General features: G+C 50.6%; 54 protein-coding genes, 2 rRNA genes and 1 riboswitch (1 of these 57 only partly in view). Of the genes, 12 read left to right on the top strand and 44 right to left on the bottom strand.

Features of this window, described 5'->3' with window-relative positions:
• Nucleotides 1-211 precede the first annotated feature (211 nt).
• Genes whiA through rapZ form a run of 3 tightly spaced genes read right to left on the bottom strand, consistent with a single transcriptional unit; the run spans nucleotide 212 to nucleotide 3,229 of the window.
• Entirely contained in the window at nucleotides 212-1,063 is an 852-nt protein-coding gene (whiA, locus tag B8987_RS10970) for a DNA-binding protein WhiA (protein ID WP_020374015.1), read from the bottom strand.
• Nucleotides 1,024-2,358: a gluconeogenesis factor YvcK family protein gene (locus tag B8987_RS10965; RefSeq protein WP_020374016.1), complete on the bottom strand. Its 1,335-nt coding sequence runs from the start codon at nucleotides 2,356-2,358 to the stop codon at nucleotides 1,024-1,026. The genes whiA and B8987_RS10965 overlap by 40 nt, the downstream gene beginning before the upstream one ends.
• 1 nt (nucleotide 2,359) lies before the next feature.
• Nucleotides 2,360-3,229 carry an RNase adapter RapZ gene (gene rapZ, locus B8987_RS10960; RefSeq protein WP_020374017.1) on the bottom strand — a complete coding sequence of 290 codons (870 nt, stop codon included), beginning with the start codon at nucleotides 3,227-3,229 and terminating at the stop codon, nucleotides 2,360-2,362.
• Nucleotides 3,230-3,376: 147 nt separating this feature from the next.
• Between rapZ and B8987_RS10955 the strand changes: the two genes are divergently transcribed.
• Nucleotides 3,377-3,622 (top strand): hypothetical protein, encoded by a 246-nt coding sequence (locus tag B8987_RS10955; RefSeq protein WP_026040563.1) that lies wholly within the window; start codon nucleotides 3,377-3,379, stop codon nucleotides 3,620-3,622.
• Here the strand turns inward: B8987_RS10955 and B8987_RS10950 are convergent.
• The 8 genes from B8987_RS10950 to ftsE are packed head-to-tail and all read right to left on the bottom strand — an operon-like array spanning nucleotide 3,584 to nucleotide 14,418.
• On the bottom strand, nucleotides 3,584-4,432 hold the full coding sequence (locus tag B8987_RS10950) for a Cof-type HAD-IIB family hydrolase (protein WP_084661540.1): 849 nt from the start codon (nucleotides 4,430-4,432) through the stop codon (nucleotides 3,584-3,586). The two genes, B8987_RS10955 and B8987_RS10950, sit on opposite strands and share 39 nt — an antisense overlap.
• Nucleotides 4,411-4,752: a phage holin family protein gene (locus tag B8987_RS10945; RefSeq protein WP_020374019.1), complete on the bottom strand. Its 342-nt coding sequence runs from the start codon at nucleotides 4,750-4,752 to the stop codon at nucleotides 4,411-4,413. The genes B8987_RS10950 and B8987_RS10945 overlap by 22 nt, the downstream gene beginning before the upstream one ends.
• A gap of 52 nt (nucleotides 4,753-4,804) precedes the next feature.
• Entirely contained in the window at nucleotides 4,805-6,688 is a 1,884-nt protein-coding gene (gene uvrC, locus B8987_RS10940) for an excinuclease ABC subunit UvrC (protein ID WP_139793530.1), read from the bottom strand.
• A gap of 60 nt (nucleotides 6,689-6,748) precedes the next feature.
• Nucleotides 6,749-9,586 carry an excinuclease ABC subunit UvrA gene (gene uvrA, locus B8987_RS10935; protein ID WP_020374021.1) on the bottom strand — a complete coding sequence of 946 codons (2,838 nt, stop codon included), beginning with the start codon at nucleotides 9,584-9,586 and terminating at the stop codon, nucleotides 6,749-6,751.
• Nucleotides 9,579-11,591: an excinuclease ABC subunit UvrB gene (uvrB, locus tag B8987_RS10930; RefSeq protein ID WP_037914127.1), complete on the bottom strand. Its 2,013-nt coding sequence runs from the start codon at nucleotides 11,589-11,591 to the stop codon at nucleotides 9,579-9,581. The genes uvrA and uvrB overlap by 8 nt, the downstream gene beginning before the upstream one ends.
• Nucleotides 11,592-11,612: 21 nt before the next feature.
• Nucleotides 11,613-12,803, bottom strand: a complete 1,191-nt coding sequence (locus tag B8987_RS10925; RefSeq protein WP_084661539.1) for a S41 family peptidase — start codon at nucleotides 12,801-12,803, stop codon at nucleotides 11,613-11,615.
• A 51-nt stretch (nucleotides 12,804-12,854) separates the two neighbouring features.
• Complete coding sequence (gene ftsX / locus B8987_RS10920) at nucleotides 12,855-13,742, bottom strand: permease-like cell division protein FtsX (protein ID WP_020374024.1); 888 nt, start codon at nucleotides 13,740-13,742, stop codon at nucleotides 12,855-12,857.
• Entirely contained in the window at nucleotides 13,732-14,418 is a 687-nt protein-coding gene (gene ftsE, locus B8987_RS10915) for a cell division ATP-binding protein FtsE (RefSeq protein ID WP_020374025.1), read from the bottom strand. The genes ftsX and ftsE overlap by 11 nt, the downstream gene beginning before the upstream one ends.
• Before the next feature lie 111 nt (nucleotides 14,419-14,529).
• On the opposite strand from ftsE, the gene B8987_RS10910 reads away from it, so the two are divergent.
• The 5 genes from B8987_RS10910 (at nucleotide 14,530) to B8987_RS10890 (ending at nucleotide 18,490) form a co-directional block, all read left to right on the top strand.
• Entirely contained in the window at nucleotides 14,530-15,231 is a 702-nt protein-coding gene (locus tag B8987_RS10910; protein WP_028963522.1) for a cytochrome c biogenesis CcdA family protein, read from the top strand.
• 11 nt (nucleotides 15,232-15,242) lie between these two features.
• Complete coding sequence (locus tag B8987_RS10905; RefSeq protein WP_084661538.1) at nucleotides 15,243-15,758, top strand: TlpA family protein disulfide reductase; 516 nt, start codon at nucleotides 15,243-15,245, stop codon at nucleotides 15,756-15,758.
• A 2-nt stretch (nucleotides 15,759-15,760) separates the two neighbouring features.
• Nucleotides 15,761-16,456 (top strand): prolipoprotein diacylglyceryl transferase family protein, encoded by a 696-nt coding sequence (locus B8987_RS10900; RefSeq protein WP_084661537.1) that lies wholly within the window; start codon nucleotides 15,761-15,763, stop codon nucleotides 16,454-16,456.
• Between the two features lie 53 nt (nucleotides 16,457-16,509).
• Nucleotides 16,510-17,394, top strand: coding sequence for a 4-hydroxy-3-methylbut-2-enyl diphosphate reductase (locus B8987_RS10895; RefSeq protein ID WP_020374029.1), 885 nt, complete (start codon nucleotides 16,510-16,512; stop codon nucleotides 17,392-17,394).
• Nucleotides 17,395-17,587: 193 nt separating this feature from the next.
• Nucleotides 17,588-18,490 carry an alpha/beta fold hydrolase gene (locus B8987_RS10890; protein ID WP_084661536.1) on the top strand — a complete coding sequence of 301 codons (903 nt, stop codon included), beginning with the start codon at nucleotides 17,588-17,590 and terminating at the stop codon, nucleotides 18,488-18,490.
• A gap of 486 nt (nucleotides 18,491-18,976) precedes the next feature.
• Here the strand turns inward: B8987_RS10890 and B8987_RS10885 are convergent.
• The 4 genes from B8987_RS10885 to B8987_RS10870 form a co-directional block, all read right to left on the bottom strand.
• A 23S ribosomal RNA gene (locus B8987_RS10885) occupies nucleotides 18,977-21,877 on the bottom strand.
• An 86-nt stretch (nucleotides 21,878-21,963) separates the two neighbouring features.
• Nucleotides 21,964-23,482: ribosomal RNA gene (locus tag B8987_RS10880) — 16S ribosomal RNA — on the bottom strand.
• The 16S and 23S rRNA genes sit together here, the layout of an rRNA operon.
• Before the next feature lie 223 nt (nucleotides 23,483-23,705).
• Complete coding sequence (locus B8987_RS10875) at nucleotides 23,706-25,103, bottom strand: class II fumarate hydratase (RefSeq protein WP_084661535.1); 1,398 nt, start codon at nucleotides 25,101-25,103, stop codon at nucleotides 23,706-23,708.
• Between the two features lie 121 nt (nucleotides 25,104-25,224).
• Nucleotides 25,225-26,682 (bottom strand): RNA-guided endonuclease InsQ/TnpB family protein, encoded by a 1,458-nt coding sequence (locus tag B8987_RS10870; protein WP_084661927.1) that lies wholly within the window; start codon nucleotides 26,680-26,682, stop codon nucleotides 25,225-25,227.
• 66 nt (nucleotides 26,683-26,748) lie between these two features.
• Between B8987_RS10870 and tnpA the strand changes: the two genes are divergently transcribed.
• Nucleotides 26,749-27,183: an IS200/IS605 family transposase gene (tnpA, locus tag B8987_RS10865; RefSeq protein ID WP_139793528.1), complete on the top strand. Its 435-nt coding sequence runs from the start codon at nucleotides 26,749-26,751 to the stop codon at nucleotides 27,181-27,183.
• Between the two features lie 59 nt (nucleotides 27,184-27,242).
• On the opposite strand, the gene B8987_RS19650 is transcribed toward tnpA, so the two are convergent.
• The gene (locus tag B8987_RS19650; RefSeq protein WP_020376173.1) at nucleotides 27,243-27,404 is read right to left on the bottom strand and encodes a hypothetical protein; all 162 of its coding nucleotides are present in this window, start codon (nucleotides 27,402-27,404) and stop codon (nucleotides 27,243-27,245) included.
• 86 nt (nucleotides 27,405-27,490) lie between these two features.
• The gene (gene rbsK / locus B8987_RS10860) at nucleotides 27,491-28,399 is read right to left on the bottom strand and encodes a ribokinase (protein ID WP_084661533.1); all 909 of its coding nucleotides are present in this window, start codon (nucleotides 28,397-28,399) and stop codon (nucleotides 27,491-27,493) included.
• A 245-nt stretch (nucleotides 28,400-28,644) separates the two neighbouring features.
• On the opposite strand from rbsK, the gene B8987_RS10855 reads away from it, so the two are divergent.
• Entirely contained in the window at nucleotides 28,645-29,421 is a 777-nt protein-coding gene (locus B8987_RS10855) for a serine hydrolase (RefSeq protein WP_176213233.1), read from the top strand.
• On the opposite strand, the gene B8987_RS10850 is transcribed toward B8987_RS10855, so the two are convergent.
• Complete coding sequence (locus B8987_RS10850) at nucleotides 29,418-29,873, bottom strand: CBS domain-containing protein (protein WP_020376170.1); 456 nt, start codon at nucleotides 29,871-29,873, stop codon at nucleotides 29,418-29,420. The two genes, B8987_RS10855 and B8987_RS10850, sit on opposite strands and share 4 nt — an antisense overlap.
• Before the next feature lie 303 nt (nucleotides 29,874-30,176).
• Here B8987_RS10850 and B8987_RS10845 point away from each other — a divergent pair, with 303 nt between their 5' ends.
• The 3 genes from B8987_RS10845 (at nucleotide 30,177) to B8987_RS10835 (ending at nucleotide 32,983) form a co-directional block, all read left to right on the top strand.
• Nucleotides 30,177-31,391, top strand: a complete 1,215-nt coding sequence (locus tag B8987_RS10845) for an MDR family MFS transporter (protein ID WP_084661531.1) — start codon at nucleotides 30,177-30,179, stop codon at nucleotides 31,389-31,391.
• Nucleotides 31,392-31,463: 72 nt separating this feature from the next.
• Entirely contained in the window at nucleotides 31,464-31,901 is a 438-nt protein-coding gene (locus B8987_RS10840) for a DUF2089 domain-containing protein (protein ID WP_084661530.1), read from the top strand.
• Nucleotides 31,898-32,983 carry a DUF4097 family beta strand repeat-containing protein gene (locus tag B8987_RS10835; RefSeq protein WP_084661529.1) on the top strand — a complete coding sequence of 362 codons (1,086 nt, stop codon included), beginning with the start codon at nucleotides 31,898-31,900 and terminating at the stop codon, nucleotides 32,981-32,983. Before B8987_RS10840 ends, B8987_RS10835 begins: the two co-directional genes overlap by 4 nt.
• A gap of 41 nt (nucleotides 32,984-33,024) precedes the next feature.
• On the opposite strand, the gene B8987_RS10830 is transcribed toward B8987_RS10835, so the two are convergent.
• The 5 genes from B8987_RS10830 to B8987_RS10810 form a co-directional block, all read right to left on the bottom strand.
• Nucleotides 33,025-33,873, bottom strand: a complete 849-nt coding sequence (locus B8987_RS10830; protein ID WP_020376166.1) for a YitT family protein — start codon at nucleotides 33,871-33,873, stop codon at nucleotides 33,025-33,027.
• Entirely contained in the window at nucleotides 33,870-34,535 is a 666-nt protein-coding gene (locus B8987_RS10825) for an LmeA family phospholipid-binding protein (protein WP_084661528.1), read from the bottom strand. Before B8987_RS10825 ends, B8987_RS10830 begins: the two co-directional genes overlap by 4 nt.
• Nucleotides 34,532-35,663 (bottom strand): peptide chain release factor 2 gene (gene prfB / locus B8987_RS10820; protein ID WP_420802225.1). Its coding sequence is split into 2 segments (ribosomal slippage): nucleotides 34,532-35,590 and nucleotides 35,592-35,663, totalling 1,131 coding nucleotides; the frame shifts between segments, so codons are not numbered across the junction. The genes B8987_RS10825 and prfB overlap by 4 nt, the downstream gene beginning before the upstream one ends.
• 18 nt (nucleotides 35,664-35,681) lie before the next feature.
• Nucleotides 35,682-38,234, bottom strand: coding sequence for a preprotein translocase subunit SecA (gene secA / locus B8987_RS10815; protein WP_084661527.1), 2,553 nt, complete (start codon nucleotides 38,232-38,234; stop codon nucleotides 35,682-35,684).
• A 92-nt stretch (nucleotides 38,235-38,326) separates the two neighbouring features.
• A complete protein-coding gene (locus B8987_RS10810) occupies nucleotides 38,327-39,511 on the bottom strand; it encodes an HD domain-containing phosphohydrolase (RefSeq protein ID WP_176213232.1) in 1,185 nt (394 codons plus the stop codon).
• Nucleotides 39,512-39,843: 332 nt separating this feature from the next.
• On the opposite strand from B8987_RS10810, the gene B8987_RS10805 reads away from it, so the two are divergent.
• Nucleotides 39,844-41,079: an IS110 family RNA-guided transposase gene (locus B8987_RS10805; RefSeq protein WP_084661026.1), complete on the top strand. Its 1,236-nt coding sequence runs from the start codon at nucleotides 39,844-39,846 to the stop codon at nucleotides 41,077-41,079.
• Nucleotides 41,080-41,397: 318 nt separating this feature from the next.
• On the opposite strand, the gene B8987_RS10800 is transcribed toward B8987_RS10805, so the two are convergent.
• The 21 genes from B8987_RS10800 to rpiB form a co-directional block, all read right to left on the bottom strand.
• A complete protein-coding gene (locus tag B8987_RS10800) occupies nucleotides 41,398-42,015 on the bottom strand; it encodes a hypothetical protein (RefSeq protein ID WP_084661525.1) in 618 nt (205 codons plus the stop codon).
• Nucleotides 42,016-42,152: 137 nt separating this feature from the next.
• Nucleotides 42,153-42,665 (bottom strand): ribosome hibernation-promoting factor, HPF/YfiA family, encoded by a 513-nt coding sequence (gene hpf, locus B8987_RS10795; RefSeq protein ID WP_020376159.1) that lies wholly within the window; start codon nucleotides 42,663-42,665, stop codon nucleotides 42,153-42,155.
• A gap of 363 nt (nucleotides 42,666-43,028) precedes the next feature.
• Nucleotides 43,029-43,226 carry a cold shock domain-containing protein gene (locus tag B8987_RS10790; protein WP_026040771.1) on the bottom strand — a complete coding sequence of 66 codons (198 nt, stop codon included), beginning with the start codon at nucleotides 43,224-43,226 and terminating at the stop codon, nucleotides 43,029-43,031.
• 178 nt (nucleotides 43,227-43,404) lie between these two features.
• Complete coding sequence (locus B8987_RS10785) at nucleotides 43,405-45,090, bottom strand: GGDEF domain-containing protein (protein WP_084661524.1); 1,686 nt, start codon at nucleotides 45,088-45,090, stop codon at nucleotides 43,405-43,407.
• A 135-nt stretch (nucleotides 45,091-45,225) separates the two neighbouring features.
• A complete protein-coding gene (locus B8987_RS10780; protein WP_176213231.1) occupies nucleotides 45,226-45,687 on the bottom strand; it encodes a glycosyltransferase in 462 nt (153 codons plus the stop codon).
• 64 nt (nucleotides 45,688-45,751) lie between these two features.
• Nucleotides 45,752-46,951 (bottom strand): methionine adenosyltransferase, encoded by a 1,200-nt coding sequence (gene metK / locus B8987_RS10775; protein ID WP_076006035.1) that lies wholly within the window; start codon nucleotides 46,949-46,951, stop codon nucleotides 45,752-45,754.
• 69 nt (nucleotides 46,952-47,020) lie between these two features.
• Nucleotides 47,021-47,123: riboswitch (SAM riboswitch) on the bottom strand.
• Nucleotides 47,124-47,350: 227 nt separating this feature from the next.
• Complete coding sequence (gene spoIIID / locus B8987_RS10770; RefSeq protein WP_020376153.1) at nucleotides 47,351-47,608, bottom strand: sporulation transcriptional regulator SpoIIID; 258 nt, start codon at nucleotides 47,606-47,608, stop codon at nucleotides 47,351-47,353.
• Between the two features lie 100 nt (nucleotides 47,609-47,708).
• Nucleotides 47,709-48,296: a M23 family metallopeptidase gene (locus B8987_RS10765; RefSeq protein ID WP_084661522.1), complete on the bottom strand. Its 588-nt coding sequence runs from the start codon at nucleotides 48,294-48,296 to the stop codon at nucleotides 47,709-47,711.
• A 92-nt stretch (nucleotides 48,297-48,388) separates the two neighbouring features.
• Nucleotides 48,389-49,105: a YwmB family TATA-box binding protein gene (locus B8987_RS10760; protein WP_176213230.1), complete on the bottom strand. Its 717-nt coding sequence runs from the start codon at nucleotides 49,103-49,105 to the stop codon at nucleotides 48,389-48,391.
• A gap of 162 nt (nucleotides 49,106-49,267) precedes the next feature.
• Nucleotides 49,268-49,690 (bottom strand): ATP synthase F1 subunit epsilon, encoded by a 423-nt coding sequence (gene atpC / locus B8987_RS10755; RefSeq protein ID WP_020376150.1) that lies wholly within the window; start codon nucleotides 49,688-49,690, stop codon nucleotides 49,268-49,270.
• 15 nt (nucleotides 49,691-49,705) lie between these two features.
• Nucleotides 49,706-51,130 carry a F0F1 ATP synthase subunit beta gene (gene atpD / locus B8987_RS10750; RefSeq protein WP_020376149.1) on the bottom strand — a complete coding sequence of 475 codons (1,425 nt, stop codon included), beginning with the start codon at nucleotides 51,128-51,130 and terminating at the stop codon, nucleotides 49,706-49,708.
• A gap of 11 nt (nucleotides 51,131-51,141) precedes the next feature.
• Entirely contained in the window at nucleotides 51,142-51,999 is an 858-nt protein-coding gene (gene atpG, locus B8987_RS10745) for an ATP synthase F1 subunit gamma (protein ID WP_084661520.1), read from the bottom strand.
• Nucleotides 52,000-53,508, bottom strand: coding sequence for a F0F1 ATP synthase subunit alpha (atpA, locus tag B8987_RS10740; protein ID WP_020376147.1), 1,509 nt, complete (start codon nucleotides 53,506-53,508; stop codon nucleotides 52,000-52,002).
• Entirely contained in the window at nucleotides 53,498-54,061 is a 564-nt protein-coding gene (gene atpH / locus B8987_RS10735) for an ATP synthase F1 subunit delta (protein ID WP_084661519.1), read from the bottom strand. Before atpH ends, atpA begins: the two co-directional genes overlap by 11 nt.
• Nucleotides 54,058-54,552: a F0F1 ATP synthase subunit B gene (gene atpF, locus B8987_RS10730; RefSeq protein WP_020376145.1), complete on the bottom strand. Its 495-nt coding sequence runs from the start codon at nucleotides 54,550-54,552 to the stop codon at nucleotides 54,058-54,060. Before atpF ends, atpH begins: the two co-directional genes overlap by 4 nt.
• A gap of 62 nt (nucleotides 54,553-54,614) precedes the next feature.
• Nucleotides 54,615-54,842 carry an ATP synthase F0 subunit C gene (gene atpE, locus B8987_RS10725; protein WP_037912202.1) on the bottom strand — a complete coding sequence of 76 codons (228 nt, stop codon included), beginning with the start codon at nucleotides 54,840-54,842 and terminating at the stop codon, nucleotides 54,615-54,617.
• A gap of 79 nt (nucleotides 54,843-54,921) precedes the next feature.
• On the bottom strand, nucleotides 54,922-55,614 hold the full coding sequence (atpB, locus tag B8987_RS10720; protein ID WP_028962083.1) for a F0F1 ATP synthase subunit A: 693 nt from the start codon (nucleotides 55,612-55,614) through the stop codon (nucleotides 54,922-54,924).
• On the bottom strand, nucleotides 55,611-55,994 hold the full coding sequence (locus tag B8987_RS10715; protein ID WP_076006031.1) for a hypothetical protein: 384 nt from the start codon (nucleotides 55,992-55,994) through the stop codon (nucleotides 55,611-55,613). Before B8987_RS10715 ends, atpB begins: the two co-directional genes overlap by 4 nt.
• Nucleotides 55,991-56,161 (bottom strand): AtpZ/AtpI family protein, encoded by a 171-nt coding sequence (locus tag B8987_RS10710; protein WP_020376141.1) that lies wholly within the window; start codon nucleotides 56,159-56,161, stop codon nucleotides 55,991-55,993. Before B8987_RS10710 ends, B8987_RS10715 begins: the two co-directional genes overlap by 4 nt.
• Before the next feature lie 369 nt (nucleotides 56,162-56,530).
• Entirely contained in the window at nucleotides 56,531-57,157 is a 627-nt protein-coding gene (gene upp, locus B8987_RS10700; RefSeq protein ID WP_020376139.1) for a uracil phosphoribosyltransferase, read from the bottom strand.
• A gap of 89 nt (nucleotides 57,158-57,246) precedes the next feature.
• On the bottom strand, nucleotides 57,247-57,671 hold the 3' portion of the coding sequence (rpiB, locus tag B8987_RS10695; RefSeq protein WP_084661518.1) for a ribose 5-phosphate isomerase B. 22 nt of this gene lie beyond the right edge of the window; the window shows 425 of its 447 coding nt (coding positions 23-447); the start codon falls outside the window, past its right edge — the gene reads right to left on this strand; the stop codon is at nucleotides 57,247-57,249.

Below are 57,671 nucleotides of genomic sequence, written 5' to 3'. Positions count from 1 at the left end.
ACAACACCCCCGCCATCTGGTTAAAGGTTAGGAACTAAAATAGCTAATTCAAATTTACGTGACCGGATTCACAAGTAAATTATACGCTGTGCGGTACACCCCGTCGACACGACGGTGCGTTTCGTCAAAGTACTCTAACAATTCACCATTATGCCAAAACAACAGACAGAACGGTAGCTTTTTGACAAAAATGATGAAAAAATGGCTAGACTTAACTGGTTGTTTTCATTTCATAGCCGCGCAACAGACGCCGCATACGGTGATTAACGGCCGATTTACTAAGCGGCGGATGAAGAGCCAATCCCAATTCTTTTAGGGACCAATCCGGATGAGCAATCCGCAATAGGGCCAGTTCCCTCAGTGCTGGAGGGATGTCTTCATGAGGACTATTCAGAAGGATCTTAAGGATTCGAGCCTGTTCTAGTCCCGATTCAACGGCTCGCCGCAAATTGGCGGTTTCCGAATTGACCAAGCGGTTCACCTGGTTTTTCATGGTTTTCATGACTTGAGCACTTTCTAGTGCCAGAACGGCTTGATGCGCACCAATGTGGGTTAAGAAACGCCCGACTTGCTCGCCATCTTTCAGATAAAGAATAACGCGTCCCCGTCGTCTGGAACTTTTGGGCCGAATCTTAAGAGGCAGCAAGATGCGTTCGGCCAGATTAAATTGCTCAGGGTCATTCATCCAGATTTCCAAATGAATCGCACGTTCGGGCTCGGCCAAATAGCCGCGAGCCAAAAAAAGACCGCGTAAATAGGCTTTCGGACAACCAGTAATGGGATTTTCGCTGGTGTTAGCGGTCGACTCCGTGTATGACACGTGAAAGACTAACCGGCGTCTAGAGCGTTTTACCGTAATATGCGGCGATAGGCCTAACCATTTCATGATATGGTATGCGCGCCGTGCCACCAGGGCATTGCCGACATCCAACCCGGATGATAGTGATTCCATGCCAAGATATGAACCCATTCCCAGCAATTCTGCCCATAAGCAAACCCGACGTTTTTCTTGAGGAAGCCGGGCTAGTTCCGCTTTGATTTGCCTGGCATATGACCATCCCATCGTGGTTGATGTCGCTCCCGTAAACGATTTTCCAACCATAAGGCGTCGATCAAACGCCCTTCAGCCCACTTCGGGCGAAATTTGAGGAGCACCCGCAAAAGTGCCGGCGCCAGCTTATCGGGATCATGACGGACGACCCCATCGGCTAAAAGTAGATTATCATAGATGACGACGGGTTGTCCCGTGACCAGGGATTCTTCCCCTTGAAACGCCACCTGATCAGCCCCTTCCCTCCGGTATTTTTGCAATAGCCGTTCGGGAACCTTTTCGTTGTTCACCAACACCACATCAATTAATCCAGGACCGACATGATCTTCGATAGCTTTTAAATGATCCCGGACAGAAAAGTTCGCCGTTTCTCCAGGTTGGGTCATGATATTGGCGACATAGACCCGAATGCCTTTTGATTGCCGGATGGCATCAGCAATCGCGGGAATTAAGAGATTAGGCAAAATGGAAGTATAAAGACTGCCAGGGCCCAAAACTACCATATCGGCCGCAACAATGGCTTCTACAGCTTCCCGAAGAGGAGTGGCATCGGGCGGATCCATCCAAATCCGCTCTATTCGGTCAGTACTGTGGCCAATAGCACTTTCTCCTTCCACATGCGCGCCGGTCACAAGCGTTGCATGAAGCGTGACATGCTCCAAGGTTGCTGGCAGAACCGTTCCACGAACAGCCAACACCCGACTGGATTCACGTAAAGCGGTGACAAAATCCCCTGAGGCTTGTTCCATTGCCGCTAAAAATAAGTTACCAAAACTGTGGCCTTTTAATTCTCCCGCTTGAAACCGGTGTTGAAAAAGCTGCTCCATTAAGGGTTCGGTGTCCGCTAAAGCAACCATACAATTACGAATGTCTCCTGGTGGCAACATGCCCAAATCGCCGCGTAACCGCCCCGAGCTCCCGCCATCGTCGGCTACGGTCACAATCGCCGTCAAATTTGACGTGTAGTGTTTGAGACCCCGCAGAACTGACGGCATTCCGGTTCCGCCTCCTAAGGCGGCAATGTGTGGGCCCCTGGCCAATTGCCGGCGCGAATATAATAATCCTGCCCATTTGTCGGATCCCAGGACCTCATTAATGGAGCGCCATAATCCCCAAAATCCTCCCACCACCAACACAGTGCCCACAACAAACAAAATCATTTCTAATACCGGCCGGCGCCAAAAAGGAAATAGGTAGGGCTCTATCCAGGCTGATAATCCCATCGCCACGCCCAGTGCCATAAATCCCAAAGCAATTAAAGCCAAAAAACGTTTAAGCTTTAATCCCGGAACCAACAACCGCCACATATTACTCCTCCCGCAAGTCCAAATCACGATGTTCGACAAGGGCTTGATGCCCGGCCTGCGTTAATAAGTCTTTCAGCCGGTTGGCAAAGACCACTGACCGGTGCTGGCCCCCTGTACAGCCAATGCCGATTGTGACTTGCGGCTTGCCTTCTTGCTGAAACTGAGGAATCAAAAAGGCGAGCAGATTGGCCAGTTTGTCGAGGGTTTCTTTGGCTTGGGGAAAACGCATCACATATTGATCGACTTCTTCATCATTACCAGTCTTGCTGCGTAATTCCTCCACATAATAGGGGTTAGGTAAGTAACGGACATCAAACACTAAATCGGCATCTTTCGGTAACCCATGTTTAAACCCAAAAGACACCAACCGTACTTGAAATAAAGACTGGGTTCCATCAAGACGAAACACATCGGAGATACGCTGCCTCAGTTGGAGAGCCGTCAAGCCCGAGGTATCAATGATCACGTCGGCTTTACCACGGAGTTCCCGCAACGCCTCCTTCTCTTTACGCAAAGCATCCACCAACCGTCCCTGCGTCTCCAAAGGATGCCGACGTCTAGACATTTTGTAACGTCGAATTAACGTTTCTTCATCCGCTTCTAAATAAAGAATCTGGTAGGGTAATTGGCTGGCATCCAGTTCATTCAGAGACCCTTGAAGCTCGGAGAAAAATACCCCGCCCCGGATATCCATGACCAAAGCGGCTCCTTGAACTTCGGGACTTTTCTGCAGGAGTTCCGCAAATTTGCTAATCAAGTTGGGAGGCAAATTATCGACACAAAAATATCCTAAGTCTTCGAAAACGCGCATCGCTTCGCTACGCCCAGCACCAGATAGACCGGTGATAATCACTAAACGTACGTGTTCCATCCGTTTCACTCCGATTTGGCCTCACATGAATTTCGCCACAAGTCGGTGGCTTCAGCCGACAAACTTGTAATTTCGTCACGACGTTAACAGGAAAAATTCACTTCTTGTCGAATAATACCCCAAAGAGTTTCTATCGGGAGGTCTATTATGGCGACATCTGAATTATCCAGGCGTGCCCGTCATAACAAATCCGAACCGCCCTTCACAACTGATCCCGTTTCGCGGGCGGATCTTAAACGCATGGCTCAACAGCGTCGAATGGAACGAGAATTTGCCTGGGCTTTTTCCATTACATTGACCTCAACCACGCTCTATCTCATTTGGCGACTGCCATGGGGACAGCAAGTCCTCATCTCAGTACTGCATTTCGTGAAAACCTTGCATCGGATCTAATAACCACCGGTAAATGGCGTAGGCGGCCCCATCCTGGTCAACGCTCTTGGTCACAACATCGGCGGCATGCTTCACCAGTTCAGGTGCCTGGCCCATTGCTACGCCCATTCCCACCCACTTCAACATGTCAACATCATTTTCAGCATCACCGATCGCCATGATCTGCTGTGGGGAAAGATGCAAGCGTTCAGCGACCTTTGCTAAAGCCGGTCCTTTGCCCACCCCTGCCGGAACAATTTCTAAGTAATCGGCTTGGGATTTGAAAATTCTTCCCTGTAATCCCAAGACTTCTGGAGAAATGCGGAGACGAAATTGATCCAGTTTATCCGGATCATCTTGCAACAAGATTTTTATGGGTGGTGAGGGCCAGCTAAGCAGTCCTTCGCGAGACTTCACATCGCCGGGAATATGATTCACTTCAATGTAGTGTTGAGCCCTTTCATCTTCTTTGGAAAGCCATAACTCATTGCTGACATAGACCTGAGTGAGTATGTCGGCATCTAAGGCCTCTTCTATGACAAAACGCGCCACATCTTCTGTCAGGTGCCAGCTGAACCACGGGACTTGCTGCGGCATTTCCACAACCATACTCCCGTTATACGCAATTAACGGTCCCGTGCCTAATTGTAACTGCAGCCAATAGGGTTCTGCCGAACGCACCATGCGGCCTGTAGCTAAAATGACCGTAATACCGTGGGTCTTCACTTGATTCACTGCTTTCACCAATTCCCCTGATAGCGATCCATCTGAGCGCAGCACAGTCCCGTCTAAATCTAAGACAAGCAACTTTATGCGTATCTGATTATCCAACCTACAACCCCCGATACAATTGACAAAATTAATGCGCCCCAAAAGGCCGCGCCAAATCCATGCACAATAAAACCCGGGACAATGGCCGATACCAACCACAGCATTAACGCATTGATGACCCATCCAAAAAGACCAAAGGTAAGCAAGTTAATGGGCAACGTCAGTAATTTCACGATGGGTTTAATAGTCGTATTGACTAACCCTAAAACCAAAGCTGCGACCAAAATAGCCTCGGTACTCTTGGCCATAATGCCTAAGTGTATATGACTGATAACCGCTAGTCCAATCGCCGAAGCAATCCAGACCGTTAACCACCGCATGGCCCATCACCTTCCCGTCATCGTGTACTCTTCCCATAATATCGTTGAATCCTTATTCCGGCACCGCATTTTCCTCTTCATTCGACTTAAAATGTTCATCAAGATAACGTTTGACGGCTTCCGCTGCAGGCCGTGTCATTTTAGGTAATGCAGCCAATTCATCCACACTTGCTTGCGAAATGGCTGCTAAGTCGCCGTAAGTTTGCCGCAGAATTTTCTTGCGGGCTGGGCCAATGCCCTCGATATCATCTAAAATCGAAGCGAGATTACGTTTGGTCCGGAGTTTACGGTGATAGGTGATCGCAAACCGGTGAGCTTCATCCCGGAGATGCATCAAGAGTTTGAGACCAGCCGAATCCCGATCCAGAATAATAGGATCAGCACGTTCGGGTTCAAACAGCCACTCATGTTGCTTGGCTAAACCAAAGACGGGAATGTCTGCCACATTTAACTCGCGCATCGCCTGATAGGCATATCCGAGCTGGCCACGGCCACCATCGATAATCACCAAGTCGGGCGTTTTGGCAAAGTGACTTTTACCCATTTGTTTGGCATCTTGGGCTTGATGATGAAATCGCCGGGTAATGACTTCTTTCATTGATAGAAAATCATTCGGCCCTTCGACACTCTGAATTTTAAATTGCCGGTACTGACTTTTATCTGGCTTACCATCGGTAAAGACAACCATAGACGCTACCGATTCGGTGCCTTGGGTATTAGAAATATCGTAACACTCCATGCGGCGGGGAAGTCCCGGAAGACCGAGAGTTTGTTGAATTTCCAACAAGGCCCGTTCGCGGTCTCGTTCTTTGATTTCCATCCGCCGCAGGGCTTCATCACGGGCAATTGTGGCATTTTGCCGGACCATCGCTAATAGCCGTTGTTTTTCTCCCCGGACCGGGACTTTCAAGTCAACCTTGCCTCCGCGTTTCTCTCGAAGCCATGCCGTAATTTGACGATCATCGGGAGGAAGATGTTCAATCAAAATTTCCTGGGGAATGTCCCTGGCCCGGTCATAATATTGCATTAAAAAGGCATGCGCCAATTCTTTTTCATCGGTCCCATCGACACCTGTTAAAGTAAATGACTCTCGGCCAATGAGACGGCCATCACGCACCATAAATACCTGTAAATAGGCATCTTGGTCGCTTAAGGCCCAGCTAATCGCATCTAAATTTCTTCCCGCCTCCGCGGAAACCTTTTGCTGCGCAGTAATTTCTCGAACGGCCATAACCTGGTCACGCAATTTCGCCGCTTTTTCAAATTCCAGTTCTTCAGCGGCCCGGTTTAATTCCTTGACCAAAGATTTTTCCACGGCGTCGACCTTGCCTTCTAAAAACCACTCTACATTTTTCATCATGTCCCGGTAACTGTCTTTGTCGATTAAGGCCTGGCAAGGCCCCGGGCACCGTTTAATGTGGTATTCGAGACAAGGACGAGCGGCATTTTTAAATTTCTGGTTGGTGCAATTCCGAATAGGGAAAATATGGCGCAGGAGACGAATCGTTTCATGCACACTTTGGGCCCGGGTATAAGGTCCAAAATAGCGACTACCGGAATTGTCAGGACGGCGGGCAATAATGAGTCTGGGAAAATCTTCTTCCCATGTTAAGCGGATATATGGATAGGCCTTATCATCTTTTAACCGGATATTGTAGTGCGGTCGGTATTTTTTAATGAGCGTGGCTTCCAAGATCAAGGCTTCGACTTCGGTATCGGTCGTAATAATTTCAAAATCTTCGACATGGCGCATCATCGCGGCCACTTTTGGCAATAGTCGGCTCGCTTCTTGAAAATAACTCCGAACCCGCTGTTTTAAATTGACGGCTTTCCCGACGTAAATGACTTGCCCTTCGTGATCTTTCATCAGATAGACCCCGGGTTTATCCGGAAGTAGTTGGCGTTTTTCTTCTAGGTGCTCTGATAAAGTCATCATACCCTCTGCCTTTCTTGCCACTCCCCTCAAAGGCACCTGCCCGATATCTTCCCCATGGTCTTAAGGTTGAACCATTTGCCGGCGCTGTAAATGCCGCGCCAAAAATTGACCGGTATACGATTTTTCGGAGGCTATAATGTCCCTCACGGGTCCCTCGGCCACAATCTCTCCCCCTAAATCGCCACCTTCTGGACCTAAATCAATAATCCAGTCCGCGGTTTTGATAACATCTAGATTATGCTCAATGACTAAGACGGTATCACCTTGTGAAACGAGACGTTGCAACACATCAAGTAAATGACGAATGTCTTCTTGATGAAGTCCGGTTGTGGGCTCATCTAAAATGTATAGGGTGCGACCTTCCGAACGCCTGGAAAGTTCGGTCGCTAGTTTGACCCGTTGAGCCTCACCTCCCGATAAGGTGGTGGCACTTTGCCCTAAGCGTACATAACCTAATCCCACGTCGCGCAGGGTCTCTAATTTTCTTTTTAAACGGGAATGATGTTGGAAGAAGTCCAAGGCTTCATCGACGGTCATGTCGAGCACATCGGCAATGGTCTTGCCACGGTAATGCACCTCCAAGGTCTCGCGATTATAGCGCGTACCTTTGCAAACTTCACAGGGCACATAAATATCGGGGAGAAAATGCATTTCAATCTTCAAAATGCCATCCCCCTTACAGGCTTCGCAGCGTCCTCCACGGACGTTAAATGAAAACCGCCCGGCTTTATATCCACGGATGTTCGCCTCCGTGGTATTCGCAAAAATTTCCCGGATCAAATCAAAAGCCCCAGTATAGGTGGCCGGATTGGAACGCGGAGTACGGCCAATAGGACTTTGATCAATCGCGATCACTTTATCTAAGTACTCTAATCCCGTAATCATGTCGTGCTCACCGACGCGCCGACTTCTTGCTTTATTGAGTGTGACTTCGAGTTGCTTGCGAATGATTTCGTTGACGAGCGTCGATTTCCCCGACCCCGATACGCCAGTGACCACCACCATGAGTCCCAAGGGAATTTTCACCGTGATGTTTTTCAAATTGTGTTCACGCGCCCCCACTATCGTCAGCCATCTATCCTGGGGTTCGCGGGGAACCTTGGGCATGGGAATTTCTTTTTGCCCGGATAAGTATTGTCCCGTCAGGCTTGATGGATTGGCCATCACTTCTTCGGGAGTGCCGTGCGCCACAATTTGGCCTCCATAAATTCCTGGTCCCGGACCCACGTCAATTAAATAATCGGCCGCTAACATGGTGTCTTCGTCATGCTCAACCACTAAGACGGTATTCCCCAGATCCCGAAGCCGTTTCAATGTCGCAATGAGCCGGTCGTTGTCTCGTTGATGGAGACCAATTGAGGGCTCGTCCAAAATATATAAGACGCCAACTAATGACGAACCGATTTGCGTAGCCAGGCGGATTCGCTGGGCTTCTCCCCCGGACAACGTCCCCGCCGCCCGGGATAAGGTCAAATACCCTAGACCCACGTCAATCAAAAAACTTAAGCGTTCATCGACTTCTTTCAAAATGGGCCCTGCAATCATTTGTTCGCGATCATTCCAGGTTAAAGAGCGCAAAAAGTCGCGGGCTTTACGCACAGACAAGTCAGTTAAATCCGCAATCGACATGTCACCAATCGTCACCGCTAACACCTCAGGTTTGAGCCGTTTTCCCTGGCAGGTTGCACAGGGTTTTGAGCTCATATACTCCTCAACGTCCTGGCGCGCGCTTTCACTACTCGATTCTTTATGACGCTTCGCAAGAATCGGAATAACTCCTTGATAGCGGGTCATATGGACGTGATTGCCAAAGACGCCTTCATAATGAAAGGGCAAGGTCTTCGCATAGCCATAAAACACAATCTGCTGAGCCTCTGGCGGCAAATCTTTAAACGGGACATCTAACGAATACCCCGCATCTTCAAAAACCCGGGCCAACAAATCCATATAGAACCGGGTAGGGGCTCGGAAAAACGGAGCAATGGCCCCTTCATTAATAGACAACGCGGGATTCGGCACTATCAACTCGGGATCGGGTTCCAGTTTATATCCAAGGCCCATACAATCGGGACAAGACCCATAGGGTGCGTTAAACGAAAACATCCGTGGCGTGAGTTCCTCTAAGGAAATGCCACAATGCGGGCAAGCCAACTCCCGGGAATATAACTCACTGGGGCCATCCGGTTCGCCCACTTCTGCTAGTCCCCCACTGATCTCAAGCGCTTGTTCCAACGATTCCGCCAAGCGGTGCTGAATGTTGGGCCGCACCACAATACGGTCCACAATCGCGGCGATGTCATGCTTTTTATTCTTGTTTAAGACCGGAGGATTTTCAATTTCAATTAAAGCCTGATCAACTCGAGCCCGCGTAAATCCTTGTTGCCGCAGTTGGTCAAAAACTTTTTCGTGGCTGCCTTTCCGGCCACGAATAATCGGCGCACGAATTTCCAGACGCGTGCCTTCCGGCTTTTCCACAATACGGTCAACCATTTGTTCAATTGTTTGTTGGCTAATCCGTTCTCCACATTGCGGACAGTGCGGCGTGCCAACACGCGCATACAATAACCGAAGATAGTCATAAATTTCTGTGACCGTGCCCACCGTACTCCTCGGATTGTGGCTCGTCGTTTTCTGGTCAATTGAAATGGCAGGGGATAAGCCATCGATACTATCGACATCCGGCTTATCCATTTGCCCTAAGAATTGACGCGCATAACTCGACAAGGACTCCACATAGCGTCTTTGGCCTTCGGCATAGATGGTATCAAATGCTAAGGAAGATTTTCCCGATCCCGAAACGCCCGTAATAACAACTAATTTGTCACGGGGGATGTCCACGGAAATGTTCTTTAAATTGTGTTGCCGTGCTCCGTGAATGGCAATCACATGCTTAGCCATGGTCTTTCTTCTTCCCTCCCGACACGGCCTTAATTGGCCGCTCATTTTCGAGTTCCATGAGCATATCCCGCAACATAGCCGCTCGTTCGAATTCCCAATTGCGGCTAGCTTCTTTCATTTCTTTCCGCAACTTCCTGGCTAATTCCATCCGTTCCCGCAGGGTCATCTCTTTAATCGATTTACCACTATCGGTTGTCTCGTCCACAGCCTTTGTCGCTTGGATGACATCCCGCACTTCTTTCACAATGCCTTTAGGCGTAATGTGATGGATCTCGTTGTATTCTTTTTGTATCGCACGCCGTCGGTCGGTTTCGTCAATAGCCTTGCGCATCGAGTCGGTGATTTTGTCTGCATACATAATCACTTGCCCTTCCAAGTTTCTCGCAGCGCGTCCAATCGTTTGCACCAAAGACGTGACCGACCGCAAATAGCCTTCTTTGTCAGCATCTAAAATGGCCACTAATCCCACTTCGGGCAGGTCTAGTCCTTCCCGCAACAAGTTAATACCCACCAATACATCAAACTCCCCGAGCCTTAAGTCACGAATAATCGCCATCCGCTCGAGCGCATCAATATCGGAATGGAGATAACGAACCCGCACCTGGTTTTCTCGCAGGTATTCGGTCAAATCTTCCGCCATTCGCTTGGTCAGAGTCGTAACCAACACGCGCTGGGATTTCAAGACACGCTGACGAATTTCCGCCAACAAATCGTCAATTTGTCCTGTTGTGGGCTTTACCACAATAGGCGGGTCGACGAGCCCTGTCGGCCGGACAATCTGCTCCACGACTTGTTCTGCCACTTGTAATTCGTAAGGGCCGGGAGTGGCTGATACATAAATCACTTGATCAATACTGTGTAAAAATTCATCAAAACGCAACGGGCGATTGTCCAAAGCTGAGGGCAAACGAAATCCATGCTCGACTAAGGTCGTTTTTCGCGAAATATCCCCGGCATACATGCCCCGAATCTGGGGCACGGTGACATGGGATTCGTCAATAATGGTTAAAAAGGGATGCGGAAAATAATCTAAGAGTGTGTACGGCGGTGCACCGGGAGGACGCCCGGTGAAATGCCTCGCATAATTTTCAATCCCTGAACAAAAGCCGACTTCTTCCAACATTTCCAAATCATAGCGCGTACGTTGTTCCAACCGCTGCGCCTCAAGATCTTTGCCTAAATCTTTTAATTCTTTAAGTCGCTCGTCTAATTCCTGTTGAATGCTCAAAATGGCCGGTCTTAACCGATCTTGACCCATAACATAGTGGGACGCCGGATAAATCGCGACATGATCCCGGTCGCCAATGATTTCTCCCGTAAGGGGATCAAATTCGCGAATGCGTTCAATTTCGTCCCCAAACATTTCCACACGAATCGCTTGCTCGCTTTGGTTAGCCGGAAAGATTTCGATGACATCACCGCGGACACGAAATTTGCCACGGACAAAATTGACATCATTACGATCATATTGAATTTCCACTAACTTGCGTAAAATGCTATCGCGTTCCCGTTCCATGCCGACCCTCAGTGACAACACCAATTCCCGGTAATCCTCAGGAGACCCTAAACCATAGATACAAGACACGCTCGCCACAATAATGACATCAGGCCGTTCGAGTAAGGCCGAGGTCGCCGAGTGTCTCAGTTTATCGATTTCGTCATTAATCTGCGAATCTTTTTCAATATACAGATCGGTTTGAGGCACGTAGGCTTCCGGCTGGTAATAGTCATAATAACTAATAAAATACTCGACCGCGTTGTGGGGAAAGAAGGCTTTGAGCTCTCCCGCTAATTGTGCGGCTAAGGTTTTGTTTGGCGCCATGACCAACGTCGGCCGATTCACACGCGCGATGATATTCGCCATGGTAAAAGTCTTGCCTGAACCCGTAACACCCAATAGAACTTGCTGACTGAAATTCTGTTGAATGCCGCGCACCAAGGCATCAATGGCTTTGGGTTGGTCACCCTGAGGTTCATAGGGACTGACTAATTGAAATACGCCCATCCTTTATCCTTTCTCAAACACTTACCGATGTGCCATATGCTGAAGGAGAACCGTGATGGCTTTTTGCAATTGGGGATCCTGGTTGGGATTATTAGATGGCACCACATCAATGGGTTCAGGATCATAGACATTCGGGGCGAGCCCCACATGCTCAATGTACTGACCATTGGGTGTGTAATAGCGCGCCACCGTCAGTTTTAACGCGGCATGTCCGGGCAAGGATAAGACCTGTTGCACAATGCCCTTGCCATATGTTCTCGTTCCGACTAAAAGACCACCCTGCCGCTCTTGAATAGCTGCCGACAATATTTCTGCGGCGGATGCAGTCTGCCCGTTGACCAGTACCACGATGGGAACAGATGTCCCCGGCCCGTCCGAATTGAGAGTTTGGTCCTGTTCTGGATTTTTAAATTTTAAAGTCACCACAGGACCTTTGGGAACAAACAGATTGGCCACTTGCAAGGCTTGAGACACTTCGCCTCCTGGGTTATTGCGCAAATCCAATAGTAATCCCCGCGCACCTTGGCGGAGTAACTGGTGCCACTGTTGAGTAGCCTCTTGCCCCGTGTTATTGCCGAATTCTGTGATGTTCATATAGGCAATATGGTGTGGCATCATTTGACTAAACACCGTGGGTAACGCGATTTTCTCCCGTTCAATCCGGTGTGTTTGAAGTTGATTGTGATCTTCTACCGTTAAAGTCACATACGTATTCACCGGTCCTCGAATCCGGCTTAGGGCTTGGATGGGATTCATGCTGGCCACTGAAGTATGGTTGACATCCACAATCAGTTCGCCCGGTTTGAGGCCCGCTAACGCCGCTGGCGAATGCGAAAAGACTTGCATAATACGCAAGTCATGGGCCTCGGGTTCGACCTCGATTCCGATCCCGGTGAATGTTGGATTAAGCAATGCATTAAAATTCTTCGTGCTAGAGGGCGACAAATAATTCGAGAATTGATCATGTAAAGTCCCCACCATCCCATTAATTGCACCGACTAATAATTGATGGGGACTATTTGACCAAATGGTTTTACTCCGAATTAATTGGTACGTTTGGACAAATTGCGCGAATTCCTTGTTGTTCCGCATGCTGGCAGGAATACGGACGCCTGGTTCGACTTGGGTTAACCAATACCAAGTTCCGACTGAGGATCCCGCCATTAACACGAGTGTCGCGCTCAGCCAAAGACCCCATTTGGGAAAACGCATCGGGTTCCTCCCTTAGTTTCTCCCTGCCATTATACCACGCGTTATCAAAACTCAGACGCGCAAGAACCGTCTAAGCGCCACTAGGCTCGCCAACCCGCCGACCAAAAGCCCTCCAATCAAGGTAAAGTCTACCGTCTTATGCATCACTTGCTGAAACGGTGCCATGGGCCAAAATGGCAACGCGTTACTCGCCTCAACAAGAAGCCAGTGATAACCTTGGGCGACAACAATATCCGCCACCACCGCCCCAACGAGGCCGAGGGCTAATCCCTCTAACACAAATGGCCAGCGAATAAACCAATCGGTTGCCCCCACCAATTTCATGACCGCCACTTCCCGTCTACGGGCAAAGACGGCCAAACGAATCGTATTGACGATAATGAAGAGCGTTGCCAAACCTAATAAAAATTCAATGCCCCAGCCCACCCACTTTAAAACAACCGAAAGGCGGGATAAGCGGTTAACAACTTGCCCCTCATAAACTACATTATGCACAATTTTTTCATGGTCAAAGCGTTTAGCGAGCCCGGGAATTTGCTGAGGATTTTCCGTATACACATTATACCCATCAAATAAAGGGTTGGATTTGGATATCAAAGTAAGCAAATCTTGCTGGTTGGGAAATTCTTTTTTGAGCTGGGCTGCCGCTTGTTGTTTGGTAAAAAACTGGATTTTTCTTACGCCTGGCCAATGTTCGGCGTGCGCCAGTAATGCCATTTCTTGAGCACGGGGCACGTGGGCTTTGATAAAGACCCGCATTTCCACCTGGCTTTGTAACACGCTCGTGACATGGTTCATATTCACGGTTAAAACAAGAAAAAACGAGAGCACAAACATGGAAATGGCCACTGTCGAAACCGAAGCCAAGGTCATCCACGCATTATGGATGAGATTACGCCCTGTTTCTTTGGTAATGTACCATACGCTGCTAAGGCTCATAACCATAAGCTCCTCTCGCTTCATCACGCACAATTCGACCATTTTCTACGGCGACCACGCGCTTATGCATCTGGTTCACAATATCTTTAGCATGGGTAGCCATAATGACTGTCGCTCCCCGCCGGTTGATTTCGTTCAGCAATTTAATGATTTCAAATGAGGTTTCCGGATCCAAATTACCCGTCGGTTCGTCGGCAATAATATAGACAGGATTATTGACTAAAGCTCTCGCGATGCCAACACGCTGTTGTTCTCCCCCAGACAGCTGATGAGGATAATTATTGCGTCGCCGAGATAGCCCGACCAGTTCCAACACTTGCGGGACCCGCTTATGAATATCGCGGCTTGAGGCTCCCACAACTTCCATAGCAAACGCAACATTTTGATACACCGTGCGATTCGTCAACAATTTCACATCTTGAAAGACCACCCCGAGCTGGCGCCGTAATCGCGATACTTGGCCCCGTCTCAACTGTGAAAGGCGAAACTCATCGAGATAAATCTCCCCCGAAGTCGGCACTTCCTCCCGGTATAAAAGACGGATGAGCGAGGATTTCCCGGCACCCGAGGGTCCGACGAGGAAGAGGAATTCACCACGCCGAATTTCGAGATTCACATCGATGACGCCATAATGCCCGTTCGCATATCGTTTACTGACATTTTCCAACCGTATCATAATAGCCTCCCAACATATTAACATACGACATAAATCGTCAGATTCCTGCTCACATGACACAGGAGTGCTGACGTGATATAATTTCCGCCATCAAAAGGGGGCACGTGAGAATTGGACATCTCATTGGTTTCATTAGGGGTCGCATTCATTGGAGGGCTCGCCTCAGTCCTCTCTCCTTGTGTGCTGCCTTTAATCCCGTCATATCTCACCACTATGGCGGGAACGGCATTGACGGCCGATGCCATCCAAAATCACCAGGTGCGGCGACGAGTCATGCAAAATGCCTTCCTATTCGTGCTCGGTTTTTCGACGGTATTGGTCTTGGCTGGTCTCGGCGCAAGCAGTCTTGGGCAATTTGTCCAGTTTCATCGTCATGTTATTGCCCAGCTTGGAGGACTCATTACCATTATTTTTGGTCTCGAAATCCTTGGCTTCATTCAAATTGGTCTCATCAAGCGGGATATTCATTTATCCGTGACACCAAGAGCCCAAGGGTTGTCGGCGGTATTATTGGGGATTGTTTTTGCCGCGGGATGGACTCCATGCGTTGGACCCATTTTGACCAGCATTTTATTGTTGGCGGCCCGTTCATCCACGCTGGCTACAGGGGGCATAATGTTAGCCAGCTATGCCTTAGGATTAGCCGTCCCGTTTTTAGCGCTGGCGTTTTTTCTCGGGCAAGCCGCTCAATGGACGCGTCAGATGGGTCGTTATCTTCCGTGGATTGAACGCGTTTCAGGCGCCATGTTAGTCATCTTAGGGATTATGCTGCTCACCGGATGGTATGACCGCATTCCCAACATTGTGGCATAAGGACCATGACCATGAATACCTGGCGTAATATTTTAAGCAGTGTATTGGTGATCTTGTTAGCTCTTACCATCATTATTCGGCCCGCAAGGAGCGGTGGCTTTAATGCGCAGGTTGGACAATCGGTCAATCATATTCTCGTAGTGAGTGGGAGTGGGCAGACAAAAACACTGGGACAGATTTTACATCACCATCCCGCCTTGATTAATTTCTTTGCCACATGGTGCCCTGCTTGCAAAATGGAACTTCCTGATTTACATCAGGTCGTGACCGTGCCCAATCAGTTAATCCTGATTAGCCAGGGCAACCCAGCCAGCACCGCCGTATTTCTTCAGCATTACGGGATCACTCCTCATCATAGCTTTTATGACCCATCGGGCCATGTGTTTAATAGCTTCTTTATTACAACGTTGCCGACGTCCTATTTTGTCAATCAAAACGGTATCATTGTCAGCAAGGTGATTGGACCGATGACGCCGCATCTCATGAGGCAAAACCTGAGATTGGCCGATACGAGTCAGGAGCGATAACGATGTATATACCTGCACAAATATTTATTGGTCCCTTGCCATTATTCAATGTCCTTATGGTTCTTGGCATCGCGCTTGCCTCGTTATTGCTATCCCGGCATCACGCCCCGGAGCGTGTTCAGGACATTTTTTGGGCCATAATCGTCGGCGCCATTTTGGGTGATAAAGGCATCTATATTGTCACCGATCTCCATTACTACCTCGAGGATCCAGCTCATTTAATTTTTACCCCGGAAAGTTCCTTAGGATTATGGGGACTAGGGATTGGAGCCGTCATTGGAGCCGTTATCGTAATCACCCGCCATCTCTCAGAATGGAACCGCCACGATCTGGATGCGCTGGCTCTGGCCCTAGCCCCAGCCTTGACTCTATGGAGTCTTGGATTTAATTGGATTGGGTTACCGAGCCAGATGCCCCTGTTCAGTATTCACAAACAGCATTTAGACCGCTTTGCAACCTTTTTCTTCTTCTTTTTGCTCATGAGTATGATTACGGTGACCGTTACTCTCTTTGCCCGGCGTTTTTCCCATACGCGCGGGCAAGTTGCCGGCCTTTTTGCTCTTTTGACCGCAATTGCGCTTGTTGCCGCCCAATTGACCGCTCCCCGTCCTGAATTTACATTGAGCGCATTAGACTGGTTGTCAATCATCTTGGGCCTCGGAGGATATCGTTTAATGACGCCCATGGCAGAATCATAAGTCGAATTAGAGTACAATAGAGGTATTGACGATAAAGGAGCCAAAGTGGTCTTATGAACGTGGTGAAAATTCATCCTCGCGGGTATTGTTACGGAGTCGTCGATGCTATCACGATGGCTAAGCGTATTGCACAAGATCCTAAAACACCCCGTCCTATCTATATCTTAGGACAAATTGTTCACAATCAGCATACCGTTTTGGAACTCGAACAATATGGTATTACCACCTTGGACGGAGGATCGCGACTTGAACTGCTGGACAAAGTCCCCGATGGGGCTACTGTGATTTTTACGGCCCATGGCATTTCGCCAGCTGTAAAAGCACGAGCTCAAGAACGGCATTTGACGTTCTTTGATGCAACCTGCCCTGATGTGACCAAAACTCATACATTAATTCAGGAGAAAATCCAACATGGCTATTCGATTATCTATATCGGAACGAAAGGCCATCCAGAACCTGAAGGAGCTATGGGAGAAGCGCCACCGGACCGCGTCTTTTTGGTAACGAATGTTCAAGATGTAGACAGCGTGCCCTTTGACCCAGCTACGCCATTAGCCATTGTCACGCAGACGACATTAAGCCAATGGGATACCCAAGCGATTATCGAAGCCTTGCTCGCCAGATACCCGCATGCGGAAGTGCACAATGAAATATGTTTAGCGACCCAATTACGACAAGAAGCCGCGGTTAAAGCGGCAAAAGACGTGGATATGGTTGTTGTCGTTGGAGACCGGCGCAGCAATAATTCCAATCGCCTGGTTGAGGTTGTGGAAAAAATTGCTCACAAACCTTCTGTCCGTGTCGAAAGTGTTGAAGATTTAGACCCCAATTGGTTTGAGGGTGTGAAGACGGTCGGTGTCACGGCCGGTTCGTCGACGCCGAGTCGTATTACCCGTGAAGTGATTAATCGTCTCGAAACCTTAAAGCAGCCTGATTAACTTGGGGTACACAAACACCTCGAAATCAGCTTATATCGATGTCAAACACTTTGCGGAAGGGAGATCATTCAAATTCACGAGAATGATCCGGAGCTGAAAACTCCCGGACTTCCTCCCCTATAGCAGCCCCTTTTCAAACCCTGTTTGATATAATGACCACAACATCAGCCAATTTCTCACGAGGTGAGACGGCATGGGTGAACGGGTAACGATTCGTGACACACATTTGTGGGTTGATGATCTCGGAGATCCAAAACGACCTGCGGTTTTATATTTACACGGTGGCCCCGGCTCCGGATGTTATGACTTTGTATTCCATCAGGGTCAGCGATTGGCAAGATCCGTCCGGTTAATCGCGGTCGACCAACGCGGTGTTCTCAGGTCAGATCCCCTGACTAAGCGCTCACTCTCTCTTAAGGATTTAGTGGAGGATGCAGAAGCTCTTCGGTCCCATCTTGGCATCGCTCGATGGTCACTAATTGGCCATTCCTTTGGCGGGTACGTGGGGCTTCTCTACGCAGCCACCTATCCGGATTCTATTGACCGATTAGTCTTCGAAAATCCGACGTTCGATTTTGGGGCTTCAGCTCGCTCCGTATTGCGACGCATGGCGTTGGAATATGGTGTATTGGGCAACCAAGAGAAAGCACAGACGTGCTTGAGCATCGCTTATGATGAGAAGCTCGACACCCGCTCGCTTTGGAATGGATTCAGTGAACTCTCCAACGGACTCGATGACCAGCGTGACAATCTTTATGTCTATGGTCCCAACAAACAGTTTTTCCAGCAATTAATTCGTGAGTCTTCCCTCGAAGATGAACTGTGGGCCCGCGGTGCCGACCATCAGGCTGCTCTGTATCAAGAAGGAGCGGTATTGGAACCGTTAGTATCCCTTTTTTCTCAGATTTCACACCCCACGTTATTAATCCGGGGTTATTATGATGCCGTGTTTGGATTGGACCAACTCCATCTCTATATGAAGGCCAATCCACACTCCAAGCTCGTGGTCGCCGACGCGAGCGGCCATTTCGTGCATGTGGAACAGCCAGACTTATTCGCAGACGCCGTCACGAACTGGATTGCAGCCAGTACCTAAATCGCCGCGGATTAGGTCACGATTTTCATAATGCCACGGGTTATCGGGTCCTCTTTTAAGCATGGTTTGTGAAACTCGTAAGGAGTTACTTACGAATACATAAAACGCTATCCGTGCCATTCCTTAAGAGATGCGGCGCTCGGACGAACAAAATGAACGCAGTCATTACAAGATTTTCCATCTATCATAACGTCTGGTTTTATGCTTCCTGACGGTTTGTTAGGATCGACCACAAAAAGTATAAAGAAAACCCGTGTCTTGGCTAAAATCAGACACGGGTTTTATATTATCAAAAAACCCCTCTCATCATCCCTGAGAGGGGCATAAAAAATATCTGTCGGCACCACTGGGCCTCCCAGATCCCGACGGATCCAGTACCACCAGCGGCCGCGTGGGGGACGACCGTGTGCGAGATGGTAACGGGTCAACACACGCGACCTAAAGCACCGACAAACTTCGGGGCTCCACAGACCCTCACAACTTCACAGGAGAAAGATCTCGACCGATTAGTATGGTCTCGCTCCGCCCGTTACCGGGTGTCCACGGACCACCTATCTACCCACTGGTCGTGTGGGGGTCTCGTGGTGGCCCATAGGCCGCCTCGGATACCTCATCTTGGGGTCGGTTTCGCGCTTAGATGCGGTCAGCGCTTCTCCGCTCCGAACCTAGCTTCCCAGCGCTGCATTGGGCAACACAACTGGGCACACCAGCGGTTCGTCCACTCCGGTCCTCTCGTACTAGGAGTCGCGCCCCTCAAGTATCCACCGCTTACGACGGAGAGGGACCGAACTGTCTCACGACGTTCTGAACCCAGCTCACGTACCGCTTTAATTGGCGAACAGCCAAACCCTTGGGACCGACTTCAGCCCCAGGATGCGATGAGCCGACATCGAGGTGCCAAACCTTCCCGTCGATATGGACTCTTGGGGAAGATCAGCCTGTTATCCCCGGGGTAGCTTTTATCCGTTGCGCGATGGCCCTGCCACGCGGTGCCACCGGATCACTAAGCCCGCCTTTCGGCTCTGCTCGCGTTGTCACGCTCGCAGTCAAGCTCCCTTGTGCCTTTGCACGCCCTGCACGCTGTCCAACCGTGCTGAGGGAACCATGGGGCGCCTCCGTTACGCTTTAGGAGGCGACCGCCCCAGTCAAACTGCCCCCCTGCCACTGTCCCGCGCCGGGTGCCGGCGGCGGTTAGATCGTGCACGCCGTGAGGGTGGTATCCCAAGGATGGCTCCCCCGCCGCTAACGCGGCGGCTTCTCCGCCTCCCACCTATCCTGTACACACGTCGCGCGCGTTCCATGGCAGGCTACAGTAAAGCTCCACGGGGTCTTTCTGTCCAGTCGTAAGTATCCTGCATCTTCACAGGACTTGCAATTTCACCGAGTCTCTCGTTGAGACAGTGCCCAAGTCGTTACGCCTTTCGTGCGGGTCGGAACTTACCCGACAAGGAATTTCGCTACCTTAGGACCGTTATAGTTACGGCCGCCGTTGACTGGGGCTTCGGGTCGGAGCTTGCACCCCTCACCTTAACCTTCCAGCACCGGGCAGGCGTCAGCCCCTATACGGCGTCTTACGACTTCGCAGGGACCTGTGTTTTTGGTAAACAGTCGCTTGGGCCGCTGTAGTGCCCCCGGCCGCGGCTGCGGCCGGGCCCCCTTCTCCCGAAGTTACGGGGGTAAATTGCCGAGTTCCTTAACGAGAGGTCACTCGCGCGCCTGAGGCTCCTCGCCTCGCCTACCTGTGTCGGTTTCGGGTACGGACACCCGATCACTCCAGTTGCACTTTTCTCGGTGGTCCGCCGAGCTCTCTTCCGTACTTGCGGTTCCGTCCCCCTTGCGGGACGCCCACGACCAACGGGGCGCAGACCCCCGCGGACCACGTCCTGCTCCCTTCGCCGTGATCGGCTGGTCACGGAATCTCCACCGTGTCTCCATCGACTACGCCTTAACGGCCTCGCCTTAGGCCCGACTAACCCGGAGCGGACGATCCTGCCTCCGGAACCCTGCGGCTTTCGGCGGGCCCGATTCTCACGGGCCTTTTCGCTACTCATACCGGCATTCGCACTCCGCCGCGGTCCACGCACGGTTCCCCGCACGCTTCGCCCCCCGGCGGACGCTCCCCTACCACCGGCCTCCTAAGGAGGCCGATTCGCCGCTTCGGTAGACCACTTAGCCCCGCACATTCTCGGCGCCGCGCGACTGCGACCAGTGAGCTATTACGCACTCTTTCAAGGATGGCTGCTTCTAAGCCAACCTCCTGGCTGTCTCGATCACGCGACGACCTTTGCCACTCAGTGGTCATTTGGGGACCTTAGCGGACGATCTGGGCTCTTACCCTTTTGACCTTGGAGCTTATCCCCCAACGTCTGACTCTCTCCCGCCTACCGACGACTTTGTCGTTTGCGAACAGGCAGTAATCCTTCACGGACCCCTTCCATTCACAGAGCGCTACCCCGTCGGTATTGGTCGGGGAGGCTCGCCCTCAAGCGATTTCGGGGAGAACCAGCTATCTCCGTGTTCGATTGGCATTTCACCCCTAGCCGCCGCTCGTCCCAGCCCTTTTCAACGGACACGGGTGCGGCCCTTCATCCCGGCTTAAGGGGATTGCAGCCTGGCGCCGGCTAGATCACACGGTTTCGGGTCGACCGGCGGCCACTAGCCGCCCTCTTCAGACTCGCTTGCGCTCCGGCTCCCGACCTCCCGGTCGTTAACCTCGCGGCCTGCCGGTCACTCGCCGGTTCATTCTTCAATAGGCACGCCATCATGAGGCGAACCCCACTCTGACGGCTTGACAGCACACGGTTTCAGGATCTCTTTCACTCCCCTCCCGGGGGGCTTTTCACCGTTCCCTCACGGTACTCTGCGCTATCGGTGACGGATGGTCGGGAGTCTTGGGCGGTGGGCCGCCCGGCTTCCCACGGTCTTCCACGAGGACCGTGGTACTCTGGAACCTGTCCCGGTCTGCGCGCGTCTGCTCCGACGGGGCTCTCACCCGCTGGGGCGCTGCATTCCAACAGCTTCGGATCGACGGCGCAGAGCCGGTGTCGGTCGACATACGCCGACAAGACAGGCCCGCAACCCGCCCGAGGCGCCGGTATGTCCGGTCACGCCTCGAACGTTTGGACTCGTCCCGGTTCGCTCGCCGCTACTACGGGATTCGCTGACGCTTTCTCGACGCAGGTACTGAGATGTTTCAGTTCCCCGCTTTGGACTCGGTTTCGCCCTGTGGCGAACCGTCCAGACCTGCCGGTCTGGGGGTTTCCCCATTCGGTGACCCTCGGATCGTTGCGTGCGACGCCGCTCCCCGAGGCCTTTCGTGGCGTGCCACGACCTTCTTCGCCCCATCCGCACCCGAGGCATCCCCCGTGTGCTGGTTGTCTCTTTCTCCTGTAAAGTTGTCAAGGTCCGCCGGCCGCGGCGCTCTGCGCCGCCGTCGGTCCTCGGAAACCATATCGTCATGTGAAGCTCCCTAGAAAGGAGGTGATCCAGCCGCACCTTCCGATACGGCTACCTTGTTACGACTTCACCCCAATCACCGACCCCACCGTCGACGGGACCCTCCGCACCTGCGGTTGGATCGCCCGGCTTCGGGTGTGGCCGACTCTCGTGGTGTGACGGGCGGTGTGTACAAGGCCCGGGAACGAATTCACCGCCCCATGCTGATGGGCGATTACTAGCAATTCCGGCTTCATGCAGGCGAGTTGCAGCCTGCAATCCGAACTGAGATCCCGTTTGAAGGATTGGCTCCGGCTCGCGCCGTCGCATCCCGTTGTCGGGACCATTGTAGCACGTGTGTAGCCCAGAACATCAAGGCCATGCGGATTTGACGTCATCCCCACCTTCCTCCGGTTTGTCACCGGCAGTCTCGTGTGAGTGCCCGGCCGAACCGCTGGCAACACACGACAAGGGTTGCGCTCGTTGCGGGACTTAACCCAACATCTCACGACACGAGCTGACGACAACCATGCAGCACCTGCGCTCGCTCCCCGAAGGGCCCGCCGCTTTCGCGGCGCTCACGAGCGTGTCCAGTCCTGGTAAGGTTCTGCGCGTTGCGTCGAATTAAACCACATGCTCCACTGCTTGTGCGGGCCCCCGTCAATTCCTTTGAGTTTCAACCTTGCGGCCGTACTCCCCAGGCGGGGTACTTAGTGCGTTAGCTCCGGCACCGCCCGGTGGACCCGGGCGACACCTAGTACCCATCGTTTACGGCGTGGACTACCGGGGTATCTAATCCCGTTCGCTCCCCACGCTGTCGCGCCTCAGCGTCAGGGCCAGGCCAGTGCGCCGCCTTCGCCACGGGTGTTCTTCCTGATCTCTACGCATTTCACCGCTCCACCAGGAATTCCACGCACCTCTCCTGCCCTCTAGCGCGACCGTTTAGCCGCCCTCCTCCGGGTGAGCCGGAGGCTTAAAACCGCTACGTATCGCACCGCCTACACGCCCTTTACGCCCAGTAATTCCGGACAACGCTTGCCCCCTACGTCTTACCGCGGCTGCTGGCACGTAGTTTGCAGGGGGCTTCCTCCGTCGGTACCGGCTCCCCGGCCCTTCCGGGCCGGTCTTCGTCCCGACAGACAGAGCTTTACAACCCGAAGGCCGTCTTCACTCACGCGGCGTTGCTCCATCAGGCTTGCGCCCATTGTGGAAGATTCCCTACTGCTGCCTCCCGTAGGAGTCTGGGCCGTGTCTCAGTCCCAGTGTGGCCGTTCACCCTCTCAGGCCGGCTACCCATCGTCGCCTTGGGAGGCCATTACCCCCCCAACTAGCTAATGGGCCGCGAGCTCCCCTGTGAGCGCCTGTTGCCAAGCTTTCTTCCGGTTCCCCGGAACGTATGCGGGATTGCCGCGCCTTTCGGCCCGATATCCCCCACTCACAGCCCGATCACTCACGTGTTCCTCACCCGTCCGCCGCTGACCCGAAGGTCCGCTCGACTTGCATGTATTACGCACGCCGCCAGCGTTCGTCCTGAGCCAGGATCAAACTCTCCATGACTCATTTCTGTCTTCTGACGTGATTCGATAACTTTCACTTCAACATGACGATATAGTTTTCAAGGACCGGAACACAAGGTGATATTTTAACATCAACGACTTACGAAGTCAATGTTTTTTATCTTGCCTGTCGTTCTTGTCGAACGGCGTTGATTATAGTATCACCGCCGTCTGTAAAAATCAATAGGATCCATTGCAATCTAGGGAAATAATCTCCGCCGACCTTACGATTCTTGAGGATGGGTTATCCGTTCCAAATCTAAGGCTTCGTTTAATTGCTCTTCCGATAGAAGATTCTTTTCCCTCACAACTTGCCGTACCGTCTTTCCTTCACGGTATGCGGTTTTGGCAACTTCCGCCGCTTGATCATAACCAATATAGGGATTTAATGCTGTCGCTAACGCCGTATTCATTTCGACATATCCGGTTATTCTATCCACGTCCGCTTCCAGACCTTTTAACGCCTTATTTGTAAAGGCATCAAGCCCGTTGCTTAAAATATGGATAGCGTGCAAAAAGTTATAAGCAATTACGGGCATCATCACATTCAATTCTAACTGGGCGCCTGCAACAGCTTGCTGCACCGTGGTATCATTGCCAATGACCTGATAGCAGATCATGTTCATCATTTCAGCCATCACGGGATTCACTTTCCCTGGCATAATTGAAGAACCAGGTTGAACCGCAGGTAATTTTAATTCGGCGAGTCCCGTGCGCGGGCCAGAACTCAAAAGTCTCAAGTCATTTGCTATTTTCCCAACGGCTGTCGCCAATCCTCGCACCAATCCCGATACTTCCAAGACGGCATCAAGATTTTGAATAAACGTAAACATATTTTCTGGTTGATGAAACGGTAATCCCGTTTTTTCTGCCACATATTGGGTAGCCCGTTGCTTATATTCAGGATGGGCATTGATACCAGTGCCGACCGCGTTGCCTCCAAGGCCGATGACGTAAAGTTTTTCAACGCCCGTTTGCAGGGCATTTCGCCAATAAGAGAGCGCTCCCACATATCCGCCAATTTCTTGACCTAAGCGCATCGGAACCGCATCTTGTAAATGAGTGCGCCCGGACTTCACAACATTCATCCATAAGTGTTGTTTGGTGCGAAGGGTTTCTTCGGCACGGCTAATAGCTGGAATCAGATCATGAACAATTGCCTCCGCTCCAGCAATATGTATCGCAACGTGAATCGTGTCATTCGTGGATTGCGCCATATTCACATGATCGTTGGGATGAACCAAATGGACATCGCCAATTTGACCTCCCAATAGTTGCTGGGCCCGGTGAGCAATCACCTCGTTGGCATTCATGTTTTGCGATGTGCCAGCACCGGCTTGATAGACATCCACCACAAACTGTTGATCCCACATCCCACTAATGACTTCATCAGCCGCTTTCATAATCGCTTGGGCAATATTTTCGGGTAACGCGCCAACCTCAGCATTGGCCTTGGCTGCAGCCCACTTAATAATGCCCTGCGCGCGAATAAAGCGTCTGGGTAAACGCAGTCCACTAATGGGAAAGTTTTCAATTGCCCTTTGGGTTTGTGGGCCCCAATAAGCGTCTTGAGGGACTTTCACATCACCAAGCGAGTCGTGGCTTACACGATATGACTCCATCGATCATCTGCTCCTTTGACAATCAGATTCAGAGCTATTGTACACCGAGTATGGACTGAGCACATAAAAAATAGTCCCAAACGGGACTATTTACAGAAATGAACTCTCCCGCCACCTAACCCTATCGGGTTGAGGTGGGGGTTTCCCGGATCACTCCGCGAAGTTCCTGGTTCTGCGACCTGTGCATGTCCGTCTTTGACGGAGCACGTCTTATGTGAGTCTCCCCAGGCGTGACTTCGGACCGTTCCGGCCCTAGTGTCCGAAAAATCCGCGTCGTTTTACGCGATGTCGTAAGTGGTTCTCCGGACAGGAGTTTCTGAATCCCGCGTTTTTTGATCACGCGGGCGGCATTGTGGTCCGCATTGTCCCTGTGTCCGCAGCGTTGACAGACAAACGCAGCCTGGGAAGGCCGATTGTCCGGGGCAGTGAATGTACACTCAGCACATTCCTGCGAACTGTGTTGGGGCGGAACCGTGATGACGAGTTTGCCTCGGCGCCGTGCTTTATAGCGCGTGAACATGACCACCTGGCCCCATGCCGAGGCGAGAATAGCCCGGTTCAGGCCCGCTTTCGCGGCCCGCCCGTTGGGCAGAAAATGGCCTTGGGCGTCTTTTTTTGCTTTGGGCCGTTTGGTCATCTGCTGGATAGGCAGATTCTCAAAGACGTACAGGTCGTAGGCTGCGTGGACCACAAGCGCGTGACTGGTCTGATGCGCATACTCGTGTCGGACGTTCTTTTCGTACTGGGGGGAGTGAGCCACTTTTCGGTAGGCTTTCTTCTGATTTTGCGATCCTTTTTTTCTGCGGGCAGCCCGGCGTTGCCAGCGTCGGTGCTGCCGCCGCGCTTTCTGGATTCGGGTTTGCTGCACCGGTAGGAGATCAAACACGTGACCGTCGGAGGTCATGAGGGGCTTGGCAATCCCGCGATCTCCGCCGAGCGTGCGCTCGGCGAGTTGGTCAGCAGAGAGGTGCCGTAAATCCTCGGCGATGCGTTCGGTTGCCGCGTCTCCCTCCTTGCCGGGAATCGTGACGGTCAGATCCTCCGCCGCAAACGAGAGCCACCACTGCCCCCCTTCGATGGCAAGATATATCGAAGCCGGCACAGCGTGCGGCCGATGGGCCACATACGGGATGATCCCGACGGGAAATTTGTCGGTACCGACATGCAGGTGATACCCGCACACCGCGCCGGGGGTGTCATCGACTATCGGACGAAATTCGAACAACTCCGAGGTCAGCCAGACACTTTGTCGCCCGGATTTCCGCTTCATCTTTGGGCGACCACTCAGTTTCTGAAAAAACCGTTGATAGGCTTGTCGCCAGCGCACCGCGCCATTGCGCAACACTGGGGAGGGCACTTGGCGGAGGAATGCGGTCTTTGCCGTAATGAAGCGGCTGTACTGTTGGTCGACAGGAATGTCTTCGCCCACAGTCCCGACCATCCGCCGCTGAAATCGGCGAAAATAGCGATCTTCTTGCACTTTGGCGTTGTAGATGAGGCGTTGACACCCGATCCACTGGAGCAAGATCGGCTCCTGCTCTGGACTCGGATACAGGCGAAACTTATACCCGTTCAGCATGCCCTCACCTCCTTGCGTTGATTCGGACGTCTATTATATCATTAAGCTACTATGAATGACACAGAAATGATGTCTGCCTCACATGCAGTGTACTCTCTTCGGCTACATATCGTCTTCGTGACCAAATATCGAAGGAAGACATTAACGTCAGAACTCCTCGCGGCCTTGCGAGAGGCGTTCGCAGAAATCCTGAACGACTGGCGCTGTACCCTGATTGAGTTCGGGGGGGAAGCAGATCATGTCCATTTGCTGGTGGGTATCCATCCTGCGCTGAACCTGTCTACCTTGATTAACAATCTTAAGTCCGCCAGTGCGCGGCGGATGCGCAATCGATTTGCCGATCATTTAGCGAAATTCTATTGGAAGCCATACTTCTGGCATCGCGCATACTATGTCGGGAGCGCCGGTGAAGCCTCGCTGGAGACGGTGAAACGTTACGTCGAAGCCCAAGGGACGCAAGAAAAACCCCGCAAGGCGGCCAAGAGGCCGCCGCCCGCTTGACCCCCTCTTGGCTATCGCCTAAGAAGGGGCATGCGCGGGCATTGTGTTCACATAGGACTTTAAGATTCCGTAGACGTCTTTTTCGAGAGGGCCTCGGTTAATAATGAACGCATAATTTCCGATGGAGGACGACGAAGTTCACGGGATAACTTTTGAACTTCACGGATTTGCCAGGTATATAAATAATAATCAGCGCGCTTTTGATCGTGCGGTGATTTCATATTCTCCCTCCTCAATGGCGTCTTTAAATAAGATAACGTCACAAAAGAGGACAAGGTTACGGGGATTGAATAATTTTTTCCCCTTTTTATTTTATCATCTGGCGAACATCTTTCCACCAGGGAAAAGACGGTTGCGCCCCTCGTTGCGTCGTCGATAAGGCAGCGGCATGATTGGCAATTTTAATGGCTTGAGGCCATGGATCTTTTGCATCTAAACGTGCGGCCAAGGCGCCCAAAAAGACGTCTCCAGCTCCTACCGCATCGACGGCGTGAACAGCAATCCCCGGTTCATAAAAGACCCCATGGGCTGTGGCCCAGACTAAACCTTGTGCCCCCAATTTTACAATGGCAATTTCGGCTCCCAATGTGCGCAGTTGTCTCGCCGCCGCTTTCGCCGAGCGCACATCAGTCACGGGCGTACCCAACAATAATGAGGCCTCGGTTTGATTGGGGGTAATCACATTTACGTGAAAGAGAGAGTGCGGAAATTGTGCGGATGCTGGCGCTGGATCCCACAGCACTTGACTCCCTATACGGCGTGCGATCATTAAGGCCCGTTCAATGACTTCGAAAGGAATCTCGGCTTGCATGACTAACAAATCCTGGGGAGTCAAGATTCGTTCTAATTGACCTAAGGCTTCCGATCCTAATTCATAGTTAGCACCAGGAACGACGGTAATCGCGTTTTGTCCACCGGATTCCACGGTAATGAAAGCAAGACCGGTGGTGTGTTGGCGACTCACACCAATATGACTTAAATCCACGCCGTCCTGCCGTAATATGCGAAGGGCCTGCATCGCAAAGGCATCATCCCCGACCATGCCCACCAATATCACCTCGGCTCCCATTCGCCGCGCTGCCAGGGCTTGGTTGGCTCCCTTGCCCCCGGGTGACGTCAACAACCCTTGTGCAATACGCGTTTCTCCAGCTACTGGGATCTTATCAATTTGGGCAATCAGATCGAGATTGATACTTCCTAACACCACCACACTCATAGCGCGATCGATCCTTTTCTCATTGATTTTGGGATCTCCAACTAAGCATTAACATACCGCATTCTTTACTGTACCCCGATTCCACTTATTCTTGCTTAAGAGCTTCCCGTCTTCGGCTTTCAATATCCAACCGAACTCGCTTAACTCGTTGTCCAGCTTGCCTTACACCGTTATTCACTATGTGTTCCATGGTATCATGAGATGGAAATGAAATGGAGAGGGTCATCTTAAGGGGAGGAAAAATTGTGGAACTTCAAAATTTGATCCAGACATTACCCGGTCGTTATGCAGTCTTTGCCAAAAACCTCGAGACCCAGAAAACATTTGCCTATCATGAGCACGACATTTTTCCCTCTGCCAGCGTCATTAAAGTCCCCATTTTAATTGAGCTGTACCGCCGGGTGGAAGAAGATCATTTGTCCCTCGATCATTTGCTTCTCATGAGAAAAGAAGACCAAGTCGGTGGCTCGGGTGTGCTCAAGGATTTAACCCCAGGCACGGAATATTCCCTCAGGGATCTAGCTACGCTGATGATTACCGTGTCGGACAATACCGCAACCAATTTACTCATCGACTATCTCGGGGTGGATTGGGTTAATTCCACAATCCGCCGTCTTGGCACACAAAATACCGAACTCATCCGGAAATTGCAGCGGGTACCTGCGGAGTATGATCAAATCAATCATACCTGTGCCTATGATATGGCGTTACTTATGGAAAAACTGGCTAGGGGCACAGCCATTTCTCTCGCGGTATCAGAACAAATGGTCAATTTGTTGACTCGATGTCAAGGACCCGTGAGTATCGCCAAGATTCCCGCCGATAGCGTTTTTGTGGGCAAAAAAGAGGTGATTATCGCACATAAGACGGGCTCATTATCTGAAGCCAGTCACGACGTCGGGATTGTATATTCTCCGCACATGAATTACGTTGCCGCCATTTTGTCCGAAGGCATTCCTTATCGCCAGTTACTCGCCAATACCCAGCGGATTGGCAGTCACCTCGCAAGCGTCTTACGCTAGCCGACGTGGCGCACGAGCCACCGGACAATATCATTGCGGGTGATAATCCCGACTAACTTATCATGCTCTAAAACAAAAACACGGCGAATATTTTGCCGGATCATTAAATCCGCAATTTCTCCCACGGGCGTTTGGGGTTGTACAGTAAAAGGGGAACGACTCATCATTTTTTCTACTGGTAAATTGAGAAGCCGGTTACTATCTTCTTTCCAGACATTTTCATCAATCACGACCTGGGTGGGCCCAAATAGGGAATGATAGATTTTTTGGGCCTTTTGCTGGATGGCCCGGAGGACATCCCCTCCGGTAATCACGCCAATAAGTCGTCCTTGGGCATCGGTCACCGGCAAACCACTGATCGTATGTTCTCGCAAAAGTTCTACCGCTTGCCCTATTGTCGCGTTGGCATCAATTTTAATCACGTGACTGGTCATCAATTCTTTGGCTACCACCGTATATCCCCTCCCCCACACCATTCTCACATTTTTGGGCCTGGCTTGGTTGACGTATTCATTACTTTAGTGATCACTTCTTCATTTTTCCACCACATCTATTGTATCTCAAGAAGCTCTGGCCATGAGAAAAACTCCTTGCGCAAATTGTATGACTTTCTTCCGAGCAGTGTCCGCTGGATATGGTACAATTTGTTGTCGACTATCATCGGAACCATCATAAGATAAAATTTTTTCGAACCGAAAATCCGTCACGTGTTGTGCCAAGGACGATAAACAAGATAATCAAAAGGATGGGGATCCATGCTTCGGGCAACAAGTTGGGGACCAGATCCCGAGATACCTCGCGTGTATTATATTTTGCTTATCGGCCGGTTTTTCAATTTGGTGGGCAACTCATTAGTTTTTCCCTTTATGACGATCTACTTGGCCTCCCGCCTTCATGCCTCATTAAGCGTGGTTGGTGTCGTAATGGCATTTTATGGGGCTTCACAGGTCATATCGGTGTTGGTCGGTGGTGTATGGAGCGACCGGTTTGGACGACGCCTGGTCATGCTGGGCTCATTGCTTTTAGGTGCCCTCGTGACCTTTGGTATTGGCCTCGTCCATAACTCCTGGCTGTTAATCACGCTATTGACCCTGATGGGCTTTTTCATGCCTCTCTTTCAACCCGCATCGATGGCCATGGTCGGCGATATCATTTCCCGTGACCGTCTGAATTATGCCTATAGCCTAATGCGGATGGCTAGTAATGCTGGCATCATAATTGGCCCCATGCTTGGCGGTCTTCTAGCCGACCATTCCTTCTTTTGGATTTTTGCACTGGATGCGTTATCCATGCTCTTGTTCTCCTTGGTCATCTTTTTTGCCGTTCCTGAATCCCGCCCGGTTAAGCATAGCCCTTCACGACAACAAGGCCATATGAAAGACGTGTTGCGTGATCAAGCCTTTGTCCACTTTGCCGGCCTGTGGGCATTGACCGGTTTGGTCTACTCCCAACTGTTCATGGTCGTCCCAGCCTACTTGCACATCAACTTGGGATATCCTCCCAGTGTCTTTGGATATTTGGCAGCGGAAAATGCTATTTTTGTTGTCCTTCTGCAAATTCCCATAACCCGACTAACCCGCCGCATGTCCCATTTAACTTTAATGGCGGTGGGGGTCTTCTTTTATGCGTTGGGATTTTGGCTGATGCTTTCTGGCCGATCTTTCGCGGTTTTCGCCTTGGCCGTGTTTGTCATTACCTTAGGCGAGAACTTTATCAACCCGGCCGCTTCGGCTTGGGTCGCCGAACGCGCCCCAGAAATCGTGCGCGGCCGTTACATGGGCTTTTTCAGTGTGGCTAACCGGGTAGGTGCAGCCCTTGGCCCGCTGTTTGGCGGCATTCTTTTGAGTCAAGGTCCTCAGTGGTGGCTCATCACGACGGGGATCTTAGCCTTATTAGCCGCTCAAGGATATTGGCGTTTCCGTCATCATTCTTACTCTTCTTGTCACAACCCTCATTTTATTAATCAATAACTCATTAATTTTAATTAGTCTATTGATAATTTTAATGTCGTTACCTATAATCGATGTAGGAGGTTACAGATTATGCCTAATGTACTAACGACCTGTCCCAGTTGTCGCCATCCTTTAGAGATTACGGCCTTACACTGTCCACATTGCGATATTGTCATACAAGGACGATTTCACAATTCTCCCGCGTTATCCTTATCGGAGGATCAACTCGCCTTTTTGAAGGTTTTTGTATTAAGCCGCGGCAACTTGAAGGAAATTGAACGCATTCTTGGCATTTCATATCCCACGGTCCGTAACAAGCTTGACCAGTTGGTCGAAGCTTTTCAAGGGCGCCATGGGGAAGAGACCTCCTCCCCCCCAAAAGTCTCCCGCAACGAGATTTTGCAGCGTATTGCTCAAAAGGAACTATCCGTGCAAGATGGCCTGAAATTGCTTGATGACCTGGCACGAAACGCCGTCACCGAGCCCTCTTTCGGTTCTTTAGACACAGAAATGGAGGATGAACCATGATAGAGCGTCTTGAGGTGTCCATAAAACGAGGGCACATTAAAATTCGTACTGATCCCACGCTTCAAGAACCGCTTATACAAAGCAGTGTCCCTCTCACGCAAACTCAACATGATGCGACTCTACGGCTAGAATCGACATTTCGACAATCCTTGGATTTAGAGATTGCCTTACCCCCGAATGTGCAAGATGTCGCGGTCAACTGTGGACTAGGCAATACGGAACTTCAAGACTTAATCATTCAAAACGGCGAAATTAATGTGGGCAACGGCAACTTTCACGCTGATCACATTGAAGGCCACTGGGATATTAACCTAGGCCATGGAGACCTCACATTAGGCCATGGTCGGGGGTATTTTGATCTGAATGCGGGCTTGGGCGCCATTCGCCTCCATCAATTGGCCCAGGTTACCGCGGATGTGAATGCCGGTTTAGGCCCCGTACTGATGGAAGATTGCCAGGGCACGTTTGACATCAATGCCGGCAAAGGAGATGTCAATATCGAAGCATTGCAAGGCCAAGTCGAAGTCAATGCCGGATTAGGAAAGATTGTCCTCATGGCGAGTCGTGACGTGGAATGTGAGTGCCATGCCGGTCTTGGATCCATTACGCTTAAAGACGGTACATACCGGCGGGCAGATCTTGTGACGGGCATTGGCAAGATCGATGTCCATGCCAAGACCGCGTCCTTAACTGCCAAAGTGGAAAGCCGTGGCGATATCAATGTCGAAATTCCTACGGATTTAACCTGCCGCATCGAAGCCAGCACGGACCAGGGCCGCATCATTTCTCATCTCGACTTGGTTGAAGTCAATAATCCGGGTCCTGCCCGGGGACATCGTCTAGTGGGACGCATTGGTACCGGCAGTGGTGGCGTGATTAATCTTCACACGCGCAAAGGCGACATAAGCCTCTCTCAATATCCTGCGCCGGTTGAGACGACCGCAGAACCAGCAAATTCCGGGTCTGACCATATTGACCCCCGCGCCGTCATATTAGAAAAGTTGCAACAGGGCGTTATTACGGTCGAAGAAGCGGCTATCCTCCTCGATAGATTAGAAGGCGATCAGAATCAGGCCACCTAATGCTTGACCTATACATTGCCTGCTTAAACGGCGCAGGATTGCTAGACTTCTAAAGGGGGCTTGCGAAATCCTTCACCCACCACTTCATGCACGGTAGCCACCACCACAAATGCGGTAGGGTCCACACTATAGATAAGTTCCTTTAATGTGCTCACTTCAGAACGGGTAATGACCACATAAAGAATTTCTCGCGGCTCCTTGGTATATTCGCCATAAGCCCCAATACGGGTCACACCCCGGTCCATCACTTCCAAGACTTTCGCTGCAATGATATCGGGCTTCTGACTGACAATCGTAAAGGCACGGGCATAGCTGACCCCTTCTTGGACGACATCGATCGCCCGGGACGAAATGAATAGGGCAATCAGGGAATACATGGCCAGGGTCGGATTAAATACCACACCGAACGCGGCAATCACAAAAAAATCCACAACCATCATACCCTGGCCCATAGTAATCGGTAAAAACCGGGTAAGTAAGCGGGCAATGACATCACTGCCGCCCGTGGTTCCCCGTGCGCGAAATACCATTCCCAGTCCTACCCCAGATAACAAGCCGCCATATACTGTAGCCAAAAGCACATTATGCGTCACCGCGCCAATGCGGATAATGCCTACCATCACGGATAACATCAAGGTACCGTACACAGTACGAGTCCCCACCCGGTTGCCCCACAGCTTCTTACTCAGCCATAGCAAAGGCACATTGAGAACCGTCAAACTGACCCATAAGGGGACGTGCAGTAAATATAACAGGATGATACCCACACCGGAGATGCCACCATCTGAAATCTTCGCCGGTACATAAAATCCATTAATCCCTATGGCGGTGATGGCCGTACCCACGGTCATCATTCCATAATCCCACAAGATACGTTGAACTTTTGTCATGGCGTACTGGCCTCAACTATCAATTCATTATTCCGTAATGCCACGGATTGAATGACCATGGCGACCGGTAATTTTAACGAGTCTATTTGGAAAATTTGTAAATCGGTTAAGACTGGTAACTGAATTCCGTCCACTGAAGTCGGATGAAAGATAATCGCCTTCTTATCACTAGAGACGGACAAGGTGCCTTGGGCATTTAAGGGAACGCTCAGTTGTCCTAATAATAATCGTCCCTGGATGGTCATGAGACCATTGGTAATGGTCACTTGCGGATTTTGAATGGGACCTTGCTCAGCCAAAAATGCACTCAATGCGGGTCCATCAAAAACAATACGCACATTCACATGGCCCGGTTTTTCGATGACCAATCGGTTATGAGACAAGGCCGGCAAGGAAACCTTGCCGTTTTGCCAGTTAATCACCGCTTGGGACAATGTCATTCCATCCACATGCACATCATGCACGTTAATATACACATCTTGGAACTGACCTTGGGCCATAATCCAAAACGGCAAGGCGGCAATGTCAACTTGCGGTCTAACGCCGCCATCTTGGGCGGCAACCTGATTGGCCACTTGCCGAGCCGCCCATTTGGGTATCGTCCACTGCAGGGCGCCCAGCAGCACGACGGCTCCCGCTAAGACCACAATAAAACGGCTCATGAACCATTTTCCTCAGGCTGCAGAGCGCCCCGGGCTTCCTGTTGTAAAAAGGCTTCAATAAAACCATCGAGCTCGCCATTCATCACATTTTGGGCATTAGGCACCTCATAACGGGTGCGATGATCGCGGACCACGCTATATGGTTGAAACACATAGGTCCGAATTTGCGATCCCCAACCAATTTCCGCCTGCTCGCCCCGTAATTCCGCCATGTGTTTTTCCCATTGTTGTTGTTGTAATTCTGCCAATTTTCCTCGTAGCATTCTCATCGCCGTTTCCCGATTAGAATGTTGGGATCGTTCCGATTGGCAACCGACCACAATACCCGTAGGTAAGTGGGTAATGCGGACGGCTGATTCCGTCTTATTAATATGCTGACCACCAGCGCCTGAGGCCCGAAAGGTATCAATTTTCAAATCTTCGGGGCGAATTTCGATCGTCTCGTCATTTTGTAAATCCGGCATCACTTCCACCGAAGCAAATGAGGTGTGGCGCCGTCCCGAGGCATCAAAGGGAGAAATGCGAATAAGCCGATGTACGCCGCGTTCAGGACGTAGAAATCCAAAAGCGTTTTCCCCATGAATTTCAACGGTAACGCTTTTATATCCCGCTTCTTCCCCTTCTAAGGCGTCAATGATTTCGGCTTTAAACCCGTGACGTTCTGCCCAGCGCAAGTACATTCTTAGGAGCATGGAGACCCAGTCTTGCGCCTCGGTCCCGCCAGCCCCGGCATGGAGGGAGACAATCGCGTCTTCGTGATCATAAGGACCCCGCAGGATCAACGTCAATTCAAATTCACGCAAGGCGCGCAGCAAGTCCTCAGCTTCTCGCTGTTGCGCTTTAAGAATCTCCCAATCGTTTTCTTCCAGGGCTAAATCGACCAGTTCATTCCAGTCGTCAACACGCCGGGATAAGCTGTGATATTGCTCTAAGGGACCTTTAACCCGTCTCAATTGTTTAGAAATATTTTCGGCACGCTCGGCATCACTCCAAAAGTCAGGAGATGCCATAATGTTTTCTAAGCGTTCACTTTCTGCTTGGCGTTCTCCGAGGTCAAAGAGACCCCCTTATTCGGTCCATAGTTTGGTGAATATCGCTACGTAAGGCCTCCATATCATCTTGTAACACGTACTCATCATCCTCCACTTATTGCGATTCTTGATTAGCCCCATGGCAGCGCTTGTATTTCTTTCCACTCCCACACCAGCATGGGTCATTCCGTCCTAATTGATGATCATCTTTCTTGGTCTGGTGTCCCTGTCCGCCCTGAATTACCTGAAAAGGCCGATGTGCCGGTGGATTTTCTTCGGCAATCGTCGCCACAGGTTCCATCACGGGCATAGGCTGCTGGGGAGCCAGCTGAAGATGGAACATCATCCGAACGACTTCTTCCCGGATAGCTCCTAACATGTTTTGATACATGTCATAGGCTTCTTTTTTGTACTCGACCAGCGGATCTTGCTGACCGTAAGCACGAAGTCCTACACCTTCGCGGAGATTGTCCATGGCGTCAAGATGTTCCATCCATTTGGAATCCACCACGCGTAACAAGACCATTCGCTCTAACTCACGCATCGCTTCGAATCCAAATTCTTCTTCTTTCTGTTCGTAAACACGAGTCCCCGCTTCTAAAATCGTATCATGGAGCTCTTCTCGACCCATGCCCTCCAAATCTTCTGCCTTAAGGGTTCCTTGTGGCAAAAAGATTTCTTCCAAGCTGTCCACCAGAGGCTGCATTTCCCATTCTTCAGGATGCAAATTGGCCGGACAATGCAATGTGAGCGCATCATCAATAAGATCCGATAGCATATGCAAAATATCTTCTTTAAGGTTTTCCTTGGTTAAGATATCCCGGCGCTGCTTATAGATCACTTCCCGCTGCAAGTTCATCACATCATCATATTGTAGCACCTGTTTTCTGGCATCAAAGTTCCTGGCTTCCACTTTCTTTTGAGCCGACTCAATAGCCCGCGACAACATAGGACTTTCAATGGGCTCATCTTCTTCGACGCCTAGACGGTCCATGAGATTGGATAAGGTTTGCGCAGCAAACAAACGGAGAAAATCGTCTTCTAGGGACAAGTAGAACCGTGACGATCCAGGATCTCCTTGCCGGCCAGCACGTCCGCGAAGCTGATTGTCAATACGGCGGCTTTCATGGCGCTCCGTCCCAATAATATGAAGTCCACCCATTTCGGCAACACCTTCACCGAGCACAATGTCTGTCCCTCGACCAGCCATGTTGGTCGCAATCGTCACAGCGCCAGCTTGCCCGGCTTTAGCAATAATTTCCGCTTCTTGCTCATGGTACTTGGCATTAAGCACCGTGTGCGGAATCCCTTTTTCTTTGAGCATGGCACTAAGCCGCTCGGACTTCTCAATGGATACAGTCCCCACTAAGACAGGACGACGCTGCTTGTATAATTCTTCAATTTCCCGCACTACGGCACGGAATTTCGCCGCTTCTGTCTTATAGACCACGTCAGGATAATCCTTACGAATCATCGGTTTGTGGGTCGGTACGACAATGACGTCAAGACCATAAATCTTGCGAAATTCCTCTTCTTCGGTTATGGCCGTCCCCGTCATTCCCGACAATTTATGATACATGCGGAAATAATTTTGAAAGGTAATCGTGGCTAAGGTTTGGGTTTCATCCTGGATCTTGACGCCTTCTTTGGCCTCAATCGCCTGGTGAAGACCATCAGAATACCGGCGGCCAAACATAAGGCGTCCGGTAAATTCGTCAACAATAATGACTTCCCCGTCTTTCACCACGTAATCCCGATCGCGCTTCATGAGCGCTTTGGCTCGCAAGGCCTGGTTTAAGTAGTGAGACAAGTCGATGTTGACATCATCATAGAGGTTACTCACGCCGAGCATTCGCTCCACCTTCGCCACTCCGGCTTCCGTCGGCGCTACCGTCTTTAATTTTTCGTCAATGGTGTAATCGATGTCTTCCCGCAAGTTGGCTGCAATCCGGGCAAACTGGTAATACAAATCTGGCGACTTATCCGCCTGACCAGAAATAATGAGTGGCGTTCTCGCCTCGTCAATCAAAATACTATCGACCTCGTCGACGATGGCATAGTGCAGTTCCCGCTGTACCATCTCCTCGGTGGTCATCACCATGTTGTCACGTAAGTAATCAAACCCAAATTCGTTGTTGGTTCCATAGGTGATATCGGCAGCATAGGCTTGCCGCCTTTCATCTGACTCCATGTCATGTTGGATAAGCCCAACACTCAATCCCAGAAATTCATACAGTTGGCCCATCCACTGTGCATCACGTCGAGCCAGATAGTCATTGACGGTGACCACGTGGACCCCTTTTCCTGCCAGGGCATTCAGATACGCTGCCAGAGTGGCAACCAAAGTCTTACCTTCACCGGTACGCATTTCTGCAATCCGCCCGTCATGAAGTACCATACCTCCAATCAGCTGGACATCGAAATGCCGCATATTAAGGACACGTCTAGAGCCTTCTCGCACCACGGCAAAGGCTTCGGGAAGCAATTGATCTAGACTTTCACCGTTGGCCACCCGGTCTTTAAATTCTTGCGTCTTATGACGCAACTGTTCATCGGATAACGCTTGTACTTGCGGTTCCAATGCATTAATTTTTGCGACCACGCCTCGATACCGCCGAACTTCCCGTTCACTAAAGCGATTGACGAGGTTGGACAACATCTTTAACATCGAATAATTGCCTCCATTCAACGTAAAAGGAACCGGTAAAGGTTCCCACGTCGATACCTAATTATGAATTTTATCATGAAGCGAGGGGGTCATCAACCCGAGTGGCCGTGACCCGTATCTCCCCGGTGCTCAATTCCTACGTGATTCCAACCTTGTGCAATGGCTTCTTCGACCGCTAAATTCCTGTCTCCACACATTTCCACAAATTTTGCCACGACTTCAGGATCGAATTGGGTACCTGCTCCATTTTGAATTTCCGCCATCGCCATGGCATGGGGCATCGCTCGGCGATAAGGCCTGTCCGTAGTCATGGCATCATAGGCATCCACAACCGATATAATGCGAGTTTCTAGCGCGATTTCGTTCCCCTCAAGATTGTCAGGATACCCTCGTCCATCCCATCTTTCGTGATGCTGACGAACAAAATGTCGTGAGCAACCAGCTAATTGCACTTGTTCTAAAAGCTCACTACCAATAACCGGATGGTCTTTCATCATTAAGACTTCTTCTCGATTCAATCGACCGGCCTTGCGTAGAATACTATCTGGGGTCTTTAGCTTCCCAACATCATGTAACAGACCTGCCTCCCGAACCAAGTCAATCCGATCTTGCGGCATCCCGAACTGTTCAGCTAATTTTGCGGCATAATGTCCTACCCGAATCGAGTGTCCATAGGTGTACGCATCCCGGTAATTAATAGCGGTCAACAAGATGTCAATACTGCGGTGATAGGTAGTGTGAACTCCCCGAAGCAAAGCCAAAGCATATCGAACAAATGCAAGTGGTACCGCAAAAATCAGTTCACCATATGGTCCAAGCTCTTTGTATACAATTGCCATCGAATAAGCAATAGGAATCATGAGCAAGAATGTAGGCGTTGACCACTTGAAGTAAACCCGAAATGTTTCAAATATAGGTCTCTTTGTGCGTAATGCGATGGCGATCATAACAAATCCCCAATTAAGTACAAAAGCAGTAATCGCAGCAACTGTTAAAGGAAAACTGATTTCGGTAAAAGCTAAATGGTTAGCAGATCCTGACAACAATTGAAAGACTTCACCCGATGCCCAACCAGCAATTCCAAATTGAGCACGATTAAATACAAATGACGGCCATTTGACCTTGCCTAAATATTCACGACCTACTATACTACCAAATCCGCCCAGCCATAGCCCTGCACTCGGCCCCAATATAATCGACGTTGAAAATATTATGGGCAACTGTACCGAAATGCCACCATTACCCTTTAATAGCCGAATGTCTACTAGAGATGCCACAACAATGGCTAGAAAAAATAGTGCGTCGGTCGGATTAAGATGAAAAATAAAAGTTAGGTTTTTTACAAAGAGACACCCATGCCCCGAATTCGGGGCACCCACGGATATGAAAAAAGGGAGTGAGTTGCGCTATGCTGAAGACAGCCTTCGGCCGAGATCGGTTTCTCTCTGATGCTGCGAGCTCGCGAAGGAGACGGAGTCCGGCCTCGTTGAGCACCCCCGATTGTTGCGCTCCGTCGGCTTGCGCCGACGGGTAGCACGCACAGGAGAATTCGTCAGCGCTCCGAGGCTGCCGGAGGCCTGATTATTCTACACGCGTTGAGGTGAGTCGCATGGACTTAGAGGTTGTGGTCACTCATGGCGCCGGGTTGGACGTCCACAAGAAGGTCATTGTCGCCACGGTGTTGACGCCGACGGTGAACGAGACGCGGTCGTTTGGCACCCTCACCCCCGATCTCTTGGCGTTAGCGGATTGGCTCCAATCCTGTGGGGTCACGCACGTGGCGATGGAAGCGACCGGAGTGTATTGGAAGCCCGTGGTCAACTTGTTGGAGGCGTATCCCTTTGAGGCCGTAATGGTCGTCAATCCCCAGCACATTAAGGGCATGCCGGGGCGGAAGACCGACGTGCAGGACTCGCAGTGGATTGCCGGGTTGCTCCGGATTGGCGCGTTGAAGGCCAGCTATATTCCGCCGCGTCCGCAGCGGGAGCTGCGGGAGATCGTGCGCTATCGGACGAGCCTACAGCAAGCCCGCGCCACGGAAGCCAACCGGATCCAAAAGGTGTTGGAAGGGGCTAATGTCAAACTCGGGAGCGTCATCAGCGATGTGTTGGGCGTTACCGGCCAGCGGATTCTCGCCGCCTTGGCGGACGGCGAGACCGACCCGACGGCTCTGGCCGATTTGGCCGATCCCCGGATCCGCGCCTCCCGGGACACCCTGATCCAGGCCTTGACCGGCTTGGTGACGGCCCATCAGCGCTTGATGCTCCGCGTACAGCTCCAGCATGTGGCCTTTTTGGATCGCCAGATTGCGGCGCTGTCGGAGGAAATCGCCACGCGCCTCGAAAATTTTGACGACGCCCTCGCCCGCTTGCAAACCATCCCTGGGGTCGAGCGTCGTACCGCCGAGATCATTATCGCCGAGATTGGGACCGATTTGCAACGGTTCCCGTCCGCCGGGCATCTGGTCTCCTGGGCCGGCTTCAGCCCCGGACAGCACGAGAGTGCGGGGAAAGCCCGACCGACGCGCACCCGCAAGGGCAGTAAAGCGCTGCGGGCCGCCTTGACCCAAAGTGGCCACGCCGCCGGCAAGACCCGGACCTATCTGGGGGCGGTGTATCACCGCCTCGCCGGCCGCCGCGGGAAGCAACGCGCGGCTGTGGCGACGGGACGCCACATCTTGATCGCGGTGTATGCGATCTTGCGGACCCCGGGGGCTGTCTACGAAGATTTGGGCGCTACCTATTTTGATCAGCGGGATCGGCAGGCCCTGGTCCGCCGGGAAATTCGCCGGCTCGAAGCCTTGGGTTATCGGGTGCGGGTGGAGCCGACCTCGCAGGCGGGCTAACACTACCGGCGGTGCTCACCGGAATCTATTTTTCACAGGAGAATGATAGCAAACAATACAACAGAGCCCATAAAATATCTCATTTTTATCGGATATGCCATAACCGCCACCGCCTTTTACGAATAAAGATTAATCGACCAACTGACTAGTCCAAATAATAACCCGAACCTACTACAATCACATCCACTAAACTGGATACTAAGTTACGGACCAGACCCTTCATTTTTGGCATTTACTCCTATCGTATTTGCCTCCATGTACCGTCGCTCAAGGTAAACATGTGTGTGTTTTCGCTTGGTCTGTGTTGGTCGAAACTTTCTAAACTTTTTGCCCTGAGTACAGGAGTATTCGCCTATTGACGGCATCAAGAGTTGCCCTGATTACGGTATCTTCGATCGTGTCACGGAGCACTCCGCAGCCGGCTAAGATTTCTTCGCCCGGGTCCGCTATGGTTACCACCACGACATCAATTCCTCCCACCCGCGTCATTTCAATTCCGTTAAAAACAAGTTGTTCCAATTGCGCTAAGGCTTGATTAACCGCTTCTACTGTGGCTATCGCGATCGCCATGGGAATCGTCGCGCCTTGTCCCCGCCCTTCAAAAATGCGTTCGCCCCGGCTTAATCGGCAATGGGCTTCAATCCCTAATGTGGTGTGGCCGATTGAAAAGCCTGCGATTTGAAGACGCGATCCCCCATGTTGTAATTCGTCTTCCGATTGAATTTGCACAACCGTAACCGCATCTTGTGAAACATCATCTAACCCATAGCTACGTAAAAGTGAAACGACTTCTCGAATTATTTGGCGCGGTGGCTTAGTGCCATCGCTTAAAATATGAATCCGGGTAACATGGTCGGTGTCTTGATAGACACTGGCACTCTTGATATAGGGAATCCGGAGTATGACCTGTTCATAGGTTTGAAATTGTTCTGCCATAACTCCTCCTTGGGCTACACCCTTAGAATACGACACCAACCGGCAATTTCCTTCTTTTTAACGGGTATTTTGTCTCGAATTTCCAAAAAAAATTGAGGAGCTTATCGAGCAAGCTCCTCATTAGGTCAGTTCGAAACTTATAGCGGTTCTAACAACCCGTAATCTCCGTCATGACGACGGTATAACACATTAATACTGTCCGTTTCGGCGTTGGTAAAAGCGAAGAAATCGTGACCTAAAAGATCCATTTGTAAAAGCGCTTCATCCAATGTCATCGGTTTTACAGGGAACGTTTTCCGTCTCACGACATTCGGCAAATCTAAAGGCTCTGAAGCCTTTTGCAGATTCGCTTCCTGAATGAGTTTCCGGCGTTCCCGGGTCTTATATTTGCGATATTGACGCTCGAGTTTATCAACCACCAAATCGATCGACGCATACATATCCGAATTGGATTCTTCAGCTCGTAATAAAAAGCCTTCGAGAGGAATGGTCACCTCAACAATTTTCCGTCCCTTTTCAACACTCAAGACGACATGCGCTGTCACATCTTGATGGTCGATGAACTTGGCCATCTTGTTCATTTTCTTCGTTACATAATCTTTTAAGGCATCCGTAATCTCCACGTTTTTCCCGCGAACGATAACATCCATCGCGTAACGCCCCTTTACGGCTTTGTGCCAATCTTGGATTAGACTGGTATGTGTATTATAGCATGTTGGAAAAAACAGCAAAAAAGATCACAGAAGATTCCGGATACCATAAATTGTGCATCTAACCAAACTCACAGTTTCGATTGGAACGATGGATATGCACCGGAAAGCTTGCGTTGCATTTGCCAAGATGCCGGAGGGGAAAAATCCGCTATGAGACGTAACTCACACGAAACAAGAAGAATTCTTTATCGTCAATATCACATTACTGCACTAAGGCCAATCAAAAATCAAAAAATGGAAGGAAATCATTACAAAGAAAAAGCTGGGATAACCCAGCTCATTCTCTTGTCGAGTCGATTCTTAGAGGCGAACGACGTTCGCAGCCTGCGGGCCGCGGTCACCCTCCACTACATCAAATTCGACACGCTCGCCTTCGTTGAGCGTACGGAAACCTTCGCCATTAATGGCCGTGTAATGCACAAACACGTCACCGCCGTCTTCACGCTCTAAGAATCCGTACCCTTTTTCTGCACTAAACCATTTGACACGTCCGGTCATGCTAAAATATGTCCCCTTTCTTAAAGCTGTCCTAAAGTCCAGGACAACCGCGTTCAATATAGCATCCCCTACCAAAAAAGTCAAACAATATCGTCCTCCACCATTCGTCACCGTTTTCCCCAAGGCTGGGGATTATACCTTGTGGATTATGGGGATAAGTCTGTTGATAAAAGAGTTATCAACCGTTTTCGCTGGGGATATTTGGACCGTTAACCACGTCCGTTCCCTTAAGGGCGCCGCGTTCAATTCGCCTTTGTACCTTATTTTGGTACATACGCTGATCGGCCACAAACAGCAATTGCTCTATAGCCACTCCGTCTGAGGGATAATGGGCGTAACCGACAGAAATGCCAAGCGTCATGGGAATGGTGTCAAGCTGGCATTGTGAAACTTTGCCTTGTATTCGTTCCATGGCCATCTCGGCTGCCTTTTGGCTCGCACGGCGTAACAACAAGATAAATTCGTCGCCCCCGTAACGCGCCAAAACATCGTGTTCACGAATTTCCAAGCGCACGGTATCAACCACTAATTGCAACAACCGATCCCCCATAAGGTGCCCATAAGTATCATTAACAAATTTGAGGTGATCTACATCAAAAAAAATCACCGCAAAGTCCGTGCCTTCTTCTTCAGCCACCCGCATTTCCCGGTCTAAAGCCTCTTGGAAATAACGAAAATTATACAGGCCGGCCAACAAAGGATCTTTGGCCGATAAATGCCGTGTTTCAACCAGGAGGTCGATTTTGCGTAGGCTAACAGCCGCTTGCGTCGCCAAGATTTGACCCAAGCGCAAATCAGGAGGACCGTATTGATGCGGTTCTGGATGCGCCACAACCATGAGCCCAATTAACAGCCGGTCTGTCACCATAGGCAGCAACAACACCGAACGCATAATCCTAGGAATACGGGGATTCACAAATCGCCCAATGACTTTTTCACTGTCGTCGATGAGTTCACTGGACCGGGATTCAATGGTCCAGCCTGTAATGCCTTCTGAAGCTAAAACTTCTTCTTTGTATGGCGGCGGTTCCTCAAATGGATAATACACGTGAACCCGGCGCACAGCCAATCGATGAGGGATCTTCCGGTACATGACCAGCACGCTACTCGGAAACGTTTCCCGGATCCCCTTCTCCATGCTGCGGTAGACATCTTCAGGCGAACTGGCCGCTGCGATTTCCGCGGCCACCCGCACCGCAGTCAAGGTATTTTTATGGCTCCGGTAAAGATTGTATCCAAGACCTAAAAGCAGCGTAATCAATAAAAATGGAAAAAATGCCAAAATCGCTCCCGGGGTATGATAAGCTTTTTGCAACAGCACAAAAATTAAAATGAGCGGGGCCGAAATCACCCAGCTCAAGACATCAAAGAATAAACCTTCCGCGAATAATTGCCACGTCTTAACACTATTATCTTGAATCAAATAGTAAATCAATACCAGCATATTATTAATGAATAAAAACGTGAGAGAAAACATGCTGGCTTGTACCCACAAGGGAGAAAAATGGTGAAAGACATAAGCTCCCGCCAGCACACTGACAGAAAAAATACTCCAGCTTGCGAGCGAACGAATACCCTTGAATCCTTTGACCCAGCCGAGCATCTGTCCGAGTGATCCCGCCACAACTGCTGGAATGGTGCCTCCAATAAGAAATACCGAGAAATAGCCAGCGTTCACCAACGTGATGGAGCCTTGTCCCAGTTTAATCGGCCAGAGTGTGGATGCGGCCACCATAATCGCACCCACGATTACCACACCCCAGATATGAGACGCCCACCTGAGTCCATGAACAATAATTAAAGCCGGACCGGCGACAGTTAAAAGCCATAAATAAAGTTGAATAGGCGAAATCCGTCGCAGCATGCATGGTTCCTTTCCTATTTCGAACGGATAATGCTATTATGGCAAAAATTATTTGGCTATATATTCGTGAAATATCACGAGAATCCTGCAATCACCTCCAAGCAATGATAAAGTCCCAGCCAAAGACAAGGACCCTTAGCCAATGGAGCGAATCATCACAGGTTCACTTTGCAGTAAGAGTGATTTTAAGGTCGCAAGGGGAACATAGGGGTTCATTTGGGTTAAATCCACCCACAAAATCACATCATGCTGGCAAATATCTAAGACTTGCCCTTTGTCGAGGTGGGAAGGCGCCACAGTAATAAAGGGGAATCGGCGTTCAAGCCGCTTGGCAATCGCCAAGGTTTGATCGCTCGATCCCCCATCCACGATAAGGATTTCCATGTCCCGACGTTGCCAAGCGGCATCTTGCCAGATTTCACTCAAATCGGACACCGCTCGTTCTAAAACACTCTCTTGATCGCGCACGTACAACACGACTGTAATGGCAGCTGGCACAAGTCCAGGCCATGGCAAAATTCGCGAATACAGCCATTCCAATGCGACAACCGCTCCGTAAAGCGATAGTGCTAAACCAAGAGCTCCCCACCAGGTCACAGGACATTCTCCTTTCCACATTCTGTCCCATTATACGAGCAGCCTGTGGAAATAATGCCCATGCTTAACGTCTTGGGTTAACCTGAGCTTTAGCCAACAATGCGTCCACTCGGTTAACTTGTTCCCACGGCAATGAAACGTCTGTGCGACCAAAATGGCCGTATGCTGCCGTTTGCAAATAGATAGGACGCCGTAAATCCAGGTCCTCAATAATGCCTAAGGGGCGCAAGTCAAATACTTGGCGGACAATATCTGCTAAGATATCATCGGGTAGACGGCCCGTGCCAAAAGTATCGACCATGATGGAAATGGGCTGAGCCACCCCAATTGCGTACGCAATTTGAATTTCCGCTTTATCAGCTAACTGGGCAGCCACCAAATTTTTGGCAACCCAGCGGGCCGCATAGGAGGCGGAACGGTCCACTTTGGTCGGATCTTTACCGGAGAAGGCACCGCCCCCGTGGCGGGCATAACCTCCATAGGTATCCACAATAATTTTTCTGCCAGTCAGTCCCGAGTCACCGTGGGGTCCACCAATCACAAATCGGCCGGTTGGATTGATTAAAATCCGCGTTTGCGATAAATCCCAATGAGGAGCGACCACGGGTTTGACCACTTCTTCGATGACGGCTTCGGTAACCGTTTGTAAGCTCACCGAACTTTGATGCTGAGTGGAAATGAGAATGGTATCGATGCCAACGGGTTTGTCGTTTTCGTAACGTACTGTCACCTGGGTTTTGCCATCCGGCCATAAAAATGGTACCCGTTCAGATTTTCTCACTTCGGCCAAACGGTAAGATAAACGGTGGGCAAGAGAAATCGGTAGTGGCATTAGTTCTGGGGTTTCATTACAGGCAAAGCCAAAGACCATGCCTTGGTCCCCTGCCCCAATTAATGCACGCGCATCATCTGAGCCTTCGCGGATTTCCAAAGCCTGGTTGACACCCATGGCAATATCGGGAGATTGTTCATCAATCGAGGTCAACACCGAAACCGTGTCCGCGTCGAAGCCCATTTTCGCGCGCGTATAGCCAATAGCCCGGATCGTTTCCCGCACCGTCCGAGGAATATCGACGTAAGTCGTTGTGGAAATCTCCCCGACAACCAGTGCCATCCCCGTGGTCACGACCGTTTCCGCGGCGACACGAGCTACCGGGTCTTCCGCGAGAATGTTATCTAAAATGGCATCGGAAATCTGATCAGCAATTTTATCGGGATGCCCTTCTGTGACCGATTCCGACGTAAAAAGAAAATTGCGCCCCAATTACGTGCCTCCTTCTTCATGCCCTTATACACAAAAAATCCCCTTCAGAGAGAAGAGGTTCGGCTGCATCTCTCATCCGTCCCCAAAAAAGGGGTCGGGATTGGCACCGTGGCAATAAATTGCCGGTTGCCGGGCTTCATCGGGCCTGTCCCTCCGCCGCTCTCGATAAGAGCATAATGATTAATTGTCTTTCCGAGTATATAGTCAGACTTTCTTTGTGTCAACTAGAAAAATACCAAAAGGCTTGCCCTTTTCGTAGCATGCGCGCTATTTCAAAAGCCTATCCCACTCTCATTCATGGAAAGAATTCAGCATGCCTAAGGTCTCGGGTTAGCGGGTAAAATGACCAGTTCTCGCCGGGGGAGAGTGTCCCCCGGCTCTCGGTCCTGGGCATTTGGATTATCCCGGACGATTCGTGAGGAATTTTTGGCGGGTCGCTTCCCCACCACGAAGATGACGCTCTGCCTTGTTGAATTCTAAGACTTTTTTGACTTCATTGGCTAATTTTTGGTTTACTTTTGGCAATCGTTCGGTGACGTCTTTGTGGACAGTACTTTTCGAGACCCCAAATACTCTGGCTGTATCTCGCACGGTTGCCCCGTTGTTTAAAATGTAGTTTCCGATGTCCACAACACGTTGCCAGATATGATCCTTCACATTTCCGGCCCCTTTCTCCCCCCGAACTTGGTAGAGTATATGGCCGCAAAAAAAATAAATGCCAGAGCAAAGATTCCTGCTCTGGCATTTCATGGGTTGCTCAGGACGAAGGATGGAGATATCCTTCGGGATTGATGGCCATTGAGCCATGATAGACATCAAAATCTAAATGGGATCCCGGTTGATGGCTGTAAATACTACTGCCTCCAACCGTGCCAATGACCTGACCTTGTTTAACCATCTCGCCCGCTTTGACGCTTGCACTACCTAGATGACCGTAGACCGTCTCATATTGATCGCCATCTTTGATAGTGACCGACAATCCTTGATGGTTCACATTTTCGACCTGGGTGACCACACCACCCCAGGCGGCATGGACCGGCGTTCCCGCCTTGGCCGAAATCGTGATACCGGGATTGTAATACCATTCATTTAACGCGCCCGAATATTGCCACCCAAAAGGATTCGATATGGAACCATTGACCGGCATCATTAAAGGCGCTGCCGTGCTACTAGCTTGCGATTTAAGCTGGGCCCCGTGATCTTTGGCCGTAGAAGAGGGTGAGTGCGCAACTGGCACGGTAACAGGATGGGCAGACCGGTGTGTTAAAGCCAATGTTAAAAGGCCGCCACCCAACACTGCAACGCCGCCAATAATACCGACCAGGGTGAGACGACGATTCGCCATTCGTTTGTTCCTCCACTCTTTATGCACTCTGCAACCGAGGATTCATATCCTCTTACTTCCAGTGTGCCCAGGAACTCCCAATTCAAACCCGGTTAATAGGTGACTGTCACCAGCGGGGTCCCCACATCAACCTGTTCCGCATGCAAATACGTGTTATAATTCAAGGCCACTTGAATATTAACTGGGTGACCCTGTAAATTGTCATGCTGAGCAATGAACCCGCTGTCCCCTGCCACGGAAACATACTGCGGCGTCTCGATGCCATTCACTTTCTTGGCCCCAATCGCCTGAAACGCTTGGTTAATCACCTGATTCTCTTGAGCCTCGGACAAGTTCTCTGGTAAGGTGCCTTGGAGCGTAAACGCCAGGTGTAAGGGGCCGTAACTCGATAACACATGGCGGACCAAGGCGAGGCTTTCATTGAGTCCTTCAAAACCTTGACTGCCGACCCGGTCAACCACCACATAGGTCGCTCCGGAAGCCAAGCGTTCGGCGATGAGTTCACTGGAAAAGCCGGCTATGTGCTGCTTTATCGACGCCTTTTGATATCCGGTGCCTTGTTCCAGCTGCACGGCACCCCGTATATGCGTTTGTTCGGATAAGCGACGGACAATATCGACAAGGTTTTGCTGACTCTGCGATTTTGGCAATTCAACCCAACCGTTAATGCTAAATCCTTGGGGATGGGCTTTGGTGGCTTGAAAAGCGGTCATGACCGGTGATAAGGCGGCCGCTCGCACACTGGCCCCCATCCACAACACAAATCCAATCCCTGCAATCCATAAGGCATTTCGTATCCCGTTTCTCACTTTGGACCCTCCTGGCAAAGAATCTCTACCAGATTGTTCCACCAAACTCTTTTTTTCATACATCAAACAAAAAACAAGCCCTTGTCGGGTAAAGACAAGAGCTTGTTTTACTTGTTTTAAGAAGATGAAATATACGCGAATACGATAAAGACTGCAGGAGACCTAGTGCGTCAAGGCTGTTGGATGACCCGCTAACTTGAGCCGATTTTCCGCACGGGCCAAGGCGCGTTTTGCCCGAATCAGGTCGATATTGGGTTCAGCTTTGCCAATAGTCTCCAGGGCGCGCTCCCGCGCCTTTTGTGCACGGGCCACATCAATTTCCGAAGCGCGCTCGGCTGAATCTGCCAAGACCACAGTGGTGGTATCCCCCACTTCGAGGAACCCGCCACCAATCGTAAATTGCTCGGTTTTTCCGTTTTCCGGATATACCGTAATGATATGGGGAACCAAGGGCGTAATGAGCTGCATGTGATGCGCCAAGATCCCGATTTCCCCTTCCGTGGAACGGACAATGATATAGGTTACCGGGCCTTCGAAGAGCGTCCGTTCCGGGGTCACAATCTTCAACTGATAGGTGGTCGCCATACTATCCCCCCAACCCTAAAGGGTCTTTGCTTTCTCGACAGCCTCGTCAATGGAGCCCACCATGTAAAACGCCATTTCCGGCAGGTCGTCATGGCGCCCCTCAAGGATTTCCTTGAAACCGCGGACACTCTCACGAATCGGCACGTACTTGCCCGGTGTGCCGGTAAACTGCTCGGCGACGAACATGGGCTGTGACAAGAAGCGTTCAATCTTCCGGGCACGGGCCACAATCAATTTGTCATCATCGCTTAACTCGTCCATCCCTAAGATGGCAATAATGTCCTGAAGTTCTTTGTACCGTTGAAGCACGGCTTGAACACCCCGAGCAACTTGGTAGTGCTCATCGCCCACCACCTGCGGATCCAAAATCCGTGAGGTCGAAGCCAAGGGATCCACAGCAGGGAAAATACCTTTTTCAGAAATCCGGCGTTCAAGGTTCGTGGTCGCATCCAAGTGCGCGAACGTTGTGGCGGGGGCAGGGTCCGTGTAGTCGTCTGCCGGCACGTAAACCGCCTGAATTGAGGTGATTGATCCTTTCTTCGTGGAGGTGATCCGTTCTTGCAAGTTCCCAATGTCAGTGGCCAAAACCGGCTGATATCCCACCGCTGAAGGCATACGCCCGAGCAAGGCCGACACCTCGGAACCTGCTTGGATAAACCGGAAAATGTTGTCAATGAAGAACAAAACGTCCCGGCCTTCTTGATCTCGGAAATATTCCGCCATGGTCACTCCCGAAAGCGCCACCCGCATACGTACACCCGGGGGCTCATTCATTTGTCCATAGACCAGTGCGGTTTTGTCGATAACCCCGGACTCAGACATTTCTAAGAACAGGTCGTTCCCTTCACGGGTTCGTTCACCGACTCCAGCGAAAACCGAAAATCCACCGTGTTCGGTTGCAATATTGTGGATGAGCTCCATAATCAATACGGTTTTGCCCACACCCGCTCCGCCGAATAACCCGACTTTTCCACCTTTAGGATACGGAGCTAACAAGTCAATAACTTTAATCCCGGTTTCAAAAATCTCTGTCGATACAGCCTGTTCAGTAAAACTAGGGGCTGGCCGATGAATAGGCAGGTGCAGTTCTGCATCGACAGCACCTTTGCCGTCAATGGGATTGCCCACGACATTGAACATCCGGCCCAAAGTGACATTGCCCACGGGAACACTAATGGGATGCCCTTCATCAATGACTTTCATCCCCCGGACAAGGCCATCCGTCGAGGCCATGGCAATACAACTGACCCGGTTGTCGCCAATTTGGTGCATCACTTCTAAGATTAAATCTGATGATCCATTGTCGGGACCATCCCCCGCCGCATTCCGTCTACCGACGACGCGCAGAGCGTTATAAATCGCCGGCAAGTGTCCGCTTGGAAATTCGACCTCTACGACAGGGCCTAGTACCTCCACGATTTTGCCATCATGTTCCGCCACGCTCGATCCTCCTATTCCAAAGCTTCGGCGCCGCTCACGAGTTCCGCAATTTCTTTCGTAATAGCAGCTTGCCGTAAACGGTTACGCATTAATATCATCTTGCGAATGAGTTCATCCGCGTTCTTACTTGCGGAATCCATGGCCGTCATCCGGGCTCCTTGCTCACTCGCTTTGGATTCCAATAACGCACTATAAATTAAAACCTCAATATAGCGCGGGAGCAGATCATTAAACACGGTTTGTGTATCCGGTTCAAACACATAGCTTCGCTGCAAACTTGGATCATCTTCTGGGGGTTCTTCGACAGGCAGCAGGCGAATTGTCTCGGCCTGATGGGTCAAAGGATTGATGAACTTGGTATAGCTCAAAAAGACTTCATCGACGTCATGATCCAAATAGTGTTGCATGATTTCCCGGGCTATGGCCCGCGCCTGATGAAACGTAGGGTCATCGCCGACACCGAGAAATTCCCGTAATATCGGCACATTCCGGTGCAGAAAATAGTCACGGCCTTTGCGACCCACAGCAAACACGGCAGGATTTTTTCCGCCCACTTCACGCATGTAGTTACTGGCATGCCGCAAGATGTTGGCATTATAAGGTCCTGCCAAGCCCCGTGCCGAGGTGATAACCACAAATCCCACACGGTTCACATCGCGTTTCTCTAATAGCGGATGCCCTGTACCTTTGCTGACGGCGCGCCGAGTTATGGCGCGAATCTCATTGGCATAAGCCCGAGCTTGTTTCGCCCGAAACTCGGCCTTGCGCAATTTCGCAGCCGCCACCATTTTCATGGCCCGCGTTATTTGCTGCGTGTTCTTGACGCTTTTAATGCGCCGGTCAACTTCTTTAAGTCCGCCTCCAGCCATTTATAACACCGCCGTTTTCTTATATTCCTCAATGGCGTTCGTCAAAAGTTTGATGGTTTCGTCACTAAACGCTTTGTCTTTGCGGAGCGCCTCGTAAATGTTTTCGTGTTTCTCGTGCAAAAACCGGTGCAGTCCCGCTTCAAAGGTCCGAACCTGTTCAACGGGAATATCGTCGAGGAATCCCCGGGTGACCGCGAATATGGATACGACTTGTTCCTCAACAGGCATGGGTGAATATTGGGGCTGCTTCAAAATTTCGACCGTTCGGTTACCACGGGCGATACGGGCTTGGGTCGCTTTATCCAAATCAGAACCGAACTGGGCGAACGCGGCTAATTCCCGGTACTGGGCAAGGTCTAAACGCATCGTCCCAGCCACTTGTTTCATAGCCTTGATTTGAGCCGCAGATCCCACCCGGGATACCGAGGATCCCACGTTTACCGCAGGCCGGACACCTGAGAAGAATAAATCGCTTTCAAGGAAGATCTGTCCGTCGGTGATGGAAATCACGTTGGTCGGAATGTATGCGGAAATGTCACCAGCCAAGGTTTCGATAATCGGGAGAGCGGTCAAACTGCCGCCGCCGTATTCTTTGTTGAGGTTGGCCGCACGCTCCAAAAGACGGGAGTGAAGATAAAAGACATCTCCGGGATAGGCTTCCCGACCGGGTGGACGCCTCAGTAGCAAGGACATCGCACGGTAAGCAACAGCATGCTTGGACAAGTCGTCATAAACAATCAAGACATCCTTGCCGTTATCCCGAAATTCCTCAGCCATTGCACAACCCGCATAGGGAGCTAAATATTGAAGTGGAGCGGCTTCAGCTGCGGACGCCGAGAGCACGATGGTATATTCCATGGCGCCTCGTTCTTCTAAATTCCGCACTAAGCCAGCAATCGTCGATTCTTTTTGCCCGATGCCAACATAGACACAAATCACATTTTGACCTTTTTGATTCAAAATTGTGTCGATGGCAATAGCGGTCTTTCCGGTTTGCCGGTCACCGATAATTAACTCACGCTGTCCCCGACCAATCGGAATCATGGCGTCGATGGCTTTAATTCCGGTTTGTAACGGGCGGTTCACCGGCTCGCGCATGATAATACCGGGGGCGGGATATTCAACGGGTCGACGGATATTGGTCTCAATGGGTCCCTTGCCATCAATGGGTTCCCCCAAGGCATTGACGACACGCCCAATGAGCGCTTCCCCTGCGGGAACTTCGACCATTTTTCCCGTGCGCTTGACCCGCATGCCCTCAGTGATGCCGACATCACTACCAAGCACCACACAACCAACATTGTCTTCTTCGAGGTTCAATGCCATCCCAAAGACACCATTATCGAATTCCAGCATCTCACCAGCCATACAATTGGCTAAACCATAAATTCTGGCTATGCCGTCACCAACGGTGAGAACGACGCCGGATTCGGACAACTCTGTTTCCACATCATATTTTTGAATCTCTTCTTTTAAAATCGCGCTGATTTCCTCAGGCTTAATGCTCAAGGACTACCCCTCCTCCGTTTCCTCGCAGGCGCTCTCCCAGGATCTCCATACGCCTTAGAACACTGCCGTCCAACACCCGGTCACCAACGCGGATTACCGCACCGCCAATCAATGCCGGATTCACATGGGCTATAATCTTAATCTTTTTACCCATAGTGTGCCCAAGACGTTCTGCAAATTGGGCTTGTTGTTCCGCTGTGAGTGGGACCGCGCTTTCTACGTGCGCTTCCACAATGCCGTGATCGGTTTCTACGAGTTTGTTAAATTCGTCACAAATTCCCGCCAAAAGATGCTCGCGTCCCTTGTCCATGACCAGTTGGAGAAATTGAAGAACCAATGGGTGGACACTCTCCCCAAAGATCCGTTTCAGTGTTTCTCGTTTGGCTTCATGAGAGACTTGGGGATGATACAAGAACCCTTGCAAATCCTTTGAGCCTTCAATCGTTTGAATCACAAACTCCAAGTCGGTTTGGATCGTATCCACTAACTGGTTGTCCTTAGCGAGCTCAAACAACGCTTTGGCATAGGGTTTGACGGCACGTTGATCGGTCATTGTAATTGCCCCGCATCTTGTAGAATTTGATCAAGATAACGCTCTTGATCTTTGTCATCGAGATTGCGTTCCAACAATTTACTGGTAGCCATCAAGACGAGATCAGCAACTTGGGCACGAATAGCCTTTAGGGCTTCATCTCGCTCATGCTGAATTTCTTCAAGTGCCGCCTTTTGACGGTATTGCGCTTCCCGCTGGGCCTGTTCGACGATTTTCCGGGCTTCTTCCTCGCCTTCGCGGCGCGCCTGAGCAATTAAAGTCTTGGCATCTTCGCGCGCTTGTTTCAACAAGGCTTCTTGTTCTTGATGAAGTTTTTCCGCTTCTTCACGCAAGCTATTGGCATCATTGATTTGTTTGGCGATGGTATCCCGACGTTTTTGCATCGCGGCCAAAAGCGGCTTGTAGACATACAGGCGCAAGAGAATCAACAAAATAACCCATTGCAGAACTCCGGCGACCATGTTGCCTAAGGTTAGAGATGTGCTAGACACGGTTTCGCTCCCTTCTCCCTGTCATATCCCCTCAAATGAGGATTGAGTGGTTCCGAGTCTTTCTAGCCGATTTTGGTGAACACGAAGAGCACGAAGGTGATAACCGGCCACGCTTCAACTAACGCCACACCCACTAAGGCCCACGTTAACAACCGACCCAAAGCTTCTGGTTGACGACCGACTCCTTCAACCATGCGCCCCATAACTAAACCGTTACCAATACCGGCACCAATCGCACCGCCTGCCGCCGCTAACGCTCCAATGAATAACAAAATATCGTGTGAACTCACGCTCAATTCCTCCTTAAAAGATTTAGAAATTTGACGATAATCTAAGATTTTGGTTCCATTATCCGGTTTACTTCGAACATCAATGCTCACTACTGGCTTGAATACTCATATACGCCACTGTGAGAATCGTAAAAATCAACGCCTGAATCAAGGAAATCACTAAACTAAAGACCAGCCAAAGGGTCCCAACAAGCACCACAACAAGCCATCCGGCGGCATCATGCGGCAGATTCGTGGTCATACGCAACACCAATTCTCCCGCCAAGATATTGCCAAATAACCGGAATGCCAAGCTGACAGGCATGACAAGCTGCTCAAGTGCATTGACAATAAAGCCGAAAACCGGTATGGGTTTCCAAAACCAGCCAACGAGAAAACCGCCAAGTCCTTTATATTTAATACCTGACCATTGAATGAGCAAAAAAATCACAATAGCCAAGCCGGCTGGCATACTTAAAAACGCTGTGGGAGAGTGTATCCAGCGTGTTCCAATACCAGGGAGCGGCAATAATCCCAGCACGTTTGCCACAACCAGCAAAAGAAACAAAGTTAACGAAAGTAATGTTAAGTTCGGCGCCAATTCCTTTGGTGCCATTTGCCCGACCAAATCCTGAAACGTCTCTAATGCGCTTTCGAGGAGGTTTTGCGCTCCTGATGGCACCGCTGTACTAACGTTGCGCACCGCAAGCAGGCCGAAAGCGAGTACGACCAGCATGGCTAAAAGGCCCGTGATAAAGGGCGGCCATTGAAAGGCTGTCAATGAAAAATTCATCCATTCACCCCCTTGTGCCGCGAGCTAACAATCGCTCCAATTAGATAAATCGCGTAAGGCACAAAGATTCCCGCTAATGCCCACCTAAGGTCTAATCTCGTATAATGCTGCAGCACATAGAAAAACACCCCTAGGAGGACCAGTCTGGACAGCAGTCTTAAATTTATGCTGGCCACCGCAGCTCGTCCATTTAGCCGGGCCCACAGTGGCAACCGAAGACCGAGACCTACGACATCCACAACACCGGGGAGAATCCCTGCCGCAATGCTCCAAAACACCATCCTTCCCGAAGCCACTAGCAATCCAATGAGCACGAATACCAAAGCGAGGCTTAGAGACGCTGCAGCCGATTTTCGCCAAAGCGCTGAAAATTCGTTCACTTTAGGAGAACCCGAGCCAGGTGGTAAACTCCATACATACCAGCTCCTATACCTAAGAGGACACCCAGCACTGTAAAAAGTGGCGCAGTGTGCAGCACCCTATCAAGCCATTGCCCGAGAAGCACTCCGATGATGACGGAAAAGACCAGTTGAATCGACAGCGCCATCGCGACTCCGATACCGCGGGCTGCAGTTAATGGACGTTTGCCGTTCTTCTCTGATCCCGTCGTCAGTCACCCTCTTCTTGGACAATTCAATGGTTGAAAGTTTGCCCATAATCGGCATAATTATCAAATCCCGCCAGGCAGACTCCCACCACGTGCCTTGGCTGAAGAGACTGATGCGCGAAAACCACTGCAGTGTCTCTACCGCCAAATTGGGCCAATTTCGGGAAGATCATGGCAGTCTGCAAGTATACGGCAGATACCAATATGGGTATGAAGGTGATACCCTCACGATCGATAAGTATAGTCCAGGCACAATAGCCCGTCAATAGACACGGCGGGCTAGGTTTCATCAAATTCCAAGTGTCGACATTAATCGAGGACCGTACCAAATTGACGATCTCCCGCATCTCCCAGGCCAGGAAGGATATATCCAAGATCATTCAATCCTTCATCCAGTTGAGCCGTAAATACATTGACATCGGGATGGCACTCGTCGACTTTCTTAATTCCTTCGGGAGCGCTGATAATACTCACCACACGAATATTTTGCGCACCCTCTTGCTTTAAATAATCTAACGCGTCAACCGCCGATCCTCCTGTCGCCAGCATCGGATCGAGCAAGATCACCGGATGATCATGATACGAAGTCGGGAAATTACTGTAATACCGAATCGGCTTTAACGTGTGATGATCCCGGTACATTCCCAAATGGGATACCACAGTATTGGGAACCACATCACGAAATCCTTCGACCATCCCCAAACCGGCACGCAAAACCGGGACAAGTACGGGAACTTTATCCAGCTTATATCCCGTAGTTTGCGCCAACGGGGTTGTCACTGTCATTGGTACAATGTCCAAATCTTGAAGCACAGGAAACGCCAATAATCGCGTTAATGCCGTGAGACGTGAACGAAACTCATCCGTTCCCGTCATATGATCTCTCAGAACAGTTATGTGTACCTTAATCAGCGGGTGATCGACGACGACTAACATACGAATTCCTCGTTTCTTTGTTAAATATATCAAATTCACAAAAGGTTGCCGCCTGAGTGTTGCACGACAACCTTTTGTTAGAAAATTCCTTAAATACTCCGCCGCTCAATTTGCTCGATTTTCTCTAGGCGCCTGGCATGACGTCCCCCTTCATACGGCGTATCGAGCCAAACCGATAAAATCTCTTCAGCCAATTCGGGCGCGACAAACCGAGCTCCCATGGTCAAAACATTGGCATCGTTATGCTGACGAGCCAAGCGGGCCGATACCACATCATGCGCTAATGATGCCCGAACCCCTTGCGTTTTGTTGGCCACAATGCACATGCCTTGTCCACTGCCGCAAATCAGTAGCCCGCGTTCGGCATCGCCATTGGCTACAGCTAGAGCCACCTTGTTCGCATAATCGGGATAATCGACAGATTCAGGACCAAACGTCCCGAAATCTTCCACATCCCATCCCTTATCGATCAAGTAATTCACAAGCGTTTCTTTTAAAGGCCATCCCGCATGAT

The organism is Sulfobacillus thermosulfidooxidans DSM 9293 (assembly GCF_900176145.1).
Classification (GTDB): domain Bacteria; phylum Bacillota; class Sulfobacillia; order Sulfobacillales; family Sulfobacillaceae; genus Sulfobacillus; species Sulfobacillus thermosulfidooxidans.
Note: the sequence above shows the minus strand (reverse complement) of the source record. Positions and strands in the feature narration are given on the sequence as shown.

What these genes read in the sequence shown, in the direction of transcription:
- whiA (WP_020374015.1), bottom strand. Translation starts at nt 1,063, where the DNA reads ATGGGATGGTCATATGCCAGGCAAATCAAAGCGGAACTAGCCCGGCTT.
- B8987_RS10965 (WP_020374016.1), bottom strand. Translation starts at nt 2,358, where the DNA reads ATGTGGCGGTTGTTGGTTCCGGGATTAAAGCTTAAACGTTTTTTGGCT.
- rapZ (WP_020374017.1), bottom strand. Translation starts at nt 3,229, where the DNA reads ATGGAACACGTACGTTTAGTGATTATCACCGGTCTATCTGGTGCTGGG.
- B8987_RS10955 (WP_026040563.1), top strand. Translation starts at nt 3,377, where the DNA reads ATGGCGACATCTGAATTATCCAGGCGTGCCCGTCATAACAAATCCGAA.
- B8987_RS10945 (WP_020374019.1), bottom strand. Translation starts at nt 4,752, where the DNA reads ATGCGGTGGTTAACGGTCTGGATTGCTTCGGCGATTGGACTAGCGGTT.
- uvrC (WP_139793530.1), bottom strand. Translation starts at nt 6,688, where the DNA reads ATGATGACTTTATCAGAGCACCTAGAAGAAAAACGCCAACTACTTCCG.
- uvrA (WP_020374021.1), bottom strand. Translation starts at nt 9,586, where the DNA reads ATGGCTAAGCATGTGATTGCCATTCACGGAGCACGGCAACACAATTTA.
- uvrB (WP_037914127.1), bottom strand. Translation starts at nt 11,591, where the DNA reads ATGGGCGTATTTCAATTAGTCAGTCCCTATGAACCTCAGGGTGACCAA.
- B8987_RS10925 (WP_084661539.1), bottom strand. Translation starts at nt 12,803, where the DNA reads ATGCGTTTTCCCAAATGGGGTCTTTGGCTGAGCGCGACACTCGTGTTA.
- ftsX (WP_020374024.1), bottom strand. Translation starts at nt 13,742, where the DNA reads ATGAGCCTTAGCAGCGTATGGTACATTACCAAAGAAACAGGGCGTAAT.
- ftsE (WP_020374025.1), bottom strand. Translation starts at nt 14,418, where the DNA reads ATGATACGGTTGGAAAATGTCAGTAAACGATATGCGAACGGGCATTAT.
- B8987_RS10905 (WP_084661538.1), top strand. Translation starts at nt 15,243, where the DNA reads ATGAATACCTGGCGTAATATTTTAAGCAGTGTATTGGTGATCTTGTTA.
- B8987_RS10900 (WP_084661537.1), top strand. Translation starts at nt 15,761, where the DNA reads ATGTATATACCTGCACAAATATTTATTGGTCCCTTGCCATTATTCAAT.
- B8987_RS10895 (WP_020374029.1), top strand. Translation starts at nt 16,510, where the DNA reads ATGAACGTGGTGAAAATTCATCCTCGCGGGTATTGTTACGGAGTCGTC.
- B8987_RS10890 (WP_084661536.1), top strand. Translation starts at nt 17,588, where the DNA reads ATGGGTGAACGGGTAACGATTCGTGACACACATTTGTGGGTTGATGAT.
- B8987_RS10875 (WP_084661535.1), bottom strand. Translation starts at nt 25,103, where the DNA reads ATGGAGTCATATCGTGTAAGCCACGACTCGCTTGGTGATGTGAAAGTC.
- B8987_RS10870 (WP_084661927.1), bottom strand. Translation starts at nt 26,682, where the DNA reads ATGCTGAACGGGTATAAGTTTCGCCTGTATCCGAGTCCAGAGCAGGAG.
- tnpA (WP_139793528.1), top strand. Translation starts at nt 26,749, where the DNA reads ATGATGTCTGCCTCACATGCAGTGTACTCTCTTCGGCTACATATCGTC.
- B8987_RS19650 (WP_020376173.1), bottom strand. Translation starts at nt 27,404, where the DNA reads ATGAAATCACCGCACGATCAAAAGCGCGCTGATTATTATTTATATACC.
- rbsK (WP_084661533.1), bottom strand. Translation starts at nt 28,399, where the DNA reads ATGAGTGTGGTGGTGTTAGGAAGTATCAATCTCGATCTGATTGCCCAA.
- B8987_RS10845 (WP_084661531.1), top strand. Translation starts at nt 30,177, where the DNA reads ATGCTTCGGGCAACAAGTTGGGGACCAGATCCCGAGATACCTCGCGTG.
- B8987_RS10840 (WP_084661530.1), top strand. Translation starts at nt 31,464, where the DNA reads ATGCCTAATGTACTAACGACCTGTCCCAGTTGTCGCCATCCTTTAGAG.
- B8987_RS10835 (WP_084661529.1), top strand. Translation starts at nt 31,898, where the DNA reads ATGATAGAGCGTCTTGAGGTGTCCATAAAACGAGGGCACATTAAAATT.
- B8987_RS10830 (WP_020376166.1), bottom strand. Translation starts at nt 33,873, where the DNA reads ATGACAAAAGTTCAACGTATCTTGTGGGATTATGGAATGATGACCGTG.
- B8987_RS10825 (WP_084661528.1), bottom strand. Translation starts at nt 34,535, where the DNA reads ATGAGCCGTTTTATTGTGGTCTTAGCGGGAGCCGTCGTGCTGCTGGGC.
- secA (WP_084661527.1), bottom strand. Translation starts at nt 38,234, where the DNA reads ATGTTAAAGATGTTGTCCAACCTCGTCAATCGCTTTAGTGAACGGGAA.
- B8987_RS10805 (WP_084661026.1), top strand. Translation starts at nt 39,844, where the DNA reads ATGGACTTAGAGGTTGTGGTCACTCATGGCGCCGGGTTGGACGTCCAC.
- B8987_RS10800 (WP_084661525.1), bottom strand. Translation starts at nt 42,015, where the DNA reads ATGGCAGAACAATTTCAAACCTATGAACAGGTCATACTCCGGATTCCC.
- hpf (WP_020376159.1), bottom strand. Translation starts at nt 42,665, where the DNA reads ATGGATGTTATCGTTCGCGGGAAAAACGTGGAGATTACGGATGCCTTA.
- B8987_RS10790 (WP_026040771.1), bottom strand. Translation starts at nt 43,226, where the DNA reads ATGACCGGACGTGTCAAATGGTTTAGTGCAGAAAAAGGGTACGGATTC.
- B8987_RS10785 (WP_084661524.1), bottom strand. Translation starts at nt 45,090, where the DNA reads ATGCTGCGACGGATTTCGCCTATTCAACTTTATTTATGGCTTTTAACT.
- B8987_RS10765 (WP_084661522.1), bottom strand. Translation starts at nt 48,296, where the DNA reads ATGGCGAATCGTCGTCTCACCCTGGTCGGTATTATTGGCGGCGTTGCA.
- atpC (WP_020376150.1), bottom strand. Translation starts at nt 49,690, where the DNA reads ATGGCGACCACCTATCAGTTGAAGATTGTGACCCCGGAACGGACGCTC.
- atpG (WP_084661520.1), bottom strand. Translation starts at nt 51,999, where the DNA reads ATGGCTGGAGGCGGACTTAAAGAAGTTGACCGGCGCATTAAAAGCGTC.
- atpH (WP_084661519.1), bottom strand. Translation starts at nt 54,061, where the DNA reads ATGACCGATCAACGTGCCGTCAAACCCTATGCCAAAGCGTTGTTTGAG.
- atpB (WP_028962083.1), bottom strand. Translation starts at nt 55,614, where the DNA reads ATGAATTTTTCATTGACAGCCTTTCAATGGCCGCCCTTTATCACGGGC.
- B8987_RS10710 (WP_020376141.1), bottom strand. Translation starts at nt 56,161, where the DNA reads ATGGCGCTGTCGATTCAACTGGTCTTTTCCGTCATCATCGGAGTGCTT.
- upp (WP_020376139.1), bottom strand. Translation starts at nt 57,157, where the DNA reads ATGTTAGTCGTCGTCGATCACCCGCTGATTAAGGTACACATAACTGTT.